The 53,736-nt window shown below is 65.9% G+C and carries 59 protein-coding genes (1 of these 59 only partly in view); 23 read left to right on the top strand and 36 right to left on the bottom strand.

Annotation, left to right across the window (positions count from 1 at the left end; genetic code table 11):
* The 6 genes from Q4543_RS11230 to Q4543_RS11205 all read right to left on the bottom strand — a co-directional run.
* Positions 1 to 779: the 5' portion of a D-alanine--D-alanine ligase gene (locus Q4543_RS11230; protein WP_303438348.1), read on the bottom strand. It extends 136 nt beyond the left edge of the window; the window shows 779 of its 915 coding nt (coding positions 1-779); it begins with the start codon at positions 777 to 779; its stop codon lies beyond the left edge, outside the window.
* A gap of 228 nt (positions 780 to 1,007) precedes the next feature.
* A complete protein-coding gene (gene murB / locus Q4543_RS11225; protein ID WP_303438347.1) occupies positions 1,008 to 1,937 on the bottom strand; it encodes a UDP-N-acetylmuramate dehydrogenase in 930 nt (309 codons plus the stop codon).
* Between the two features lie 40 nt (positions 1,938 to 1,977).
* A complete protein-coding gene (locus tag Q4543_RS11220; RefSeq protein ID WP_303438345.1) occupies positions 1,978 to 2,226 on the bottom strand; it encodes a DUF2484 family protein in 249 nt (82 codons plus the stop codon).
* A gap of 63 nt (positions 2,227 to 2,289) precedes the next feature.
* Positions 2,290 to 3,687, bottom strand: a complete 1,398-nt coding sequence (murC, locus tag Q4543_RS11215; protein WP_303438382.1) for a UDP-N-acetylmuramate--L-alanine ligase — start codon at positions 3,685 to 3,687, stop codon at positions 2,290 to 2,292.
* Positions 3,688 to 3,716: 29 nt separating this feature from the next.
* Positions 3,717 to 4,850, bottom strand: coding sequence for an undecaprenyldiphospho-muramoylpentapeptide beta-N-acetylglucosaminyltransferase (murG, locus tag Q4543_RS11210; protein WP_303438343.1), 1,134 nt, complete (start codon positions 4,848 to 4,850; stop codon positions 3,717 to 3,719).
* A gap of 137 nt (positions 4,851 to 4,987) precedes the next feature.
* Positions 4,988 to 6,154, bottom strand: coding sequence for a putative peptidoglycan glycosyltransferase FtsW (locus Q4543_RS11205; RefSeq protein WP_216002695.1), 1,167 nt, complete (start codon positions 6,152 to 6,154; stop codon positions 4,988 to 4,990).
* Positions 6,155 to 6,500: 346 nt separating this feature from the next.
* Here Q4543_RS11205 and Q4543_RS11200 point away from each other — a divergent pair, with 346 nt between their 5' ends.
* Positions 6,501 to 7,691: an aminoacetone oxidase family FAD-binding enzyme gene (locus Q4543_RS11200; RefSeq protein WP_303438341.1), complete on the top strand. Its 1,191-nt coding sequence runs from the start codon at positions 6,501 to 6,503 to the stop codon at positions 7,689 to 7,691.
* Between the two features lie 66 nt (positions 7,692 to 7,757).
* A complete protein-coding gene (locus Q4543_RS11195; RefSeq protein WP_303438339.1) occupies positions 7,758 to 8,444 on the top strand; it encodes a hypothetical protein in 687 nt (228 codons plus the stop codon).
* On the opposite strand, the gene Q4543_RS11190 is transcribed toward Q4543_RS11195, so the two are convergent.
* The 3 genes from Q4543_RS11190 to Q4543_RS11180 form a co-directional block, all read right to left on the bottom strand.
* On the bottom strand, positions 8,441 to 8,962 hold the full coding sequence (locus tag Q4543_RS11190; RefSeq protein ID WP_303438337.1) for an acyloxyacyl hydrolase: 522 nt from the start codon (positions 8,960 to 8,962) through the stop codon (positions 8,441 to 8,443). The two genes, Q4543_RS11195 and Q4543_RS11190, sit on opposite strands and share 4 nt — an antisense overlap.
* A gap of 100 nt (positions 8,963 to 9,062) precedes the next feature.
* Positions 9,063 to 9,902, bottom strand: a complete 840-nt coding sequence (locus tag Q4543_RS11185; protein ID WP_303438336.1) for a polysaccharide deacetylase — start codon at positions 9,900 to 9,902, stop codon at positions 9,063 to 9,065.
* A gap of 10 nt (positions 9,903 to 9,912) precedes the next feature.
* Entirely contained in the window at positions 9,913 to 10,476 is a 564-nt protein-coding gene (locus Q4543_RS11180; RefSeq protein WP_303438334.1) for a TetR/AcrR family transcriptional regulator, read from the bottom strand.
* Positions 10,477 to 10,570: 94 nt separating this feature from the next.
* On the opposite strand from Q4543_RS11180, the gene Q4543_RS11175 reads away from it, so the two are divergent.
* From Q4543_RS11175 to Q4543_RS11135, 9 genes are all read left to right on the top strand, one after another.
* Entirely contained in the window at positions 10,571 to 11,326 is a 756-nt protein-coding gene (locus Q4543_RS11175; protein ID WP_303438332.1) for an SDR family NAD(P)-dependent oxidoreductase, read from the top strand.
* A complete protein-coding gene (locus Q4543_RS11170; RefSeq protein ID WP_303438331.1) occupies positions 11,323 to 12,054 on the top strand; it encodes an SDR family NAD(P)-dependent oxidoreductase in 732 nt (243 codons plus the stop codon). The genes Q4543_RS11175 and Q4543_RS11170 overlap by 4 nt, the downstream gene beginning before the upstream one ends.
* Before the next feature lie 122 nt (positions 12,055 to 12,176).
* On the top strand, positions 12,177 to 13,124 hold the full coding sequence (locus Q4543_RS11165; RefSeq protein WP_303438329.1) for a LacI family DNA-binding transcriptional regulator: 948 nt from the start codon (positions 12,177 to 12,179) through the stop codon (positions 13,122 to 13,124).
* Positions 13,121 to 14,143: an ABC transporter substrate-binding protein gene (locus Q4543_RS11160; RefSeq protein ID WP_303438327.1), complete on the top strand. Its 1,023-nt coding sequence runs from the start codon at positions 13,121 to 13,123 to the stop codon at positions 14,141 to 14,143. The genes Q4543_RS11165 and Q4543_RS11160 overlap by 4 nt, the downstream gene beginning before the upstream one ends.
* A complete protein-coding gene (locus Q4543_RS11155; RefSeq protein ID WP_303438325.1) occupies positions 14,143 to 14,970 on the top strand; it encodes an ABC transporter permease in 828 nt (275 codons plus the stop codon). The genes Q4543_RS11160 and Q4543_RS11155 overlap by 1 nt, the downstream gene beginning before the upstream one ends.
* A complete protein-coding gene (locus Q4543_RS11150) occupies positions 14,967 to 15,743 on the top strand; it encodes an ABC transporter permease (protein WP_216002684.1) in 777 nt (258 codons plus the stop codon). The genes Q4543_RS11155 and Q4543_RS11150 overlap by 4 nt, the downstream gene beginning before the upstream one ends.
* Positions 15,736 to 16,695 (top strand): ABC transporter ATP-binding protein, encoded by a 960-nt coding sequence (locus Q4543_RS11145; protein ID WP_303438322.1) that lies wholly within the window; start codon positions 15,736 to 15,738, stop codon positions 16,693 to 16,695. The genes Q4543_RS11150 and Q4543_RS11145 overlap by 8 nt, the downstream gene beginning before the upstream one ends.
* 1 nt (position 16,696) lies before the next feature.
* The gene (locus Q4543_RS11140; RefSeq protein WP_303438320.1) at positions 16,697 to 17,566 is read left to right on the top strand and encodes a nucleoside hydrolase; all 870 of its coding nucleotides are present in this window, start codon (positions 16,697 to 16,699) and stop codon (positions 17,564 to 17,566) included.
* Entirely contained in the window at positions 17,563 to 19,299 is a 1,737-nt protein-coding gene (locus Q4543_RS11135) for an adenine deaminase (RefSeq protein WP_303438315.1), read from the top strand. The genes Q4543_RS11140 and Q4543_RS11135 overlap by 4 nt, the downstream gene beginning before the upstream one ends.
* On the opposite strand, the gene Q4543_RS11130 is transcribed toward Q4543_RS11135, so the two are convergent.
* Positions 19,280 to 20,428: a M20 aminoacylase family protein gene (locus Q4543_RS11130; protein WP_303438313.1), complete on the bottom strand. Its 1,149-nt coding sequence runs from the start codon at positions 20,426 to 20,428 to the stop codon at positions 19,280 to 19,282. The genes Q4543_RS11135 and Q4543_RS11130 overlap by 20 nt on opposite strands.
* A gap of 45 nt (positions 20,429 to 20,473) precedes the next feature.
* Between Q4543_RS11130 and Q4543_RS11125 the strand changes: the two genes are divergently transcribed.
* Positions 20,474 to 21,115, top strand: a complete 642-nt coding sequence (locus Q4543_RS11125; RefSeq protein WP_216002679.1) for a phosphoribosyltransferase — start codon at positions 20,474 to 20,476, stop codon at positions 21,113 to 21,115.
* Here Q4543_RS11125 and Q4543_RS11120 read toward each other — a convergent pair.
* Positions 21,112 to 21,717: a TetR/AcrR family transcriptional regulator gene (locus Q4543_RS11120; protein ID WP_303438310.1), complete on the bottom strand. Its 606-nt coding sequence runs from the start codon at positions 21,715 to 21,717 to the stop codon at positions 21,112 to 21,114. The genes Q4543_RS11125 and Q4543_RS11120 overlap by 4 nt on opposite strands.
* Before the next feature lie 142 nt (positions 21,718 to 21,859).
* Between Q4543_RS11120 and Q4543_RS11115 the strand changes: the two genes are divergently transcribed.
* The 5 genes from Q4543_RS11115 to Q4543_RS11095 are packed head-to-tail and all read left to right on the top strand — an operon-like array spanning position 21,860 to position 26,407.
* On the top strand, positions 21,860 to 22,930 hold the full coding sequence (locus tag Q4543_RS11115) for a putative urea ABC transporter substrate-binding protein (RefSeq protein WP_303438307.1): 1,071 nt from the start codon (positions 21,860 to 21,862) through the stop codon (positions 22,928 to 22,930).
* A 47-nt stretch (positions 22,931 to 22,977) separates the two neighbouring features.
* The gene (locus Q4543_RS11110) at positions 22,978 to 23,793 is read left to right on the top strand and encodes an ABC transporter permease (RefSeq protein ID WP_303438304.1); all 816 of its coding nucleotides are present in this window, start codon (positions 22,978 to 22,980) and stop codon (positions 23,791 to 23,793) included.
* 1 nt (position 23,794) lies between these two features.
* A complete protein-coding gene (locus Q4543_RS11105; protein ID WP_303438302.1) occupies positions 23,795 to 24,547 on the top strand; it encodes an ABC transporter ATP-binding protein in 753 nt (250 codons plus the stop codon).
* Positions 24,548 to 24,566: 19 nt separating this feature from the next.
* Entirely contained in the window at positions 24,567 to 25,880 is a 1,314-nt protein-coding gene (locus Q4543_RS11100; protein ID WP_303438300.1) for an NtaA/DmoA family FMN-dependent monooxygenase, read from the top strand.
* Positions 25,881 to 25,882: 2 nt separating this feature from the next.
* Positions 25,883 to 26,407, top strand: a complete 525-nt coding sequence (locus Q4543_RS11095) for an NAD(P)H-dependent oxidoreductase (RefSeq protein ID WP_216002673.1) — start codon at positions 25,883 to 25,885, stop codon at positions 26,405 to 26,407.
* A 144-nt stretch (positions 26,408 to 26,551) separates the two neighbouring features.
* On the opposite strand, the gene Q4543_RS11090 is transcribed toward Q4543_RS11095, so the two are convergent.
* From Q4543_RS11090 to Q4543_RS11065, 6 genes are all read right to left on the bottom strand, one after another.
* Positions 26,552 to 27,598, bottom strand: a complete 1,047-nt coding sequence (locus Q4543_RS11090; RefSeq protein WP_303438295.1) for an ABC transporter ATP-binding protein — start codon at positions 27,596 to 27,598, stop codon at positions 26,552 to 26,554.
* Positions 27,598 to 28,386: an ABC transporter permease gene (locus Q4543_RS11085; RefSeq protein WP_216002671.1), complete on the bottom strand. Its 789-nt coding sequence runs from the start codon at positions 28,384 to 28,386 to the stop codon at positions 27,598 to 27,600. Before Q4543_RS11085 ends, Q4543_RS11090 begins: the two co-directional genes overlap by 1 nt.
* Positions 28,383 to 29,270 carry an ABC transporter permease subunit gene (locus Q4543_RS11080; RefSeq protein WP_303438291.1) on the bottom strand — a complete coding sequence of 296 codons (888 nt, stop codon included), beginning with the start codon at positions 29,268 to 29,270 and terminating at the stop codon, positions 28,383 to 28,385. Before Q4543_RS11080 ends, Q4543_RS11085 begins: the two co-directional genes overlap by 4 nt.
* Before the next feature lie 46 nt (positions 29,271 to 29,316).
* Positions 29,317 to 30,417, bottom strand: a complete 1,101-nt coding sequence (locus Q4543_RS11075) for an ABC transporter substrate-binding protein (RefSeq protein WP_303438288.1) — start codon at positions 30,415 to 30,417, stop codon at positions 29,317 to 29,319.
* Between the two features lie 209 nt (positions 30,418 to 30,626).
* Positions 30,627 to 31,172 carry a GNAT family N-acetyltransferase gene (locus Q4543_RS11070; RefSeq protein ID WP_303438286.1) on the bottom strand — a complete coding sequence of 182 codons (546 nt, stop codon included), beginning with the start codon at positions 31,170 to 31,172 and terminating at the stop codon, positions 30,627 to 30,629.
* Complete coding sequence (locus tag Q4543_RS11065; protein WP_303438284.1) at positions 31,169 to 31,747, bottom strand: helix-turn-helix domain-containing protein; 579 nt, start codon at positions 31,745 to 31,747, stop codon at positions 31,169 to 31,171. Before Q4543_RS11065 ends, Q4543_RS11070 begins: the two co-directional genes overlap by 4 nt.
* Before the next feature lie 198 nt (positions 31,748 to 31,945).
* Here Q4543_RS11065 and pdhA point away from each other — a divergent pair, with 198 nt between their 5' ends.
* The 5 genes from pdhA (at position 31,946) to Q4543_RS11040 (ending at position 37,467) form a co-directional block, all read left to right on the top strand.
* Positions 31,946 to 32,968, top strand: a complete 1,023-nt coding sequence (gene pdhA, locus Q4543_RS11060) for a pyruvate dehydrogenase (acetyl-transferring) E1 component subunit alpha (RefSeq protein ID WP_216002666.1) — start codon at positions 31,946 to 31,948, stop codon at positions 32,966 to 32,968.
* Between the two features lie 18 nt (positions 32,969 to 32,986).
* The gene (locus Q4543_RS11055) at positions 32,987 to 34,351 is read left to right on the top strand and encodes a pyruvate dehydrogenase complex E1 component subunit beta (RefSeq protein ID WP_303438279.1); all 1,365 of its coding nucleotides are present in this window, start codon (positions 32,987 to 32,989) and stop codon (positions 34,349 to 34,351) included.
* A complete protein-coding gene (locus tag Q4543_RS11050) occupies positions 34,348 to 34,743 on the top strand; it encodes a hypothetical protein (RefSeq protein WP_216002664.1) in 396 nt (131 codons plus the stop codon). The genes Q4543_RS11055 and Q4543_RS11050 overlap by 4 nt, the downstream gene beginning before the upstream one ends.
* A complete protein-coding gene (locus Q4543_RS11045) occupies positions 34,733 to 36,046 on the top strand; it encodes a pyruvate dehydrogenase complex dihydrolipoamide acetyltransferase (RefSeq protein ID WP_303438273.1) in 1,314 nt (437 codons plus the stop codon). Before Q4543_RS11050 ends, Q4543_RS11045 begins: the two co-directional genes overlap by 11 nt.
* A 233-nt stretch (positions 36,047 to 36,279) precedes the next feature.
* Positions 36,280 to 37,467 (top strand): MFS transporter, encoded by a 1,188-nt coding sequence (locus Q4543_RS11040; RefSeq protein WP_303438271.1) that lies wholly within the window; start codon positions 36,280 to 36,282, stop codon positions 37,465 to 37,467.
* Between the two features lie 58 nt (positions 37,468 to 37,525).
* Here Q4543_RS11040 and cysE read toward each other — a convergent pair whose 3' ends face one another.
* From cysE to Q4543_RS10955, 17 genes are all read right to left on the bottom strand, one after another.
* Complete coding sequence (gene cysE, locus Q4543_RS11035; protein WP_303438269.1) at positions 37,526 to 38,344, bottom strand: serine O-acetyltransferase; 819 nt, start codon at positions 38,342 to 38,344, stop codon at positions 37,526 to 37,528.
* 74 nt (positions 38,345 to 38,418) lie between these two features.
* Positions 38,419 to 38,760, bottom strand: a complete 342-nt coding sequence (locus Q4543_RS11030; RefSeq protein ID WP_303438267.1) for a hypothetical protein — start codon at positions 38,758 to 38,760, stop codon at positions 38,419 to 38,421.
* Positions 38,757 to 42,665 (bottom strand): glycoside hydrolase/phage tail family protein, encoded by a 3,909-nt coding sequence (locus tag Q4543_RS11025; RefSeq protein ID WP_303438264.1) that lies wholly within the window; start codon positions 42,663 to 42,665, stop codon positions 38,757 to 38,759. The genes Q4543_RS11030 and Q4543_RS11025 overlap by 4 nt, the downstream gene beginning before the upstream one ends.
* Entirely contained in the window at positions 42,665 to 43,105 is a 441-nt protein-coding gene (locus tag Q4543_RS11020) for an NlpC/P60 family protein (protein WP_303438261.1), read from the bottom strand. The genes Q4543_RS11025 and Q4543_RS11020 overlap by 1 nt, the downstream gene beginning before the upstream one ends.
* Complete coding sequence (locus Q4543_RS11015) at positions 43,102 to 43,983, bottom strand: DUF2163 domain-containing protein (protein ID WP_303438258.1); 882 nt, start codon at positions 43,981 to 43,983, stop codon at positions 43,102 to 43,104. Before Q4543_RS11015 ends, Q4543_RS11020 begins: the two co-directional genes overlap by 4 nt.
* The gene (locus Q4543_RS11010; RefSeq protein WP_303438256.1) at positions 43,983 to 44,615 is read right to left on the bottom strand and encodes a DUF2460 domain-containing protein; all 633 of its coding nucleotides are present in this window, start codon (positions 44,613 to 44,615) and stop codon (positions 43,983 to 43,985) included. The genes Q4543_RS11015 and Q4543_RS11010 overlap by 1 nt, the downstream gene beginning before the upstream one ends.
* A 9-nt stretch (positions 44,616 to 44,624) precedes the next feature.
* Complete coding sequence (locus Q4543_RS11005) at positions 44,625 to 45,287, bottom strand: phage tail tape measure protein (protein WP_303438254.1); 663 nt, start codon at positions 45,285 to 45,287, stop codon at positions 44,625 to 44,627.
* Entirely contained in the window at positions 45,284 to 45,484 is a 201-nt protein-coding gene (locus Q4543_RS11000; protein ID WP_216002654.1) for a rcc01693 family protein, read from the bottom strand. Before Q4543_RS11000 ends, Q4543_RS11005 begins: the two co-directional genes overlap by 4 nt.
* Positions 45,484 to 45,804, bottom strand: coding sequence for a gene transfer agent family protein (locus Q4543_RS10995; RefSeq protein ID WP_216002653.1), 321 nt, complete (start codon positions 45,802 to 45,804; stop codon positions 45,484 to 45,486). Before Q4543_RS10995 ends, Q4543_RS11000 begins: the two co-directional genes overlap by 1 nt.
* Positions 45,804 to 46,220, bottom strand: coding sequence for a phage major tail protein, TP901-1 family (locus tag Q4543_RS10990; RefSeq protein WP_303438251.1), 417 nt, complete (start codon positions 46,218 to 46,220; stop codon positions 45,804 to 45,806). The genes Q4543_RS10995 and Q4543_RS10990 overlap by 1 nt, the downstream gene beginning before the upstream one ends.
* A 25-nt stretch (positions 46,221 to 46,245) precedes the next feature.
* A complete protein-coding gene (locus Q4543_RS10985; RefSeq protein ID WP_216002651.1) occupies positions 46,246 to 46,653 on the bottom strand; it encodes a DUF3168 domain-containing protein in 408 nt (135 codons plus the stop codon).
* Positions 46,650 to 46,988 (bottom strand): head-tail adaptor protein, encoded by a 339-nt coding sequence (locus Q4543_RS10980; RefSeq protein ID WP_303438248.1) that lies wholly within the window; start codon positions 46,986 to 46,988, stop codon positions 46,650 to 46,652. The genes Q4543_RS10985 and Q4543_RS10980 overlap by 4 nt, the downstream gene beginning before the upstream one ends.
* Positions 46,985 to 47,578 (bottom strand): head-tail connector protein, encoded by a 594-nt coding sequence (locus Q4543_RS10975; protein ID WP_216002649.1) that lies wholly within the window; start codon positions 47,576 to 47,578, stop codon positions 46,985 to 46,987. Before Q4543_RS10975 ends, Q4543_RS10980 begins: the two co-directional genes overlap by 4 nt.
* Before the next feature lie 161 nt (positions 47,579 to 47,739).
* Positions 47,740 to 48,924: a phage major capsid protein gene (locus tag Q4543_RS10970; RefSeq protein WP_303438244.1), complete on the bottom strand. Its 1,185-nt coding sequence runs from the start codon at positions 48,922 to 48,924 to the stop codon at positions 47,740 to 47,742.
* Positions 48,925 to 48,954: 30 nt separating this feature from the next.
* A complete protein-coding gene (locus tag Q4543_RS10965) occupies positions 48,955 to 49,494 on the bottom strand; it encodes an HK97 family phage prohead protease (RefSeq protein ID WP_216002647.1) in 540 nt (179 codons plus the stop codon).
* Positions 49,495 to 49,517: 23 nt separating this feature from the next.
* On the bottom strand, positions 49,518 to 49,745 hold the full coding sequence (locus Q4543_RS10960; RefSeq protein ID WP_216002646.1) for a hypothetical protein: 228 nt from the start codon (positions 49,743 to 49,745) through the stop codon (positions 49,518 to 49,520).
* On the bottom strand, positions 49,738 to 50,940 hold the full coding sequence (locus tag Q4543_RS10955; protein WP_303438240.1) for a phage portal protein: 1,203 nt from the start codon (positions 50,938 to 50,940) through the stop codon (positions 49,738 to 49,740). Before Q4543_RS10955 ends, Q4543_RS10960 begins: the two co-directional genes overlap by 8 nt.
* A 243-nt stretch (positions 50,941 to 51,183) precedes the next feature.
* Between Q4543_RS10955 and Q4543_RS10950 the strand changes: the two genes are divergently transcribed.
* Entirely contained in the window at positions 51,184 to 51,666 is a 483-nt protein-coding gene (locus tag Q4543_RS10950) for a GNAT family N-acetyltransferase (RefSeq protein ID WP_303438237.1), read from the top strand.
* A 19-nt stretch (positions 51,667 to 51,685) separates the two neighbouring features.
* Here Q4543_RS10950 and Q4543_RS10945 read toward each other — a convergent pair whose 3' ends face one another.
* A complete protein-coding gene (locus Q4543_RS10945; protein WP_303438234.1) occupies positions 51,686 to 53,032 on the bottom strand; it encodes a DNA-packaging protein in 1,347 nt (448 codons plus the stop codon).
* Entirely contained in the window at positions 52,968 to 53,309 is a 342-nt protein-coding gene (locus Q4543_RS10940; RefSeq protein WP_216002642.1) for a hypothetical protein, read from the bottom strand. Before Q4543_RS10940 ends, Q4543_RS10945 begins: the two co-directional genes overlap by 65 nt.
* Between the last annotated feature and the right edge of the window lie 427 nt (positions 53,310 to 53,736).

Genomic DNA, 53,736 nt, shown 5'->3' with positions numbered 1-53,736 from the left:
CCGTCGCGCCCGCGCGCCTCGTCCCAGCGGAAATCGGTGCGGCTGACACCGCGGCAGCCAAGCGCCTCATGGGCGCGCAGCGCGTAGTCGAGACAGGCATCAAAGATGTCTTGCGGGATCTGCGCCGGGAGCACATGACGCGAGCCGCCGACCTTGTACTTGGCGTCGTAATCGTACCAGCCATCGGTCAGGATGTCGGTCACGGTCAGCGCCCGGTCGCCCACCACCGTCGTGGTCAGCTCACGCCCCGGCGCATAGGTTTCGACCATCAGGGTTTCGGGCATGTCCTCCGACAGGCGCGGCGGGGCATTGGCCCCCTCCTGCACGAGATAGACACCAACCGACGAGCCTTCGTTATAGGGTTTGACCACATAGGGCGGCGCCATCAGATGCGCGGCCTCGATCTGCGCCTTGCTGGCCAGCAGGCTTTCGACCACTGGCAGACCGGCGGCGCGATAGGCCGCTTTCGTGCGCTCCTTGTCCATCGCCAGTGCCGAGGCCAGCACGCCCGAATTGGTGTAGGGCAGGCCCAGCCATTCCAGCAGCCCCTGCACGCAGCCATCCTCGCCCCAGCGCCCATGCAGGGCGTTGAACACGACATCGGGCGCCAGCGCCACCAGACGTTCTGCCAGATCCGGGCCAGCATCGACCTCGGTCACGTTGAACCCTTCACCCCTCAAAGCAGCGGCGCACTCCCGCCCGGAACTCAGAGACACCTCGCGTTCAGCCGAGGGGCCGCCAAGCAGCACCGCCACTTTCGGGTTTGCCCTGCTCGACATCCCCAAAACCGCCTTGATTCTCGAGGGCTTCGCCCTCTTGTTTTTATGCCCTTCGGGGGTATGCCCCCCGGTATTCTCAGTCGGTCAGGCCCGGTTTACCCGGACTCCGCCACATGTTGGGCCGCATAGTCACGGCCACCGGGTCAACCCCGGAACGATATGGTGCCCTGCTCGGGCTGCGCCTGCGCGCAGACGGGCCGGTTGTCCGACCTCGCAGTTGGCCGCCCCTCAGGACCGGCCAAGAGCCGGTTCACCGACCCTCATGATTTCCCACTCTAGCTGTATTCCGCTGTGTTGGAAAACCCTTTTTCTCACTTCCTCGCCAAGGGATTCAAGATCATAGGCGGTTGCCTCTCCGGTGTTCACAAGGAAATTCGCGTGCTTGGGGCTCATCTGCGCCCCGCCCTGCGCGGCGCCGCGCATCCCGGCATCCTCGATCACCTTCCATGCCTTGAGCTCATGGCTGTCATCCGCCCGCCCGGTCGAGCTGAACCCGGCAGGGTTGCGAAAGGTCGATCCGGCGGTGCAGTCCTTGGTCGGCTGCGTGGCGTCGCGCTTGGCGAGCTGGTCCGCCATGCGCGCCTCGAGCGCGGCAGGATCGCCCGGCGCACCCTCGAACACCGCCTCGGTCAGCACCCAGCCATCGGGCAGCGTGCTGTGACGGTAGCCAAAGGCAAGCTCGGCCGGGGTCAGCGTGACCAGCTCGCCCTCGCGGGTGACGGCGCGCGCCTCGACCAGATGGTCAGCAACATAAGAGCCGTAGCATCCGGCGTTCATCCGCAGCGCGCCGCCAATGCTGCCCGGAATGGTGCGCAGAAAGGTCAGGTCGATTCCCGCCGCCCCGGCCTTGCGCGCCACATGCGCATCCAGCGCGGCGGCTCCGGCGGTGACGCGGCTGCCCTCGACGTGAATGGCGTTGAAGCCCCGGCCAAGGCGGATCACCACGGCGCGCAGCCCGCCATCACGCACGATGAGATTCGAGCCGACCCCCATGGGGAACACCTTTACCTGCGCTGGAAGCGCCGCGAGAAAGGCCTGAAGATCCGCCAGATCGGCAGGCTGGTACAAGGCATCGGCGGGCCCGCCAACGCGCAGCCATGTCAGCTCGGATAGCGGGCGGTCGGGCGTCAGGCGCCCACGGGTCTGGGGATAGCTCATGGCAGAGGTTTTGCCTTGCGCCCGCGCGCTTCGCAAGACGTCATCGGCGAAACCGCGCCGTGATCCAGCGTAGCAGGTAGCGCAGCGGCCAGCGCAGGATGCTGGACATCGCAAGCAACACGATCAGCGCCATCCACCCGCCCAGTTGCCAGCCGACCAGCAGCACGATGGGAATGCCCGTCGCGATCAGGATATAGGCCCGCCGCCAGTGATTGTCGCGCGCCGGCAGCATCGCCATGATATTGGCGATGATACCCCAGGCGCAGGCAAGAAACAGCGACAGGCTCATCAGAGGCTCCCTGCCCTGGTGCAGCAGCGCAGTTCTTTCGCACGAAAGACCTGCGGGATGCGCTCAGCGTTCAAGCCGCGCCGGCAGGTTGTTGGCCCAGGCCGAGATCGTGCCCGCCCCGAGACAGACCACCATATCGCCCGGCCGCGCCTGTTCGCGCACCAGCCGTTCAAGATCGTCCTCGCTGAGGATCGCGCGGGCGTGCCGGTGGCCGTGCCGGATCAATCCGGCCACCAGATCTTCGCGCGAGGCCCCCGGAATGGGGTCTTCGCCAGCGGCATAGACCTCGGCGATGGCCACCACATCGGCCTCGTTGAAACAGGCGCAGAAATCGTCGAACAGATTGGACAGGCGCGAATAGCGATGCGGTTGGTGCACCGCGATCACCCGCCCTTCGGAGGCCTGACGCGCCGCCTTCAGCACCGCCGAAATCTCGACCGGATGGTGGCCGTAATCGTCGATGACGGTCACGCCATTGACCTCGCCCACCCGGGTAAAGCGCCGGTTGACGCCGCCAAACCCCGCAAGCGCCGCACGGATTTCCTCGCGCTTCATCCCAAGATGACGCGCCACCGCCACCGCCGCCAAAGCGTTCGAGACGTTGTGATCGCCCGGCATCGGCAGCGAGCAGCCTTCGATCTTCTCGCCTTCCGCCTGAAGCAGGATGTCGAACTTGGCGATGCCCTTTTCGTAATGCAGGTTCACCGCCCGTACATCGGCCTGCGCGTTGAAGCCATAGGTGGTGATGCGCCGGTCGGTGACCCGCCCCACCAGCGCCTGAACCTCGGCGTGATCGGTGCAGCACACCGCCAGCCCGTAGAACGGAATGTTCGACACGAACTGGTAAAAACCGTCGCGCAGGTTCTCGATACTGCCCCAGTGCTCCATGTGCTCGGGGTCGATGTTGGTGACGATGGCGATGGTCGCCGGAAGCCGGTTGAAGGTGCCGTCGGATTCATCCGCCTCGACCACCATCCATTCACCAAGCCCCACGCGCGCGTTCGAGCCATAGGCATGGATGATGCCGCCGTTGATCACCGTGGGATCGTATTTGCCCGCATCCAGCAGCGTCGCCACCATGGTCGTGGTGGTGGTCTTGCCGTGCGTGCCCGCGACGGCGACGTTGGATTTCAGCCGCATCAGCTCGGCCAGCATCTCGGCCCGGCGCACCACCGGCAGACCGCGCCGACGCGCCTCGTCCAGCTCGGGGTTGCCCGGCTTGATCGCCGAGGAGATCACCACCACCTCGGCCTCGGCAAGGTTCTCGGCCGCCTGCCCTTCGAACACCAGCGCGCCCTTTTCTTCCAGCCGCTCGGTGATCTTGCTGCGCTTGAGGTCAGAGCCCTGCACCACATAGCCATGGTTCAGCAGAACCTCGGCAATGCCCGACATGCCGATGCCCCCGATGCCGACGAAATGAATCGCCCCTACATCGCCCGGAAGTTTGGTCGCCGCGTTCATCATGCCTCTTTCGCCGTGCCTGTGATGTTTCATGCCTGCCCCTCCTCTGCTGTCATGTCTGGTTCGAATCCGCCCAGCCGCTCGACCAGCGCCGCCAGATCCGCCGCCGCATCGGGTTTCGAGATCCGCATCGCCGCATGCGCCATATGCGCCGCGCCCTCGGGGTTGCTCAGGATGGCCATAATCGCCTCGGACATCGCCTCGACCGTCAGCTTGCTTTCGGGGATGCGGATCGCCGCGCCCGCATCGACCAGCCCCTGCGCATTGACCGTCTGGTGATCGCCCGCCGCCACCGCGTAGGGCACAAGGATCGACGGGCGCCCGATCACCGAGATATCCGCCACCGAGGACGCCCCCGAGCGCGAGATCACCAGCTGCGCCTCGGACATCCGCGCCGGGATGTCATCGAAGAACGGCTTCACCTCGGCGTCGATGGCATGGTCGAGATAATACTGGCTGACCCGCTGGCCATCCTCGTCGCGGGCCTGATGGCTGATGCGCAGATTGCGCAGGATCTCGACAGGGAGCGCCTCGATCGCCGGGGGCACCACATCCGACAGGATGCGCGCGCCCTGGCTGCCGCCGATCACAAGGATCGACATCGGGTAATCGCCCGGCACGATGTAGCCCGCCCCGGCGCGCTCGCGCACCGCGCCGCGCACCGGGTTGCCGGTGTGCACCGCCTCGACGCCCTCCGGCAGTTTGGTCGGCCAAGTGCCGCAGGCTACGACATCGACCTTTTTGGCAAAGATCTCGTTGACCCGGCCGGGCACGCCGTTCTGCTCGTGGATCATGCGCGGCAGCTTCATCAGCTGCGCCGCCGCCAGCGCCGGGATCGACGGATAGCCGCCAAAGCCCACCACCACATCGGGGCGGTCCCGGCGAAACCCCAGCATCGCCTGCACCACGCCAGAGCCGATGCGAAACGGCACGCCCAGCTTGCTGGCGATGCCGCCGCGCGCAAAGGTGGCCGAGGCGATCTGCTCGATTTCGGTGCCCTCGGGAAAGCCCCCGGTGTAGCGCGCCCCGCGGGCATCAGTGGTCAGCTTGACGCGCCAGCCACGGGCCAGCAACGTCTCGGCTAGCGCCTGCGCCGGGAACATGTGCCCGCCGGTGCCACCGGCCGCCATGACAAGCAAGGGACGCCTGTACCGTTCTGTCATCTGAGCCCCTCGCCTTCGCCTGATCCTACCGCACCTGAAAAGATGTTGCGTGAATGAGCGGGCGCGCAAGCGCCCGAATTCGGGCTTTCCTAGTCAACTCGCCGCTGCGGGGAAAGCCCTGCCCGCCGCTACGTTGCTCAGCGGCGCATGCCGCGCAGGATTTCGCCGATCTCGCCTTGCGGGCGCGAGCGGGTGAAGGCCAGAAGCATGCCGACCGCAATCCCCCCCGCGATCAGCGACGAGCCGCCATAGCTGACAAAGGGCAAGGTCATGCCCTTGGCAGGCAGCAGGCGCACCGCCACGCCCATGTTGATCATCGCCTGCACCCCGAACATCGCCGCAAGGCCGGTGCCAGCGAGGCGGATGAACGGATCGCGCTCGCGCATCAGGCGCAGCAGAGAGCGCACCACGACCACGGCATAAAGCGCGATGATCACCAGCACGAGAATAAGCCCGTATTCCTCGGCCGCGACGGCAATGATGAAATCGGTATGCGCGTCGGGCAGCGACCATTTCACCTGCCCCTCGCCAACGCCAACCCCAAAGAACCCGCCCTCCTGAATGGCGTTGGTGGCATAGCCCAGCTGGGTGCGCGGATCGACATCGGGGGTCAGGAAGCCGTCGATGCGGCGGGCGAAATGTTCCGAGCTGTTATAGGCGACCATGCCACCCAGCACCGTCATTGCCGCCATGCCCAGCAGCATGATCATCGGCGCACCGGCGACAAACCACATCACGCCCCATCCAAACAGGATCAGGCAGGCCTGACCGAAATCGGGCTGCAGGGCCAGCGTCAGCACGATGACCATCGTCAGCCCGAAAGACCAGCTTTTCCCCGGCGGTCCGCCGATCTCTTGGCTCGCGGCCATCATCCATGCGGAAATGATGACGAACAACGGCTTGAGAAACTCCGAAGGCTGCACCGAAGCAAAGCCGACCGAATACCAGCGCACCGCGCCCTTGCCGAAATCGGTCCCGAAAAACGGCAGACCGAGCAACGCCACGAACGCCAGCCCAAAGCCGATCACCGCGACGCGCCGCACCACGATGGGCGAGAGCATAGAGGTCAGCATCATTGCGACTAGCGCCATCCCGCCAAAGAACGCCTGCCTCTGGACATAGTGGAAGTGCGGCAAGCCGTTACGCTCGGCCAGTGGCGGCGAGGCGGCAAGCCCCAGCAGAATGCCGATGCCAAACAACATCAGGACGCAGGACAGCGACCAACGGTCGACCGTCCGCCACCATTTGGGCAAAACGGGCTCGCCCTCGCGCACGGGAGCCGTGCCGTACACCATTTCCGTCATTGGATCACCGCTCGTGAAACCCGGACTGCGCCGGTATATCTGCCTGACTTCGCCCAGGTTGACCCGGGTCGCAAAGATAACGGTAACAAAGCAGCACGCTCTTGGGAAGGCCCGTCAACGACATCAGGCGCAACGCCCGGTCGCCAACATGCAGGGGGGCGCTGCCCCCCCGCGCTCCGCGCTCCCCCCGGGATATTTGTGGCCAGAAGAAGTTGAAGCGCCGCGCCTAGGTTTCTTCTGGCCACAAATATCCCCGCCGGAGGCAGGCCGTCTATCGCGGCCAGGCGCGGCAGCGGGATTGATGAGGGGTCTTGCACGGCGCGGCGCTTCGTGGTCCTGAGGCGACATGCAGATTGAAACGCTGATCCTTGGAGCCGGGGCCGCCGGCATGATGTGCGCCGCCCATGCCGGGCCGGGTACGCTGGTGATCGACCATGCCAAGGCGCCGGGAGAGAAGATCCGCATCTCTGGTGGCGGGCGGTGCAATTTCACCAACCTTGGTGTCGTGCCGGGCTGTTTCCTGTCGCAGAACCCGCATTTCGCCAAGTCTGCGCTTGCCCGGTATACTCAGTGGGATTTCATCGAGCTGGTCTCGCGCCACGGCATCGCGTGGCATGAAAAGACGCTGGGGCAGCTGTTCTGCGATGGCAAGGCGACGCAGATCGTCGACATGCTGCGCCACGAGATGACCGCCGCCGGGGCCGAGCTGTGGCTGCGCACCGCGCTGGTCGATCTGTCGCATGATGGGGCGCGCTTCACTGCGGTGCTTGAACGCGAGGGCACGCGGCGCAGCGTCAGCGCGCGCAATCTGGTACTGGCCACCGGCGGTCGGTCGATACCGAAAATGGGCGCGAGTGGGCTTGCCTGTGATATTGCGCGGCGTTTCGGGCTTGATCTAGTGCCGCAACGGCCGGGGCTGGTGCCGTTTACGTTCGCCGATGGCCGTTTTGCAACGCTGGCCGGGCTGTCGCTGCCGGTGCGGATGTTCAACGAGCGCGCCGGATTTGACGAGGCGATGCTGTTCACCCATCGCGGTTTGTCCGGGCCAGCGGTGCTTCAACTGTCGAGCTACTGGCACGAGGGCGAGCCGGTGCAGGTCGATCTGCTGCCCGGCACCGACCTTGGCGCCTTGCTGCGCGAGGCACGACGCAGCCGCGGGCGGCGCGCTCTTGTCAGCGAGCTGCAAGGCCCCCTTCCCGCGCGCCTCGTGCCATTGCTGGCGCAGGAAATCGATCTGTCGGGCAATATCGGCGATCTGTCGGATCTGCGCGTCGATGCGCTGGTGCAGGCGCTCAAATCATGGGAGCTGCGCCCGCAGGGCACCGAGGGCTATCGCACCGCCGAGGTCACCCTTGGCGGAATTTCCACCGACGCGCTGTCGTCGAAGTCCATGGAGGCAAAGGCGGTGCCGGGGCTTTTTGCCATTGGCGAGGCGGTGGACGTGACCGGCTGGCTCGGCGGGTACAACTTCCAATGGGCATGGTCTTCGGGCGCGGCCTGTGGCCGCCATATCGCCCAGAGCGCAACATCCCGCTGAGCGCGACTTGAAAATGCAGCACTGGCGTTACATGATCGTCATCGAACCGTCATGGAGACGCCGCGCATGGCTTTCGCCGATCACCCCACCCTGCACCCGGTCAACTGGCTGCGCGATCTGCGGGCCCATGTGCCGCGCAAGGCTGTGCGCGACTGGCTGAACGTGCGGCGCTATGGCCCCGATGCGCCCCGGTCCGACGAATGCGTCTATGTCGACCCCAATGCAATGATGCAGCGCGCCGCCGGGCGGGGCCCGCGCCGCCGGCGGCGGCACAGCGGCATGATCATGGATGGCGACTGGGATCTGTCGCTTGTGCCGCTGAAGGATGATTCCAAATATGTCAGCATCGCGATGCATTTCAACGACGGTGTGCGCTGGGAAGACACGCCACTGTTCGAAAGACTGCTGAAGGAAATCGAGGCCGGGCATGTGCCCGACGATTGCGCCACACGCGAAGACCTGCTGGCACGCTATGCCGCCCTTGACCGGCTTTACGAGGAAACCCGCGCCCGCGGGCGGCTGCTGGCAAAGGTCGAGCTGCCCGATTATTTTCGCCGCGAGCATGGCGGCATCTTTGTGCATATCACCCGAGACGGCACGCCGATGCGGGCGGGGGGCGGCGCGCACCGGCTGGCGATTGCGCGCCTGTTGAATCTGCCCGAGGTGCCCGCGCAGATCGGCGTGGTGCACCCGCTGGCGATCCGTAACGGCGCGTTGCAGCGGTTGCGGCAATCGCGCCTGAGCCAGCCCTAGCGGATCGGCATCGACACCCGGAACTGCACCGTTTCGATGCCGGGGTTGTTGTCGTAGATCTGCGCGTTCGAGCGGTGATCGTAGCTGAGTGCGTAGCGCCAGCCATTGTCCGCCTCATAGCCCAGCTCGATTCCCGAACGGAATTCGATCGGACCACCCAGATCAAAGCTGTCGGAGGCGGCGTACAGCCCCGGCATCACGTGCAACTCGGTGTAAAAGGGCGAGTTGCCGAGACTGGTGCCCCATGTCAGGCCATAGCCCACCCATGCGCCGCTTTCCTCGCCCAGCGACAGGCCCATCGCCTGCCCGAACGGGCCAATGGTGCGGCTCAGATCGTAGCGCAGATAGGCCTCGGCGCCCGTGTCGGCGCGACGCTCCAGCGAGCTGCCCGCCGAAAAGGCCACGCGCGGTGCCACATCGCCCGCGCCAACGCAGCCCGAGGCGGTGCCACAGTGGTTCACGCCCATGTCGGTCAGCCCTGCAATGAGCATCAAGACTGCAAAGGTTCCGTCTGCCATGTCGTCCTCCGGTCAGATATTCGGGACAGGGATGGCCGAGATCGCCGGTGAAGTCCAGCGCTGCCAGCGGGGTTTGCACCGCCCATTGCGGGGAGGTGGCTCAGATCGCCTCAAGGCGCAGCGGCTGCGCGGCGGCATGAGCGGCGATGTCTTCCAACGGGGCCAGCCATGCGCCGCTGGCCACCACCCGCTCCAGCAGCTTTTCCATCTCGCGCCAGCGCGCCAGACGACCGGTCAGGAACGGGTGCAGCACCGGCATCCAGAAGCCGCCCACCTCGAGCATGGCGTCGAATTCCTCGGCAAAGGCGCGGATGCCGTCGGACGGTGCGCGCACCGGCATCAGGTAATCGATCTCGGCGAAATGGGCAAAGGGCGGCCAGTCGTCGGTGCCCCAATGCGGCGGCATCTCGATCAGGCTGCCCCGTTCGCTCTGCACGAGATAGGGCAGATCGTCGGCCATCATCGAGCTGTCGTACAGGAAGCCATGGGCGATCAGCCGGTCCACCATGGCAGGGGTGATCGAATAGACCGGCGCGCGGTAGCCGCGCGGCTTGCGCCCGGTCATCGCCACATGCACCTCGAGCGCGCGTTCGAACAGCTCGGCCTCATGGGCGTCGGAATGGCTCATCGGGTCTTCGTGGCACCACGAATGATGGCCGATCTCGTGCCCGTCCTTGAGGATCGCCTCGACCGTGTCGGGGTAGTTCTGCATCACCCAGGCCGGCATGAAAAAGGTCTGGCGCAGGCCGAACCGGCGATAGGTCTCAAGGATGCGCGGCACCGCGACGGTTGGCCCGTAACGACCCATCGAGATCGGCTGAAGCCGCAGCTCGGCATCCTCGGGCCGAGCGCAGCGGATCAGACTGTCGGCATCAATGTCGAAGCTGACGCAGGCGGCGACGGGGCGGCCTTCGGGCCATTGGATCGGGTTGAGGAACATGGAAAGCCTTTCAGGACAGGGACAACAGCGCCGACAGGTCGCGGCGCAGCGCATCGCAGGCCGCATCGACGCTTTGATCGGAGGTGACGAAGCGCTGGAACCGCGCATTGATCAGATCGAACAGCGCGGCGGCGGCGGGCGCAGCATCAAGGCGCTGTGCCAGCGCCTGAACCAGCGCCCCGTCCAGCGCTGCGTACTCTGCCGCAGCCGCAGATCCGGCCTCGGCGGCGACGGCGGCCAGCACCTGTCGCCACGTGGCGCGGCCAAGGCCCTGATCGGCGTGCAGCATGATCTGCCGGGCAAAGGCCACGGTCAGCGTCAGCGCATCGGCCTGCGCGGGCAGCACCGCCGCAAGCCGGTCCAGCAGCTGCGCATCGCTTTGCGCGACCATCGCCAGCAACACGCCCGCCTTGGTGCCGTAGTAATTGTGCACCGTCACATGGCTGACCCCGGCGGCGGCGGCGATATCCTCGACGGTGGTCGCGCCATAGCCGTTCCGCGCGAACAGCGTCTGCGCCGCGTCCATGATGGCGCGGCGGCGATCCTGTTTCTGGCGATTTCGCAGGCTGGCCATGGCGATCCTTTCGCATCAGCTTAACCGCAACAAATTTTTTATTGAATAAACTATTTCACTCTGTAGCGTCAGCCCGCAAACGAAAGGGCATTTCATGGGCGGCAGGATCGGGTTTGACTTCAGCGGGCAGCGGGTGCTTGTCACCGGCGCATCCAGCGGCATCGGCCTTGGCATCGCGCGCGCCTTTCATGCGGCGGGGGCGACGCTGACCGTGCTTGCGGACAGCCCGGCGATTCACGACACCGCCCTGCCCGGCGCGCGGGCGATACAGTGCGACATATCCGATGCCGAGGCGGTGAGCGCGGCGCTGGCCGATACCGGCCCGCTGGATGTGCTGGTGAACAACGCCGGGCTGGAGCGCCCGACCCCGCTGATCCCGGGGCGCGATGAAACCTTCGAGCGCGTCCTTGCCGTCAACGTCACCGGCACGCGCAATGTCACCGGGGCGCTGCGTGATCGGCTGAGCGAGGGCGCCTCGGTGATCCTCACCGCGTCGATCTGGGCGCGCACGGCGGTGCCAGAGTTTGCCGCCTATGTCGCAAGCAAACACGCCACGCTGGGCCTGACCCGCACTTGGGCGCATGAGCTGGGGCCACGCGGCATCCGGGTCAACGCGGTCTGCCCCGGCTGGGTGCGCACCGGCCCGGCGATGAATTCGCTGCGGGAGATGGCGCGCGCATCCAACCGCTCCGAAGCCGAGGTCGCGGCAGAGCTTTCCGCCGCACAGGTCTTGCCCGGCCTGATGGACCCCGACGATATCGCCGGGCTGTACCTGTATCTTGCCTCGGACGGCGCGGCGAACATCACCGGGCAGGCGATCACCATCGACCGCGGCGAGGTGATGGCATGACTCTGCAGGGCAAGACCGCGCTGGTCACCGGCGGCTCCCGCGGGATCGGGCGCGCCATCGCGCTGGCGCTGTCGGCGGCCGGAGCGCGAGTGGCGTTCTGTCACCCCGGTGACGCCGCCGCCGGGCCAACCCTCGCCGCGCTTGACGCACAGGGCGAGGCGATGGGGTTTGCCGCCGATGTTTCGGACGAGGCGCAAGTCATCGCCTTTCACGACGCCGCCTTTGCCCGGTTCGGTGCGCCGGATATTCTGGTCAACAACGCTGGCATCCTGCACGAGGCACCGCTGCGCGACACGAGCGCCGGGGATTTCGACAAGGTGATCGCGGTGAACCTACGGGGCTGTTTCCTCAATTGCCGCGAATTTTCCCGGCGCTCGGATGCGGGGCGCATCATCAACATCGCCTCCGAGCTGGCCTTGGTCGGGCGCGCAGACCTTGTGGCCTATTGCGCCTCGAAGGGGGCGATCCTGTCGCTGACCAAGGCGCTGGCGCGCGAATTGGCCCCCGGCATTCTGGTCAACGCCATCGCTCCGGGGCCGATCGAGACCGACATGACCGCGCCCGCCTCGATGAGCCCAGAGCAGATCGCAATGGACCTTGCCTCGCCGCTGGCCCGCTACGGCCAGCCCGGCGACATCGCCGCCATGGCGCGATTCCTTGCGGGCGAAGAGGCGGGGTTCATCACCGGGCAATGTTTCGGGGTGAACGGCGGCAGCGCCATGCCCTGAGGGCGGGTTTGCCTATTTTGTGACCAGCCCCGGCACCCGGATCACGTTTTCCGGCGTATTGGTCTTGCCTTGGCCAAGGGTTTCGGGCCACACGCTGATTAATCGATTAATCAAGGCTCGAAATGACCCCGAAGCTTCAGGATCTTGCGCAGGCGCTCGGCGTGTCCACCGCGACGGTGTCGAATGCGCTGTCGGGCAAGGGGCGCATGTCAGCGGATCTCAAGACCCGCATCCGGGATGCCGCGACGCGCATGGGCTATGCGCCCTCGCCCAGCGCGCGGGCGCTGCGCACCGGGCGCAGCGGAGTCATCGGGCTGGTGCTGCCCGATATCGCCAACCCGCTGTTTCCGGCGCTGGCGCAGGCCATCGAGGCCGAAGCGCAGGCGCGCGGCATGGGGGTGCTGATCGCCGACAGCCGGGGCGAGCCCGCCGCGCAGGATGACGCGCTGCACCGGCTGGTGCGCCAAGGCGCCGATGCGCTGGTGCTGGTGCCGCGCCGGGGCACGTTGGTGCCCGATCTTGCCGTGCCGGTTGCGGTGATCGACGCCGCCTCCAACCCTGCCAGCCGGATCAATGCCGATCATGTCGGCGGCGGGCGGCTTGTCATGCAACACCTGCTTGAGGCCGGACACAGCGACATCCTTATCGTCGGGCAAAGCCGCACCTCGCGGGTGCAGGCGGATCGCGTGGCGGGGATGATCGACGCGCTGCCCGGCGCGGCGGTGCACTGGCTCGACGATGGCCCCCTGCCCGCCCCCGCGGCGCTGCGCGCTACGGCGCTGGCCTGCACATCGGATCTGATCGCGCTGCCGCTGCTGACGCGGCTTGCGGCGGCGGGGCTGCGCCTGCCGCAGGACATGGCTGTGACCGGCTTTGACAACCATGCCTTCGCCGCACTGATCGCGCCCGGCCTGACCACCGTGGCGCAGGACCTGCCCGCCATCGCCCAAGGCGCGCTGGATGCGCTGGAGGCCGGACTGAACGGCCAGCCCGCCATCGCGCCCCGCACCGTTCCGATGTACCTGATCCCCCGTGGAAGCACGCAAACCACCAACAGGAGAGACCAATGACACTTGCAAGAACGCTCGCCACCGCCAGCGCGCTGGCCATCGCCGCCGGCGCCGCGCAGGCTGAAGACACGCTGACCATCTCGGTCTACAGCTTTGCGCAGGATGAATTTCAAGAGATCGTTTACGACCCGTTCATGGAAATCTGCGACTGCAAGATCGTCGTAGAGACCGGGAACTCGGTCGAGCGCCTCGCGAAGATCGAGGCCAACAAGGAGAACCCGGTGATCGACATGGCGGTGCTGTCCACCCATGACGCGCTGTCCGCCGCCCGCAAGGATCTGCTTGCGCCGATCGACACTGCCGCGCTGAGCAATTACGACAAGCTCTATGACATCGCCAAGGATCCGCTCGGCGATCATCTTGGCGTTGGCTACACCTTCTACGCCACCTCCATCGTCTATCGCTCTGACAAGGTCACCATCGATAGCTGGGCCGACCTGCTGTCGCCCGAGCTGGCCGGCAACGTGGCGCTGCCCGACATCACCACCAATCAGGGCGCGCCCGCGCTGCTGATGATCGGCGAGGCGCTTGGCGATGCGGATTACGCCCTGTCAACCCCGACCAACGCGGTGGCAGAACAGGCCGACGATATCGTGACCTTTTACGTCAGATCCTCGCAGGTTGCGCAGCTGATGCAGCAAGAGGAAATCTGGGCCGCCCCGATCGGACGCTTTGCATGGGCCAGCTTCAAGGACAACGGCCTGCCGATGGCTTGGGCCACCCCCAAGGAAGGCCAGACCGGCGGCATGAACGTCATGGTGATGACCGCGAACAACGGCAACGAGGCGCTGGCGACGCGGTTCATGGATTTCTGGCTGTCGACCGAAGTGCAGACCAAACTGGCCGAGTCGCTGGTCGACAGCCCTGCCAATGCCGAGGTCGTGGTGTCCGATGACATCGCCGACAACCTGACCTACGGCGCCGAGACCGTTGCGCAGCTGAAACTTCTGCCGCCTGACGTGATCCTCGATTCGCGCGAAACCTGGCTCGACCAGTGGAACGCGACGGTGATGAAATAATGTTTGAAGACCGTCGCATCGGCCTTGCCCTTGCCATGCCCGCGGCGGTCTTCGCCGCGGCGCTGTTCTTGGCGCCGGTGATCATTCTGCTGTCCGAAGGCTTTCGGGGCGCCGAAGGCTGGACGCTTGCCCCCTATATCGATTTCTTCGCCAGCGACCGCAACCGGGTGGTGTTTTTGCGCACGCTCAAGCTGGCGACGCTGGTGGCCGGGGTGTCGGCCATCATCGGCTACGCCACCGCCTTTGCCATCGTCTCGCTTCCTCCCGCCTCGCGCGGGCGGATGTTTGCGCTGGTGACGCTGCCGCTGATGATCTCGCCGGTGGCGCGCACCTATGCGTGGCTGGTGATCCTTGGGCGCACCGGTTTCGTCAACCAGATCCTCGTAGGATCGGGGCTGATGGACACGCCGCTGCGGCTGCTGTTCACCGAAACCGCCGTATTCATCGGCCTGTTGCAGCTGTTCCTGCCGCTGATGATCATCTCGCTGATCTCGGCGATGGAGAACATGCCCCGCGATGCGGTGCCCGCCGCGCGGGTGCTTGGGGCCAACTGGGTGCAGGTGTTCTTCAAGGTGATCCTGCCGTTAACCCGCGAAGGGCTGGTGGTGGGCGGAACGCTGGTGTTTACCGGCTCGATGACCGCTTACATCACGCCGGCGATCCTTGGCGGATCAAAGGTGCTGATGCTGGAAACCCTGCTCTATCAGCGGGTCACCGTGGCCAATGATTTCGCCTCGGCCGCCGTCATCGCGATGATCCTGATCGTCATGGCGTTCTCGGCCAATATCGTTCTGAAACGCATGGCAACCGCGAGGGCGCGCCGATGACCCGACTGCCCAGCTGGCTGATCCTTGGAACGGTGCTGACCTTCCTGATCGGGCCGTTCCTCATCATCATCGCGGCGTCGCTGTCGGCGGGCAACAACCTTGCCTTTCCGCCCGACGGGCTGTCGCTGAAATGGTACGCCAAGGTGTTCCAGATCGACAGCTTCCGCATGTCCTTTGCGGTGTCGATGTTCCTTGCGGTGGGCGGCACCGCCGCCGCGCTGGCGCTAGGCATTCCGGCCAGCTACGCCATGACCCGCTACAAGGTGCCGGGGGCCGAAGCGGTGCGCCTGATCGTCTCCTCGCCGATCATCGTGCCGGGCATCATCGTCGGCCTTGCCCTGCTGCGCTATCTGGTGCTGCCTACGGGCCTCGGGATGCTGGCGGCGCTGTTCCTTGCCCATACCGCGCTGGTGCTGCCCTATGCGGTGCGCGTGGTGTCGGCCAGCATGGAGAACCTGCGCGCCGACATGGAAGAAGCCGCGCTGATCCTTGGCTGCACCCGTCTTCAGGCGGTGACCAAGGTGGTGCTGCCCAACATTCGCGGCGGCATCCTTGCGGCCTTCATCCTCGGCTTCGTGACCTCGTTCAATCAAGTGCCGGTGTCGTTGTTCCTGTCGGGGCCGGGCGTGCGCACCCTGCCTATCGACATGATCGCCTATATGGAGATCAACTACGACCCCTCTGTCGCCGCCCTTGCCGCGCTGCTGGCGTTCCTGTCCATCGGCATCATCCTGTGCGCGGAACGCTTTCTTGGATTTTCGAAATATGTCTGACTTTGTCTCCCTTGAGGGGCTGACCCTCGCCTACGGGTCCACCATCGCGGTGGACAAGCTGAACCTGACCATCGCGCAAGGAGAGCTGGTGTCTCTGCTGGGCCCGTCGGGCTGCGGCAAGACCACCACGATGCGCGCCATCGCCGGGCTGATGAGCCCGCGCGCCGGGCGCATCACCATCGACGGGCGCGATGTCACCCGCCTGCCGCCCTCCAAGCGCGACATCGGGCTGGTGTTTCAAAGCTACGCGCTGTTCCCGCACCTGACGGTTTACGAGAACGTCGCCTTCGGGCTGCGCCTGCGCTCGGAATCCGATCTGGATGCCAAGGTGCGCAGCGGGCTGGCCACCGTGGGGCTGGAGGCGTTTGCCGACCGCGCGCCCAAGGATCTGTCGGGCGGCCAGCAGCAGCGCGTGGCGCTGGCGCGCAGCCTCGTGATGCAGCCCAAGGTGCTGCTGCTCGACGAGCCATTGTCGAACCTCGACGCGCGGCTGCGGCTTGATATGCGGATGGAATTGCAGCGGGTCCAGCGCGAGACCGGAATCACCATGATCTTTGTCACTCATGATCAGTCCGAGGCGCTGGCGCTGTCGGATCGCATTGTGCTGATGAAAGGCGGCGCCATCGAACAGCTCGGCACGCCCGAAGAGATCTATTCCGCCCCGGTGTCGGGCTTTGCTGCCGATTTCGTTGGTTTCGAAACCATCCTGCCCGACGAGGCTGGCGGCGGCCTTGCGTGGCGGCCCGGCGCGGTGGTGCTGGGCACGGGGCCGCATCAGGGTACGGTGATCGGCACCGCCTTTGCCGGCGAGCGGCGCGAATACGTGCTGGGCAGCGCTTTGGGTCAGATCAAGGCCGATGCGCCTGTTTCGGCGGCGCCCCTGCGCATGGGCGAGACCATCGCCTTTGATCTGCCGCCCGAGCGCGCGGTGCGGCTGGAAAGGCTGAACTGACATGGGCATCTGGGTTGATACCGACATGGGGGTCGATGACCTTGCCGCGCTGCTGCTGGCACAGCGGCTGGGGATCGACGGCATCAGCCTTGTCTTTGGCTGCGCCGAGATCCCGGCGGTGCGCGCCAACGCGCTGGCCGCCTGCGCCGCCTTCGGCTGGCCCGATCCGGTGCAGGGCGCCGGGTGCGCCATCCTTGGCGAGACCGAGACCGCCGAGCGCATCCTTGGCGCCAGCGGCCAGCCGACGCGCGGCGCGCGTCTGCCAGAGGTTCCAGACCGCCCGCTCGCCCCGGCCCTGCCGGCGCTGGCAGGCTGGCTCGACGGGCGCTCTGATGCGCAGATCCTTGCGCTGGGACCGCTGACCAACCTTGCGACGCTGGTGCTGGCCCACCCCGAGCTTTGCGCCAACATAGGCTGCATCACATGGATGGGCGGCGCGACCGGGCGCGGCAATCATACCGAACATGCGGAATTCAACGCCATCGCCGACCCCGAGGCGCTGGCGGTGCTGCTCTCGCGCGGCATCCCGATCGACATGGTCGATCTGGAACCTTGCCGCCGCGTGGTGATCGAGGAACAGCACATCGCCCCCCTGCCGCAGCCGATGCGCGATCTTATGGGCGGCTATCTGGATATCGGGCTGTCGCGCGGGCGCTCCGGCATGGCGCTTTATGATCCGGTCGCGGCGGCGCTGCTGGTCGCGCCCCGGCTGTTCAGCCTCTCTGACGTATCGCTGAGCGTCGAGCTGCACGATGCCGAACGTCTGGGCCAGACCATCGTCGCGCCGCACGGGGCGCATCGTGTCATTGCCGGGCTTGATGCCGATGCGGTGCGCGATCTGTGCCTGTCGGCACTATGGGAGACATCATGAGCGATCTGAACACTGCCGAACTGCGCGACCGCGCCATCGCCGCCGCGCGCGGCGATGCGCCGTTTGACCTGTTGATCACCGGGGCGCGCGTTGCCGATGTGTTGCTGCACGAGCTGCGCCCGGCCGATATCGGCATCATCGGGCCGATGATCGCGTCGGTCCACGCGCCCGGCACGCGCAGCGATGCGGCCCGGGTGCTTGACGCCAGCGGCCTGATCGCCGCGCCGGGGCTGATCGACACGCATATGCATGTCGAAAGCTCGATGATCACGCCGGAAACCTATGCCGCCCATGTCGCCCCGCGCGGGGTGACGACGATGGTGTGGGACCCGCATGAATTTGCCAATGTGGCCGGGGTCGAGGGGCTGGATTATGCCGCCGATGCCGCCGCCAACGCCTGCGCGCGGCTGCTGCCGCTGGTGCCGTCCTGCGTGCCCTCGGCGCCGGGATACGAAACCGCAGGCGCGGATTTCGACGGCGAGGTGATCGCCGCGCTGCTCGCCCGGGGTGACATGCACGGGCTGGCCGAGGTCATGGACATGGGCGCGGTGATTTCCCGCGCGCCCCGGATGCGCGGTATCCTGTCGGCGGCGCTGGAATCGGGCAAGCCGCTTTGCGGTCATGCGCGCGGGCTGAGCGGGGCCGAGCTGCAAGCCTTTGTCACGGCGGGGATCGGATCGGATCACGAGCTGACCTCTGCCGGCGATCTGATGGAAAAGCTGCGCGCCGGGCTGTGGATCGAATTGCGCGGCTCGCATGATCACCTGCTCCCCGAGATCGCGCAGGCGCTGGCGGCGCTGCCACAGCTGCCGCCGACGCTGACCCTGTGCACCGACGACACCTTCCCCGACGATCTGCTGAGCGCAGGCGGCCTTGATGACATGCTGCGGCGGATGATCGGTTACGGGCTGCCACCGCTCTGGGCGCTTCAGGCGGCGACGTATAACGCGGCGGCCAAACTGGGGCGCACCGATCTGGGGCTGATCGCGCCGGGGCGGCGGGCCGACATCGTGCTGACCAAAGCGCTGGAAGATTTCCGCGCCAGCACCGTGCTGGTGGACGGCGCGCCGCTGCGCGAGGCCGCGCCCCTGCCGATCCCGGCGCGACTGCGCGGCAGCATGGCGCTGCCCCCGGTGACGCCCGACAGCTTTGAAATCGCGGCGCCCGGCCCGCAGGCGCGGCTTGCCAGCATCGACCGGCCCCGCTTTACCCAATGGGGCGAGATCGACGCGCAGGTTGCCGATGGCCGCGTGCTGCTGCCCAAGGGCGCAACCCGCATCGCGGTGCTGCACCGGCACGGGCGCGTGCCCGTCGTGCCAAGGGTCGGCCTGCTGACCGGCTGGGGCGACTGGCGCGGCGCTTTTGCCACCACGGTCAGCCATGACAGCCACAACCTTACCGTGTTTGGCGCAGACCCCGCCGACATGGCGGCGGCGGCCAATGCGCTGATCGCCTGCGGCGGCGGTATGGCGGTGGCAACGCAGGGCAAGGTCAGCGCGCTGTTGCCGCTGCCGGTGGCGGGCCTCGTGTCCGAAGCGCCGCTGCCCGAAGTTGCCGAGGCGCTTGAACAGCTGCGCCGCGCCATGGATGAGGTGGTCGACTGGCAGCCGCCCTACCTCGTGTTCAAGGCCCTCGTCGGGGCGACGCTGGCCTGCAACAAGGGGCCGCACCAGACCGATCTGGGCATCGCCGACCCGCAGGCGGGACGGCTGCTTACGACGCCGCTTCTCTAGCCAGCGCCACCCAGAAGGCAACGCCCGACGGCAGGGCGGCGTCGTTGAAATCATAGCCGGTGTTGTGATGCAGCGCGCCGTCCTGCGCCGGGCCGTTGCCAAGCCAGACATAGCAGCCCGGCGCTTCGCCCGCGAAAAAGGCGAAATCGTCGCCGGCGGTCGATGGCGGGAATTCGGTGCGCACCTTGGGCAGCGCCCGCCGTGCGGCGGCCAGCGCCACCTGCGTCGCCGACGCCTCGTTCACCACCGGCGGAATGCGCCGGATGAAGGTATACTCGGCCTCCAGCCCCTGCGCGGCGGCAATGCCGTGGGCCAGTCGGCCGATGCCCTCTTCGAGCTGATCGCGCACCAGCGGCGTGTAGGCGCGCGCGGTGCCGCCGATCTCGACCACGTCGGGAATCACGTTGAGCGCCTTGGGATCGCCAGCGCGCAGCGAACAGGCGCTGACCACCGCCGGTTGCAGCGGATCGACGATGCGCCCGGTCACCGTTTGCAGCGCCGCAAGGAACATCCCCGCCGCCGGGATCGGATCGCGGCCCAGATGCGGCTTGGCCCCATGCGTTCCCTCGCCGCGCAGGGTCAGCGTCCAGCTGTCGGAACTGGCCAGCTGCGGCCCCGGCACCACCGCCATTTCATCGCAGGCCAGCCCCGGCATGTTGTGCAGGCCAAAGACCATGTCGCAGGGGAATTGCTGGAACAGCCCGGCCTCGACCATGGCCTTGGCACCGCCGCGCCCCTCTTCGGCGGGCTGAAAGATGAAATGCACCGTGATGCCCGGGGGCGCGGCGGCCAGAACCTCGGCCGCGCCAAGCAACATGCTGGTGTGCCCGTCATGACCGCAGGCATGCATCTGCCCCGGCACGGTCGACGCCCATGGCTTGCCCGAGCTTTCCGGCATCGCCAGCGCATCCATGTCGGCGCGCAAACCGATGGCGCGCCCGGTGCCGCGCAACGTGCCGACAACGCCGGTGCCCGCGATGCCGGTTGTCACCTCTAGGCCCAGCGCGCGCAGCCGCTCCGCGACCAGCGCGGCGGTGCGATGTTCTTCGAAACCCAGTTCCGGGTGGGCGTGCAGATCGCGCCGCAGCGCGACAAGGGCGGGGAGGTCAAAATCGGGGTGCTTTGTCATGCCGACCATGCTACGCCCCGGAGACTAAAGCGGAAAGTCGAAAACATGTTGTCCCATCACTTCTGGCAGGAGTTTGCGCCCGGCCCTGCCCCCTCATCGCCTTGGCACGATCGTTATCCTGCACAGATGCCCGACGGGCGCCTGCTCTGGCTGCCGATCCGGGCGCTTGGCGAGGGCAAGGGCATCGCCTCGCTGATCCTCAATCAGGCGAGTTTCGAGGTTGAGGAAACGCTGGCCGAGCAGCTTGCGACCCGCCTGCGCCCCTATGAGCCCGAGGTGGTCATCGGCCTGCCGACGCTGGGGTTGGGCCTTGCGCGGCAGGTGGCGGCGCGGCTGGGGCATGCGCGCATGCTGCCGCTCGGGACATCGCGCAAATTCTGGTACGACGAGGCGCTGTCGGTGCCGATGCGCTCGATCACCTCTCCGGGGGCCGACAAGCGGCTGTATCTCGATCCGCGCATGGTGCCGCTGCTGGAACGCCGCCGGGTGGCGCTGATCGACGATGTGGCCAGTTCCGGCGCGTCGCTGACGGCGGGGCTGGCGCTGTTGCAGGGCGTCGGCTGCACGCCCGTGGTCATGGGCGTCGCGATGCGCCAGACCGAGCGCTGGCGCGACCTGCAAGGCCCGCCGCTGGAAGGCGTGTTCGACACGCCCCTGCTGAGCGAAACACCGCAAGGCTGGCGCTAAGGCGCCAGCGACTCGAGCAGCTGCGCCCGCAACGCCCGCAGATTTCCGGCGAAGTCGTAATCGTTGCGCGCCGGGCCGCCAAAGAAGATGCCGTCGATGGCGATCGAGGTCAGCCACGCGGTGCGATCCGCATCCAGCGCCCGGAACCGCCCCTGCGCAATGCCCGTGCGGATCGCGGCGCATAGGGTGTCGCGCTCGCGGGCGTAGAATTCATCGACCATGGCCGACGCCTTGGGGTCACGGTGCCCGTCCGAGGCGAAATCATTCATCAGCTTGACCATGCGCACAAGGCGCGGCGCGGTTTCGATATTGGCCTCGAACCACGCATCCGCCGCGCCGAGCGGTGCGGCGGGATCAACCGGCAGATCCTCGAACTGCACGATGAAATCGTCGATGGCGTGGCGCAGGGCGGCCAGCACCAGCGCCTCCTTGCTGTCGAAGTAATGATAGAGCAGCGCCATGTTGACCCCGCATTCAGCGGCCAGCCGCCGCATCGGGATCGCCGCGAAATGCTGTTTTTCGCAGAGCGCCAGCATCGCCTCGAGAATCTGCACCCGGCGCGCGGTGGGGTCCATGCGCTGGCGCTTGGCGGCTTTCGCCATGATCGGGGCCTCTCTTGCTGCATTACTGATCAAACGATTGGTAACAGCAAAAAGATGTGCGGGAAAAGCTTGATTTCGCAACTAAGCGCTCGCTCAGTAGGGCGATGAGTTAACGCGAACAGCTTCCCGAGGACATTTGCCCATGCGCTTTCCCACGACCCTTGCCCTGCTCGGCACCGCCGCGGCCATCGCCTTTACATCGCCTGCCGCTGCGCAGGAAAAGCAAACCTTCAAAGTGGGGTACGTGGTCTATGTCGGTTTCATGCCGCTGGCCTACATGAAGGCCGAAGGGTTGATGGACGCCTGGGGCGAGAAATACGGCATCGACGTCGAGCTGATCCAGATCAACGATTACGTCGGTTCGATCAACCAGTTCATCGCGGGCGATCTTGATGCGGTCGCGGTGGCCGGGATGGACGCGCTGACCATGCCGGCGGCGGGCGGGGTCGACACCTCGATCTTTCTGGTGACAGATTATTCCAACGGCAACGACGCGCTGCTGTCGCGCTCGGTCGACAGCGTCGAGGCATTGCTGGATGACGAGGTCTACCTGCTGCAATATTCGGTGTCGCATTACCTGCTGAACCGCGCGCTGGCCGAGGCCGGCATCGACGAGCCGTGGCGGGTCAAGACCGTCAACATCTCGGACGCCGAAATCGGCGCGGCCTTCATCACCCAGGACAGCATGAACCACGCCGCCAGCTGGAACCCCATCGTGGCCGAGATGCTGGATCAGGTGCCCGAGAGCAAGGTGCTGTTCGACAGCTCGCAGATCCCCGGCGAGATCATGGACGTGTTCATCGCCCGCACCGACACGCTGGCCGAGCACCCGGAATTCGGCAAGGCCGTCACCGGCGCATGGTACGAGGCGATGGCGGTGATGCAGGGCGAAGAGGCCAAGGATGGCCCGATGCACGAGATCATGGCATCGGCCATGGGCACAGACCTTGCAGGCTTTGCCGGACAGGCCGACCAGACGCATTTCTTCTACACCCCCGGCGATGCGGCGGCGTTCCTGAGCGCCGACAGCTCGGTGGAGATCATGGACAAGGTGCGCACCTTCAGCTTTGACGAAGGGCTGTTCGGCGCGGGCGCTGCATCGGTCGACGAGATCGGCATCGAGGTTGGCGGCAACACGCTGGGCGATCCGGGCAACGTCAAGCTGCGCTTTGACGCCAGCTTCGCCGAGATGGCCGCCGCAGGCGACATCTGACCCCTACGGGCGCCCTGTGACAGGGGCGCCCCTTGCAAGGACATGCCATGCGCCGCGTGATCAACCGGCACCCGTCCCGCAGGATGAAGATCCTGATGGGCGCGCTGCCTTTCGTTCTGACTATTGCCATCTATGCGCTTGCCGCCGACGCGCGCGGCGCTGACGGGCCCGACAAGCTGATGCCGGGGCTGAACGCCTTTACCTCGGCCATGTCGCGGCTGATGTTCGATATCGACCGGGCCACCGGCACCCGGCTGTTCTGGGCCGACACATGGGCCAGCCTTGCGCGGCTTGGCGTGGGCCTTGGGATTTCCGCCCTCATCGGGCTGGTGATCGGCGTGCTGGTTGGGTTCATCCCGTTTCTGCGCGCGCTGTTCGAGCCGTTCTTTGCGGCGTTTTCGCTGATCCCGCCGCTGGCGGTGCTGCCGATCCTGTTCATCCTGTTCGGGCTTGGCGAGCTGTCGAAAACCGTGCTGATCGTGTTCGGCATCGCGCCCTTCATCATCCGCGACGTGATGTTGCGGGTGGCCGAGATCCCGCGCGAGCAGATCGTCAAGGCGCAGACGCTGGGCGCGTCAAGCTGGCAGATGATCCTTGGGCTGGTGCTGCCGCAGGTGTTCCCGCGGCTGATTTCCTCGGTGCGCCTGTCGCTGGGCGCGGCATGGCTGTTCGTCATCGCCGCCGAGGCGATCACCGCCGAGGCGGGGCTTGGCTATCGCATCTTCCTTGTGCGCCGCTATCTGGCGATGGATGTGATCCTGCCATACGTGCTGTGGATCACCCTGCTGGCCTTTGCCATCGATTACCTGCTGCGCCGCACCCATGACGCCATTCCATGGACACGTTTCAAGGAGGGCGGCTGACATGGCGCTCATCGAATTCGAGAACGTCTCGAAGCATTATGGCGACACCATCGTGCTCGAGAACCTGTCGCTGACGATCGAGGACAATGAATTCCTTGCCGTGGTCGGCCCGTCCGGCGCGGGCAAGACAACATTGCTGCGGATGCTGCTCAGTCAGGAAGCGCCGAGTTCGGGCCGCATCCTGATCGACGGCGCGCCCATCGCGCCAGAGCCGATGCCGGACCGGGGCGTGGTGTTTCAGCGCTATTCGGTGCTGCCGCATCGCACGGTGATCGGCAATGTGATGACCGGGCCAGAATGGCAGGCCGCGCCCTTTACGGGGCGGCTGGTTGGCAAGGCACGTCAGCTGCTGAAGGCGCGCGCGCAGGACATGCTGGACCGGGTCGGCCTTGGCGGGCACGCGGCGCTGTACCCGGCGCAGCTGTCGGGCGGGCAGCAACAGCGCCTTGCCATCGCGCAGGCGCTGATGATGAACCCCAAGGTGCTGCTGCTCGACGAGCCGTTCGGCGCGCTCGACCCCGGCACCCGCCGCGCCATGCACAAGCTGGTGCTCGAGCTGTGGAGCGAACACCAGATGACCGTGGTGATGATCACCCATGACCTGTCCGAGGCGTTCCACCTTGGCACCCGTGTGATCGCGGTGGACAAGCGGCGGCACGATCCGCACGCGCCGCATCGCTACGGGTCGATCATCACCTCTGATTTCGACGCAAAACCCCGGCTCGCGCGGCAACTTGCCCGCGCCGCCGGCTGACTCCTGAAGGAAGGCTCAAATGACCGACAAACGCTTTCACCTCGCATGGTTCATGAACTTCACCCCGGATGAGTGGCGCGCGCCCTTCGGGCAGGGCGGCTATCCGTGGGACGGACAGTTCTACATCGAGATGGCGCAGACGCTGGAGCGCGCCTGTTTCGATTTCCTGATGATCGAAGACAAGCTGATGGTGCCCGAGACCTTTGGCTCCGACCGCAAGTATTCGCTGGCCAATGGCATGATGGCCCCGAAACATGACCCCGCGCCGCTGGCGGTGGCGATGGGCATGGCGACATCCAAGATCGGCGTGGTCGCCACCATGTCGACGCTGGCCTACCCGCCGTTCATGCTGGCGCGGCTGTCTTCGACCATCGACAGCTTGACCAAGGGGCGGTTCGGCTGGAACGTCGTGACCTCGGCCGAGGATCTGGCGGCGCAGAATTTCGGCATGGACAAGCTGCCCCCCCGCGAACAGCGCTATGAAATGGCGGATGAATACATCGACGTGGTGAACAAGCTGTTCGACAGCTGGGATGCCGATGCGGTGGTGCTGGATCGCGAAAACGGCGTTTATGCGGATTCCTCGAAGGTGCGGACCATCGATCACGAGGGCAAGTATTACAAGGTGCGCGGGCCGCTCAACACCGTGCCCTCGCCGCAGCATCGGCCCGTTTACGTTCAGGCCGGTGCCTCGCCGCGCGGGCGCGATTTCGCAGCGCAGCACGCTGATGCGATCGTGTCGGTGGCCAACGGGGTCGAGGGGATGAAGGCGTTCCGCGATGACATTCGTGCGCGCGCCTCTGCGCTGGGGCGCGACCCGGACGAGATCAAGGTGTTCTTCTGCATCACCCCGACCCTTGGCGAAACCGAAGAGGATGCGCAGGCGAAATACATCCGCGAGACCACCTCGGACCATTTCTGCAACGATGTGCTGGCGTCGATTTCCGCGATCACCGAGATCGATTTCTCGCAATACGATCTGGACCAGCCGCTGCCGGAAAAGCTGGAAACCAATGGTGAAAGCGGCACGCTGGACAAGTTCCAGCAATGGGGCAGCGGCAAGACGCTGCGCGAACTGGCGGCGGCGCAGGGCGGTGGGCTTGTGTCCTCGCTGGAGCTGATCGGCACGCCGGCGTCGGTGGCCGACAAGATGGGCGAAGCCATGGCCGAGGTTGGCGGCGACGGGTTCCTGATCACCACCCCGGTGCTGCGGGTCGGACGACGCTATCTGGTGGAAATCGCCGACGGGCTGGTGCCCGAATTGCAACGTCGCGGGCTGGTGCGGACCGAATACACCCACCAGCTTTTGCGCGACAACCTGACGGATTTCTGATCATGAGCATTGTACTGATCTCTGGAAACCCCTCTGCGGGGGGGCGCACCAGCCAGCTGGCGCTGGATCTTGGCGCGGCGCTGGCCGGGCTGCTGGACAAGGAGGCCCCCGCCGAGGTGCTGGAGCTGGCACCGGTTGCGCCCAAGCTGTTCGGCTGGGGCGACCCGGATGTGGCTGCACTGAAGGCGCAGGTTCTGGGCGCGGATTTCGTGGTCATCGCAACGCCGACCTACAAGGCCGCGATGACCGGCTTGCTCAAAAGCTTTCTCGACCAGTTCAAGGCGGGCGAACTGTTCGGGCAGGTGGTGATCCCGGTGTTCACCGGCGGCTCGGACGCGCATTCGCTGGCCCCCGATTTCACCCTGCGCCCGGTGCTGCAGGAGCTTGGCGCGTCGATGCCGACCTCGTCGCTTTACGTGGTGAGCAGCCTGCTGGACGGGCCGAACAGCGTGGCGGCAGAATTCGTTGAGCGGGAGAAATTTCGCCTGCTTGGCGCGGCGCACGGGATGACGCTGGCGCGGGGCTGAGGCAGACATCCGCGCGGTGCCCTGACCCGGGCGCCGCGCGGATTGTTATGCGCCGAGGGATTTCTTCTTGCGAAGAAATGTGGGGGCGCTGCCCCCGCCTTCGGCTCCCCCGGAGTTTAACGGGCAAGATGAAGGGCGGCAGGATCACTCCAGAAGGATAACGCCCTTTGAATTGAAGCTGAATTCCAGCTTTTCGCCCAGTTGCGGCGGGCGGCGCCCGGTGCGGTTGAACGTATCGAGCAAGACAGGCGCGCCGCCCATATGTGTTCCGACCCGGATCACCGAGCCGAGAAACTGCACCTCGGTCACGGTGCCGGTGAAGCTGATATCGTGGCCGGGCGCGGGGCCGAGGCTGATGGCCTCGGGGCGCAGCGCCAGCGGCACAGTCCCCGGCGTCAGCGCCCTGCCGGTCGGTATTTCGATGCCGCCAACGCTGACTTGCCCCTGCGCAGCATCGGTGACCTCGGCATCGAGCACGTTCAGCCGCCCGACGAATTCCGCCACGAAGCGATTGGCAGGGCTGGAGTAGATCTCGTGCGGGGCGCCGATCTGCTGCGCCATGCCGCCATGCATGACGACGATGCGGTCGGACATGCTCAGGGCTTCTTCCTGGTCATGGGTGACGAAGACCGTAGTGATGCCGAGCCGCTGCTGGATCTCGCGGATTTCCTCGCGCAAGCTGACGCGGATCTTGGCATCGAGCGCCGAGAGCGGCTCGTCCAGCAGCAGCACCTGCGGCTGCACCGCCAGCGCCCGCGCCAGCGCCACCCGCTGCTGTTGCCCGCCCGAGAGCTGGAACGGATAGCGCTTGCCAAAATCTCCAAGGCCGACCAGCGAGAGCATCTCGGCCACCCGCGCGCCGCTTTGTGCCTTGCCCACGCCCTTGACCTTCAGCCCGAAGGCGACGTTCTGCGCCACCGTCAGGTTGGGAAACAGCGCGTAGGCCTGAAACACCATGCCGACGTTGCGCTGGTTGGGGCGCCGCGCGGTCACGTCGGCATCGCCAATGCGGATGGCCCCATGCGAGGGGCTTTCGAACCCCGCGATCATCCGCAGAACCGTGGTCTTGCCGCAGCCCGAGGGCCCGAGCAGCGAGACGAATTCGCCCTGCTCGATGTCGAGGTTGAAGTTCTTGACTACCTGCGTGGCCCCGAAGGATTTGCGCAGCTGATCCAGCGAAAGGAAGGACATCAGGACCTCTTGGCTCTGGATTGGGGGGTCATGCGGCTGGCAAGTTGCATCAGCCCGATGCAGAACCATGTGATGGCAAAGGCGATCACCGCCAGCGCCGCCGGTTCATAGGCCCGGTTGGCCCCGATCAGCTGCATGTAGGGGCCGAACGCGGGCCGGTTCAGCAGCGCCGCCAGCACGAATTCCCCGATGACGATGGCAAAGGTCACGAACGCCCCCGACATCACCGCGATCAGCACGTTGGGCAGGATGATCCGCCCGATGATGGTCACCCACCCTGCCCCGAGGCTTTGCGCCGCCTCGGTCAGGGTGCGCACGTCGATGGTGCGCAGCCCGGTATCCACCGCGCGGTACATATACGGCAGCGACAACGTCACGTAGCCGAACATCAACAGCATGTTGGTGCCGAAGGTCGTGCCCGTCATCGGCAGAAAGGACGAGGTGTTGTACAGGCGGATATAGCCGAACACGATGACGATGGGCGGGATGACCAGCGGCAGCAAGGTGATGAATTCGAACAACGGGCGCAGGCGCGGGTATTTCAGCCGCACCCAATAGGCCGTCGGCACCACCAGCAGCATCCCGAAGACGATGGTCAGCAGCGCCATCACCACCGAATAGCCAAAGGTCTCGCGGAATTGCGGGTCTTCGAACACCCACGCATAGGCATCGAGCGAATATTCCCCGCGCCGCTTGCGCAGCGAGAATTCCAGCGTGCCGATCAGCGGCAGCGCGAAATAGGCAAAGCCGATAAGAAACACCAGCCACGACCAGAGTTTCGGCTTCATACGGTCCACCTTTCGGTCTTGGCGCGCAGCCAGACATAAAGCCCGTTGGCGATGCCGGTGACCACGATCATGCCGAAGGCCAGCGCATAGCCCAGATGCGGGTCTTGCAGCACGTCTCCGCGGATCTGCGCGAACAGCACGATCGGTACGATCGACAGCGACGATCCGGTCAGTGCATAGGCCGTTGCCACCGCGCCAAAGCTGTTGGCAAACAGCAGCGCAAAGGTGCCCAGCAGCGTTGGCGTCAGGATCGGCAGCGCCACCATGCGCCAGTATTGCGCCCCGGTGGCGCCAAGGATGTCCGACGCCTCGCGCCATTCACGGCGCAGCCCGTCCAGCGCCGGGGTGACGATCAGCACCATCAGCGGGATCTGAAAGAACAGATACACCAGCGTCAATCCCCAGAAGCTGAGCAGGTTGAAGCCCAGCGAATACAGGTTGATGCCGAACCATTCGCGCAGCAGCACCGTGACAAGGCCAAGCCGCCCCAGCGTCGCGATAAAGGCAAAGGACAGCGGCACCCCGGCGAAATTCGACGCAACGCCGGAAAAGGTCATCACCGGGCCGCGCAGCCCGGCGGGCAGATTGCCAAGCGTCACCGCGGCGGCGATGCCGAAGCCGATAACGCAGCCCAGCAGCGCCGTGGCAAAAGAGATGCGGATCGAGATCCAGTAGGCCGACAGGATCGACGGCTGGAACAGGTTCACGATGTTCTGCAAGGTCAGGCTGCCATCCGGGGTCTGGAACGCACCGACGACGATGTTCATCGTCGGCAGGATCAGGAACAGCAGCGCGAACAGCGCAAACGGCAAAAGGCCGAGCCAGCCAAGCGGCAAGCCGGTTCTGCGCGCCTGTTTGGCGGGGGTGTCTGGGGATATGGTCATGCGCTGGAATACCCCGCCCGAAACCGTCCGGGCGGGGCAAAAGGGCTTACTGGACGTTGGCGCCGACGACGCTGTCCCATCCGGCGGTCACGGCTTCCTTGTTGGCGGCCTGCTCGTCGAGGCTGGGGAAGACGGCCTTTTCATAGGCTGCCGCCGGGGGCAGCGCGTCCAGCATTTCCTGCGGGATGGCGCCCTTGGCGGCGAGGTCGTTGAAGCGGATCGGGTGGCAGTAGCCTGCCAGCCAGCCGAGCTGACCTTCGTCGGAATAGAGATATTCCATCCACAGCTTGGCGGCGTTGGGCTGCGGCGCATAGGCGCTGATCGCCTGCACGTAAACGCCAGCGACGACGCCGGAGGCGGGCACCACGACCTCGAGAGGCGGGTTGCCTTCGAGCGTGTCGCGCCATGCAAGGCCGTTGTAATCCCACGCGATGACGATGGGGGTCGCACCCTGCGCGATGGTGCCCGCCTTGCCGATCACCGGGACGAAATTGCCCGCTTCATTGAGCTGCCTGAAGAATTCAAGACCGGCATCGCCAGAGGCCTTGCCTGCCTCGCCGCCCGCCGCCATGCCAGCGGCCATCACCGCAAGGATCGCCTGGTTCGAGGCGCGCGGATCGCCCGCCAGCGCCACGGCATTGGCGTATTCGGGCTTGAGCAGATCGTCCCAGTCCTGCGGCACGTTCTCGACCAGATCCTTGTTCACCACAAAGGACAGCACGCCGTAATAATCGCCGTACCAGTGGCCATCGGCATCCTTGGCGCTGTCGGGGATCGTGTCCCATGTCGACACTTTGTATTCCATGGTCAGGCCTTCGTCCTTGGCCTGCGGACCGAAGGCAAAGCCGACATCCAGCACATCGGGGGCCTGCGGGCCGGTGTTGCCCTGATTGGCGCGCACCGCTTCCAGCTCGTCGGCAGAACCCGCGTCGGGGTTCAGCTCGTTGACATCGATATCGGGGTATTTCGCCTTGAACCCGGCGATGACGTCGCCATAGCCGCACCAGCTATGCGGCAGCGCGATGGTCGAGAGCATGCCGTCTTCGGTGGCGGCGGCGACCAGGGCATCCATGTCCTGAGCGTAAAGCGGCGTGCTGGAAAGAATGGCGAAAATGGCGGTGCTGCTGAGAATCGACTTGAGGTGCATCAACGTCCCCCCTTGAGGAATTGCCTGTCAAAAAATAATGGCGCGGCCCCGTGTGGCGATGAGGGGCTGGCCCTGCGGCGAGACTGGGCGTGATCGGCGAGTCTACGCAAGAGAATTTTTGACGACAGCGGCTGGGGGTTGCCCGCCGTGACGCGGGCTGCCCCTTGTCGCATCATTTTTACGAATGGGCGCAGGCGGGCGCGACGGCGTTACCGCGACACCGGGCGGGCCGGTTCTGGCGCCGTGCGGTACATGTATGTGGTCGCATCGCGGCGGCCCGTGCCGTCTGGCGCCAGCGCAAAGCCGGGGATCTCTCCTGCGACTTCAAATTCAAGCGCGGCGTAAAGCGGTTGTGCGCTGTCACCGCTGCGGGTGTCGAGCGTCACCAGCGGGCGTTGTTCCGCGGCGGCGCGGGCCAGCAGCGCCTGCATCAGTGCCCGCGCGATGCCCCTGCGGCGAAAGGCCGGGCGCACCAGCAGCTTCGACACCTCGGCCCGGTGCCGCTGGTTGGGCATCATCTCGAGGCTTAGCTGTACAGTGCCGGTCAGCGTTGTCCCCTCGCTGGCGACCCAGAGCACCCGCCCGCCACTGGCCACCCCCGGCAGCACGGAGTCTCGGAAAAACGCCTCGGCCTCGGACTGCGCAAAGGGCATCACGAAACCGACGCTGGCGCCCGCCTCGACGCATTCGCGCAAGGTAGCGGCAAGCTGCGGCAGCGCGGCGGCGACCTCTGAGGCCGAGAGCGCGCGGATCATGGCGTGACCAGCACAAGCAGGTATTTCGCGCCTTTCTCGGCGGGGGTTTCGAACACCGACGCGCCATGAAGCCGGTAGCGCAGCGCATCGCCGCTGCGCAGAGCGTGGGCGGTGCCGTCCAGCGTGACGGTCAGCCGCCCGCTCTGCAGGATCAGGTGATGTTCCAGATCCGCCACCGGCGGTGCGTCATAGGCGATGCGACTCGCCGGTTCGAGCCGGCATTCCAGCACCTCGGCGGCCAGCGCCGCATTGCCCGGCGATGCCACCCGGCGCTGAAAGCCGCCATCGCTCCATACCGGCTGGTCGGCCTTGCGCACATGGGCGGAAAAGCCATCCTCTACCATGGCAAGCAGCCGTGACATCGTCATGCCATAGGCGCTGCACAGCTTGCCGAGCACTTCCGCGCTCGGGCTGACCTCAGCCTTTTCCATGCGCGATAGCGCGGCGCGGCTGACACCGCTTTTCTCGGCCAGCTGATCCAGCGTCAGCCCGCGTGCGGCACGCAATTGCGACAGGCGCGCCGAGAGGCGATGGGTGAGGTCTTCGGGGGGCGAAAGGGTTGCTGCGTCGCTCATGATTCGATTCCGGGAAATATTCTCTGTGTCGGGAATATTGCCCAGCCGAATCCGGATTTCAATGCCCCGCTTGCCGCCCGCCCGTTGCGCAGCGGGCAAGAATTTTCCCGGGGCCCGTCCGCAAGGGCTTTGACAGTCGGGAAAGGTCTGACTAGGGTACGGGAAAGTTTAACACTAAACTATGTGGGGAGGAATCGCATGGCCGCTCGGAAACCCGCCGCCAAGCCGAATGTTTCACCCGATGAGCTGCGGCAATATTACCGCGACATGCTGCTGATCCGGCGCTTCGAAGAGAAGGCAGGTCAGCTTTACGGCATGGGGCTTATCGGTGGCTTCTGTCACCTTTACATCGGTCAGGAAGCCGTTGTTGTCGGCCTTGAGGCCGCCGCAAGCGAAGGCGACAAGCGCGTCACCTCGTACCGCGATCACGGCCACATGCTGGCCTGCGGCATGGACCCCAACGGCGTCATGGCCGAGCTGACAGGCCGCGAAGGCGGCTACAGCAAGGGCAAGGGCGGCTCGATGCACATGTTCAGCCGTGAAAAGCATTTCTACGGCGGTCATGGCATCGTTGGCGCGCAGGTGCCGCTTGGCGCGGGTCTGGCGTTTGCCGACAAGTACCTCGAAAACGACCGCGTGACCTTCACCTATTTCGGCGACGGCGCGGCCAACCAGGGCCAGGTCTACGAGACCTTCAACATGGCCTCGATCTGGAAGCTGCCGGTGGTTTTCGTCATCGAAAACAACCAGTACGCCATGGGCACCTCGCAGAAGCGCTCGACCTCGACCGAAGACATCTACACCCGCGGTGCCCCCTTCGGCATTCCCGGCGAGCTGGTCGACGGCATGGATGTGCTGGCGGTCAAGGCGGCCGGCGACAAGGCCGTGGCGCATTGCCGCTCTGGCAAGGGGCCGTATATCCTCGAGATCAAGACCTACCGCTATCGCGGGCACTCGATGTCGGACCCGGCGAAATACCGGACCCGCGAGGAAGTTCAGAAGATGCGCGAAGAGCGCGACGCGATCCAGAACGTGCGCGATCTTCTGCTGACCGGTGGCCATGCAACCGAAGATGACCTCAAGGCCATCGACAAGGAAATCAAGGACATCGTGAACGCCTCGGCCGAGTTCTCGAAGGAAAGCCCGGAACCGGCGCTCGAAGAGCTCTGGACCGACATTTACGCCGAAGCCGTGCCCCAGGGCGACGCGATCGAGGCCTGAGGCAGAAGGACGACACGAATGGCAACGCAGATTCTGATGCCCGCGCTCTCGCCCACCATGGAAGAGGGCACGCTGGCAAAATGGCTGGTCAAGGAAGGTGACACCGTCACCTCCGGCGACATTCTGGCCGAGATCGAGACCGACAAGGCGACGATGGAATTCGAAGCGGTCGACGAAGGTATCGTCGGCAAGCTGCTGATCGAAGCGGGCACCGAGGGGGTCAAGGTCAACACCCCCATCGCCGTGATGGTCGAGGAAGGCGAAAGTGTCGAGGATGCCGCGGCCCCTGCCCCGGCTCCCGCCGCCGAAGCGCCTGCTGAAGCCCCGGCTGCGGCCGCCGCGCCGGTTCCGGCAACGCCCAAGGCCAAGGCGGTCGAACCCGACTGGCCCGAAGGCACCCCGATGAAGACGCAGACCGTGCGCGAAGCGCTGCGCGATGCCATGGCCGAAGAGATGCGCTCCGACGCCAATGTCTTCGTCATGGGCGAGGAAGTGGCCGAGTACCAGGGGGCCTACAAGGTCACCCAGGGCCTGCTGGACGAGTTCGGCGACAAGCGCGTCATAGACACGCCGATCACCGAACACGGCTTTGCCGGCATCGGTGTGGGCGCATCCTTTGGCGGGCTGAAGCCGATCGTCGAGTTCATGACCTTCAACTTCGCGATGCAGGCCATCGACCACATCATCAACTCGGCGGCCAAGACGCTGTACATGTCGGGCGGCCAGATGGGCGCACCGATGGTGTTCCGCGGCCCCAACGGCGCTGCCGCCCGCGTCGGCGCACAGCACAGCCAGGATTACGCGGCATGGTACGCGATGATCCCCGGCCTCAAGGTCGCCATGCCCTATTCGGCAGCGGACGCAAAAGGCCTGCTGAAATCGGCCATCCGCGACCCCAACCCGGTGATCTTCCTTGAAAACGAAATCCTTTATGGCCGCTCGTTCGACGTGCCGGACATGGATGATTTCACCGTGCCCTTCGGCAAGGCAAAGATCTGGCGCGAGGGCAAGGACGTCACCATCGTCAGCTTTGGCATCGGCATGCAATACGCGCTGGAAGCGGCTGAAAAGCTTGCCGAAGAAGGCATCGACGCCGAGGTCATCGACCTGCGCACCCTGCGCCCGCTCGACTATGGCACTGTCATCGAGTCGGTCAAGAAGACCAACCGCTGCGTGACCGTCGAGGAAGGCTATCCCGTGGGCGCCATCGGCAACCACCTGTCGGCCTACATCATGCAGAACGCCTTCGACTGGCTCGACGCTCCGGTGATCAACTGCACCGGCAAGGATGTGCCGATGCCTTACGCCGCGAACCTCGAAAAACACGCCCTGGTCACCGCGGAAGAGGTTATCGACGCGGTGAAGCAGGTCACCTACCGGTGAGACTGTCTCCGGTCATCCCGGTCCTCGCCTTTGCGGCGGGGCTGCTCGTGGGCAACTCGACAGAGGCGTTCCGCGAGCTGATACAGGATGACCGGACCACCGAATTTGCAGCCATGGACGAGGCGCGCCTGACCGGTGAAAACCATGCGCTCGCGCGCGTGGCGCTGGCGGCGCTGAAGGGACAGGACCGAGGCAAGGTGGTCTCGGTGCTCGACGATGCGTCGCTGTCGCGCTTCGACCGCGGGCCGGATGTGATCGTTGCCCAGGTGCTCGACACACCGGGGCAGATCGCCCTCGCCTTCGAAAATGGCCGCTTGAACGAGATACGGAACGATTGCGCAGAGGCCAAGGATCGCTGCGCCGCAACGGGAGGATCCCCCAGTGCCGATTGAAATCCTGATGCCCGCCCTGTCGCCGACCATGGAAGAAGGCACGCTTGCCAAGTGGCTGGTCAAGGAGGGCGACACCGTCAGCTCCGGCGACATTCTCGCCGAGATCGAGACCGACAAGGCCACGATGGAATTCGAAGCCGTCGACGAAGGCACCATCGGCAAGATCCTCATCGAGGCCGGTGCCGAGGGCGTCAAGGTGAACACGCCCATCGCCGTGCTGCTCGAAGAAGGTGAATCCGCCTCCGACATCGGCGCGGCCTCCAGCCCCGCTCCGGAGGCGCCGAAGGCGTCCGAGCCGGCCGCCGAGGCGGCCTCCGCAGGAGGCTCCGAGAAGGCCGCGCCCGCAGCGCCCGCCGCCGCCGATGGCAGCCGCGTCTTTGCCACGCCTCTGGCGCGTCGCATCGCCGCCGACAAGGGCCTCGATCTGAGCCAGGTCAAGGGCACCGGCCCGCATGGCCGCATCGTGAAAGCCGACGTCGAGGCCGCAAAGCCCGGCGCAGCCGCCCCGGCCCCCGCCGCGGCGAGCGAAGCCAAACCCGCGCCTGCCCCCGCTGCAGCCTCCATGCCCACCGGCCCGTCGGCTGAAACGGTCATGAAGATGTATCAGGATCGCGATTACGAAGAGGTCAAGCTCGACGGCATGCGCCGCACAGTGGCCAGCCGCCTCACCGAGGCCAAGCAGACCATCCCGCATTTCTACCTGCGCCGCGATATCAAGCTCGACGCGCTGCTCAAGTTCCGCAGCCAGCTGAACAAGCAGCTCGAAGGGCGCGGCGTGAAGCTGTCGGTCAACGATTTCATCATCAAGGCCTGCGCTCTGGCGCTGCAATCGAATCCCACGGCCAATGCCGTCTGGGCCGCCGACCGGATGCTGAAGCTGAAACCGTCCGACGTCGCGGTTGCGGTCGCGGTCGATGGCGGGCTCTTCACCCCGGTGCTCAAGGATGCCGAGATGAAATCGCTGTCCGCGCTGTCGGCGGAGATGAAGGATCTGGCGAAACGTGCCCGTGAGCGCAAGCTTGCGCCGCATGAATATGTCGGTGGCAGCTTCGCGATCTCGAACCTCGGCATGTTCGGCGTCGACAATTTCGACGCGGTGATCAACCCGCCGCACGGTGCGATCCTTGCCGTCGGCGCTGGCGTCAAGAAGCCCATCGTCGGCGCGGACGGTGAGCTGACCGTCGCCACCGTCATGTCGGTAACGCTGTCTGTCGATCACCGGGTCATCGACGGCGCGCTTGGGGCAGAGCTGCTTCAGTCCATCGTCGAGAACCTCGAAAACCCAATGGTCATGCTGGCCTGACACCCGGCCAGTTCACGACCCGGAACGCCCGCCGCCCACCGGCGGGCGTTCGCTTTTCCCGGTGTATGTCTTCCGGTCATGGCAGTCTTGCATTTTGGACGCTTGCGGGCGGGCCTGCTTCGCCATTAGCTAGCAACATGTCGAACGCGGCAGCCACAGGCTTGTCCACGTCTTCCTGCTTATGACCGTTTCGGTGCCGCAAGGGCCGACCCCCGACATTCCGGAGACGACCCATGGTCCAAACCGACCGCCAGGTCCGCCTGACGATCCTGTCCTTCGCGATGGGCGCATTTGCCATCGGCATCACTGAATTCGCGGCGATGGGCCTTCTGCCCTATTACGCCGCTGATCTCGGGGTGAGCGAGCCGCAGGCCGGTCACGCGGTCAGCGCCTATGCCATTGGTGTCGTGATCGGCGCGCCGGTTCTGGCAGTGCTCGGCAGCTACCTGCCGCGCAAGCTGCTGCTGATCCTGCTGATGATCTATTTCGCAGTGACCAACATTTTTACGGCTTTGGCGTCCGGGCTTGACAGCATGGTGATCAGCCGCGCGCTGGCGGGTCTGCCGCATGGCGCGTTTCTTGGTATCGCGATGCTTCTCGCCGCCGAGATGAGCCCGCCGGGCAAGAAAGCTGCCGGGGTCGCCTCGGTGCTGATGGGACTGACGGTCGCCAATATCGTCGGGGTTCCGGCGGCGGGCGCGATCGGGCAGTATTTCGGCTGGCGCTGGTGCTTTGTGCTGGTGGCCGTCATCGCAATGGGCTGCGCCGCGATGATGGCGCGCGTCGCCCCGCGCGACACGCAGGACGGCCCCGCCGTCAGCCCCCTGCGCGAGCTTTCGGCGCTGGCAAGCCGGGCGATGTGGCTGGCGCTTGGCGTCGGAGCCATCGGCTTTGGCGCGGTGTTTGCAGTCTATTCCTATTTCTCCGCCGCGCTGATCGACAACGGCGCGCCGGAATGGTCGATCCCGCTGGCGCTGTCGCTGTTCGGCGTCGGAGCAACGGCGGGCAACTATGTCGCCGGGCGGCTGGCCAACTGGTCGCAATTCGGCGGCACGTTGGTGCTGCTGCTGGGCATGGTCGCCACAACGCTGCTGTACGCTGCGGTGATGGGCAACTGGGTTGCCATGTCGCTTGCGGTGATGGCGCTTGGGCTGACCGCGGGCATCGTGATCCCGATCCAGATGCGCTTGATGGAAGTGGCCGGGAACGGCAAGACCCTTGCCTCGGCGCTGAACCACGCGGCCTTCAACGCTGGCAATGCCATCGGGCCGTGGCTGTCGGGCCTTGGGCTTGCCGCCGGCTATGGCTGGTACATCACCGGGCTTGCAGGCGCAGTGCTGGCGCTGGGGGGCATTGTGATGCTGGGCTTCGCATGGATCGATTCGCGCCCCGGCCGAGGGCATGCCATTCCGGCGCAGTGATGCAGCACGCAAAAAGGGCGCACCGTGATGCGCCCTTTTTCTTTGCCAATCCGCTGTTTCACCCGCTGCAATTGCAGCCGGTCAGCTTCTGGTCCATCAACTGCGAGGGCTGATCGCAGCCTGCATCGCCAACGATCCGCGCTGGAACCCCGGCCACGGTTTTGCAGGGCGGCACTTCTTCGAGCACCACCGAGCCCGCCGCGATGCGTGAGCCACAGCCGACGCGGATATTGCCAAGCACCTTGGCCCCGGCCCCGATCAGCACGCCATCACCGATCTTGGGGTGGCGATCTTCGTCTTCCTTGCCAGTGCCGCCAAGCGTCACCGAATGCAGGATCGACACGTTGTCGCCGACCACGGCGGTCTCGCCGATGACGATGCTGTGGGCGTGGTCGATCATGATGCCCTGCCCGATCCGCGCCGCCGGATGGATATCGACGCCAAAGGCTTCGGAGGCACGCATCTGGATGAAGAACGCCAGATCATGCCGCCCCTGCCCCCAGAGCCAATGCGCCACGCGCTGGCTTTGCACCGCCTGAAAGCCCTTGAAATACAGCAGAGGTTGCAGGAATCGCTGGCAGGCGGGATCACGGTCGAACGTGGCGCGAATGTCGGCGCGGGCGGCGCGCGACAGCCACGGATCGGCGGCATAGGCCTCGTCGCAGATCTCGCGCAGCATCTGTTCGGACATCTCGCCGTTGGCGAGCTTCATCGAAATGCGAAAGGCCAGCGCCCGTTCGATGTTGGAGTGATGCAGCACCGAGACATGCACCATGCCGCCAAGCAGTGGCTCGGCGGCGACGGCCTCTTCTGCCTCGCGGGTGATGCGGGCCCAGACCGGGTCCAGCTCGGCGATCTTTGCGCGGGTTTCGGCCATGGCAACCTCCGTTTGATCCGGCTTTTATAGCAGATAGGCGGCGGGGTCTGAAACGCAAATCTCTGATGAGTGTATCACGGGCTGTAATGAACCGCCTCGCGGGGCGAGGGCTGCGCGTTGCCGCGACTCCAGCGCCGTTCGCGCCAGTATCGCACCGCCTCAAGCGCAAGGATCAGGCAATCGGTGTAATCCGGATCGTCCAGCCTGCGTTCGGGCGCGCAGGGTCTGCCCAGCGCTGCCGCCATCAGCGTGCCGTTGCCCCAGCCGGGATGCACCCGGCCAAGGCGGCGGCGGTAGCGGTCGGCCACATCCGCCTGCGCCACCAGATCGCGCGCCACCCGCCAGCGCTGCTCGCGCGGCACGCAGAGCAGCGCGCGGGCAGCGGCGACAAGGTCTCCGTGCAGCACCGGCCTCATGCGAGCAGCGCAAGCTTTGCGAAGGGTCCCGGCCCGAAACGGGCCGAGACCTGCGCCACCTGTGCCTCATACCTGCCCGAGAGGCCTATCGAGGCGGGATCAAAGCTCCACGCCGCCGAGGATACCGTGGCGCGATGCAGCTCTGTGTCTCCCTGAACAAGACGCACGATGTAGCTTTCGCTGTCTTCGCCCAAGGGCACATCGGCCAGATCCCAGCTGTCGCCGGCGATCCGCGTACGGCGGATCCAGCTGAGCTGTACCGAGCCGCCCGCTTGGGCCGCCCGCAGGTGGCAGGGGCTGTAGGGTCGGAGGCCGTTGCCATCAAAGGCGATCTCGCGGTGCACATAGGTCGGATCGTCATAACCACGCCGCGCCGGACCGATGCGGTAATGGCGCGCGATGCGCAACAGGGCGGCGGGCAGGTCGATCTGTTCGGGCACGCCGTTCAGCGCCACCACATAGGACCCTTCAGGCCAGCTATCGGGCATGATGCCATCGGTGCCCAGCTGGCCGCGCAACCGCGCCGACAGCTCCCACGTACCGGTGCCGACCAGCGCCGCGTCGCGGTACTGGAAGATTTCCCAGTTGCCGGGGCTGCCGTCGCCGATCGCCATGACATTGCCCCCCGCCAGCAGCCGCGCCATGCTGATCGACTGCAACGCGCCGGAAAACAGCCTGACCCGCAGCGGAGCCTGATGGTCGATTTGCCCCGAGGGTGCACGGAGAAGCGCCGTCTCGGTGGTGCCGATGATCGCCCGTCCGCCCAGCACGCTGTTGAGCGCATAGTCTTCGTCGGTCGCTGCCTCGTAGACGGCGATCGAGCCGGGCCATGGCTCGGAGGACAGCGCAAGATAGGGCGCATGCGGCACCTCTTCGCCGGTGATCAGCGGCAGATCCATGAACAGCGGCATCACCCGCACCGGCGCAATAAAACCGCGCAGAGTCGGCGTTTCGTCCGGGAAGGTCGACGGCAGGTAGACCTCGGGGTCGTGCCGCACCGCATCCACCAGTTGCATCGCGCCGATCTCGACCCGGTCGACCCGCGCCATCACGGAGCCCGCCTGCGAGGGCAGCGAGACGATGTCACCCGCCGTGATCGCCATCTGCGAGGGCGGCAGCGCAAAGCGCATGGTTTCCCGCGCGATCCGCGATTCCGACAGCCAGCGTTCGATGGTCTGGCGTCCTTCGCCCCGTGTCATGATCAGCGGCAACTCGCTGTCGGCAACCGCATGGGTGCGCTCATCCGGCAGAACCGTTTCCTCGCCCACCACGGTATGATCGCCATCGGCCTCGACAAAGCGCAGGCGGACGCGGCCGGCCATCTCGGCCTCGGAAGCGCGCACTTGCACCAGATCGCCGTCGAGACCCTCGGACAGCGCAAGGTCTTGCGGGTTGATCGGCGTGGCCGGGCGGTCACGGCGCAGGATGAAATGCAGCGTGCCGTCGCGTTCCACCGCGTCAAAACCATGCGCCAGCATCAGCGGTTGCAGCGCGCGGCGGGCGTCGCCCACCTCGTCGACCACATAGCCACGCACCCAGCCATGCAGCGCGCTGACGTCGTAATCGGTCAACCCGACGCTGTCGCAGATCTCGGAAACCACCGAGGCCAGCGTGCGCTGCGAGGCGCGCCCGTTGAGCCAGTGCCCGCGCCGGTAATTGTCGCCATCGGCCCAAAGCGCCCCCAGCCCCGGAAACCACGGGTAAGGCCGCGCATCCCAGGCCCAGACATAGGCATGCGCCATGTCGAGCATCGGTGCGCCATAGGTGGCCGACACCGGGTTGTTGGCCGGATCGCCCCAGTAGCCGTACATCGCGCGCAGGTATTGATGCTGCATCAGCTCGTCGCGCAGCCCGTTGGAATAATGCGGCAGCTGGCTTTCCGAGCTTTTCGGATCGAGGAACTTGTTGGGCTGGTTCGCCCCTTTGTCGATGGCCGCGCAACCAAGCTCGGTAAAGCGCACCGGCTTGGACTGCGGCGCCCATGCGGTGGCGGATGGTTGGCGGGTGCCCCCGATGCGCTCGTGGTGCGGATTCGCCCACCAACCACGGATGTCCTTGTAGCGATACACCCAAGGCTCGCCATGCGCACCATCCGAGATCGGGCTGCGCAGCTGTGCCTCACGGTCCGCGTCCGAGGCGTAATACCAATCGTACCCCTCGCCGCCTTCGACATTGGCAGCAAGGTAATCGGGGTTGTAGATCGACCCCCACGTGGCATCGGCATGGGCCGTACCATCGCGCCAGTCGGCGGCGGGCATGTAATTGTCGATGCCGATGAAGTCGATATCGGGATCGGCCCAGAGCGGGTCGAGGTGGAAGTACACGTCGCCCGAACCATCCTGCGGGTGATAGCCGAAATATTCCGTCCAATCGGCGGCGTAGCTGATCTTGACCAGCGGACCAAGCAGCGCGCGGCATTCGGCGGCCAGCGCCTTCAGCCGGGCAACGGCGGGAAAGCCCGCGTCATCGCGGATCTGCGTCAGACAGCGCATCTCGGAGCCGATGCAGAAGGATTCCACGCCTCCCGCCGCCGCGCAGAGCGCCGCCTGATGCAGGATGAACCGGCTGTAGCTCCATTCGTCGGGGCCGGCATAGCTGACCGTTCCGTCACCGATGGTGAAATCCGCCGCCACCGCGCCGCCAAAGAACGCCGCAACCTCGGCGGTGGCAACGGCAGTGCCGTCGGGCGATCCCGCCACGCCGGGCGCGGCGCTCAGCGTGATGCGCCCGCGCCAGGGTAGAACCGCCTGTCCGGTGCCGCCACTCCATGGGTCGGGCAGCGCGTTGCCATCAAGCTGGTCCATCAGGATGAACGGGTAGAACATCACGTCGATGCCCTGCGCCGCCATGCGGCGGATCGCCTGCACCACCGATGCATCGCAAGGCGTGCCGCCATAGACTGGGCGGCCATCGACCGCGGGCACCATCTGCGCGGTTCCCCGGTCCAGCCCAGAGACGATCCATGGCATCTCGTCGCTGTCGAATTCCGCCTGTTCGACCTTGGGCTGCACGGTGCAGCTTCCACAGCGCAAATCGTCGCCGAACCAACTGACCACCAGCGAGACCGACCCGCAATTCGGCAGCTCGTCGACCAGTTGATCGAGCGAGACGTTGAAATCCGGCTCTTCGGCAGGGGAATTCACGTTGGCGATGCCCGCGCCATCCCCGGCGTAGCTCATCGGAACCGGCTGGGTCGCCAGCGCGTATTCCCCGGTTCCGGGGATCATCGCCACGCCGCGCACGCAATGCGGAACGTCTTCCATGCTGGATTGCGACGGCCGCGTCACCTCGAAGCTGAGCTGTGGAATGCGGTTGCCGAAGGCGGTAAGGTCCACGTCCTCGATCACCACATAGGCGGTACCGCGATAGGCGGGGACCATGCCGGTGCCCTCGATCGCCTCCATATGCGGATCGGGCAGCTGGTCGCGCGTGCCGGGATAGACCCGCATGTTGAGATCCTTGATCGGGATCTCGGCCCCGTCCGCCCAGACGCGGTTGACCCCGGTGATCTCGCCCTCGCAGAGCGCCAGCGCGAGGCTGAGCGAATAGCTGTAGCTTGTCACCTTGGTCTGCGGGGCCGAAGCTGCGCCCTTGCCACCGCCCCCGACCTTGCCGGTGGTCTTGTGCTCGGTGAATTCGCTGGCCCAGATCACCTGACCGCCAAGGCGCATCCGGCCATAGACATGCGCCATCGCCCCGCCTTCGCCAGACCCGCTGAGAAAGAACCGGTCGGTGCGCCCGGTCTCGACGCTGTCAGAGCCCTGCCCCATCAGGCGCTGGTCAAGCGCGCGGCCAAAGCTTGCGCCGATGAACTGGCCAACGGCGGTCATCGACAGCCCAAGCACCGAGCCGCCGATCGAGCTGCCGACAGCCGCGCCCACGGCAGAAAATAGGATCGTCGCCATCAGTTCGTCTCCGTTGGAAGGGCAAAGCGCGCAGCGATGCGGCGGCGCCATGGCAGGCTCAGTGCGCTTTCGATCACGCCGTGCCCGCTGTAGGCATGGATGAAGCTGGCGCGCATACCAACGCCCGCCTGAAGCCCCAGATGTTTCGCCACCGATCCCGCGCGCATCCGAAACAGCAGCACATCGCCGGGGGCCTCATCATCAAGCGGCTTGCGCCGCATATGGCGCAGGGCGGCGCGGAACAGCGCCTCGTCGCCCTGCGGTTCGGACCAATCGCGGCTATAGGGCGGAATCGCCTCGGGCTCGGTGCCGATGGTTTCGCGCCAGATGCCCCGGACAAGGCCGAGGCAATCGCAGCCCGCGCCCTTGACCGAGGCCTGATGAATATACGGCGTGCCGATCCAGCCGCGCGCGGCGGTAACAAAAACGTTGCGGTTCATCTGCGGCTGCCTCCTGCAAGCGATTTGGCGCGGGACGGGTAGACCAGCATCCAGTCCTCCTCGGGGATGTCGGGGAAGCCCTGAAAATTGACCGCGTTGTTGAATTTCAGGCGACAGGTTTCGAACCGCTTGTCGCACCCCGCGACAAGGCGGATGCTGTCGCCGGGAACGAGTGCCGCGCCAAGCGGCTGCCACAGATCGATCACCCGAGACGACGGGGTTGCCCGGTCGCGTTTGATCACCCCGGTCAATCCGATTGCCGCGCCGCTCAGCACCTCGATATAGCCGCGCTGGAACCAACCGTCTTCCAAGGCGGGAAGCGTCGCAAAGCTCAGCGATCTGTTGGCATCGATGGAAACCACGCTGGCGTCATGGGCAAACAGCGTATCCGAAACGTCGACTTGGCACATGCGATCGCCCAGAACCGCCGAACATGGGCCCTGATACACCCGACCGACCGGGCGATTGAGCAATTCGGTCAGGCCCCTCAATTCGGCATGGAACGCGCCGTTCGCCCGGCGGATCTCGCCAATGCTGCCGCGAAACAGGATGCGCCGCTGCGTCACATCACGCCAGTTCACCAGCCAAGACACCACCTCTGCCCCGTCAAAGCGACCCGCCTCGATGTCGCCGTCCGACAGCGCATCGTCGCGCAGCGCGCCCATCGCTTCGGTGTTGTCGACCGACAGGCCCGTGGCCTGGCTCAGCGCCTTGGCGCTCAGCCCGGTGTCGGCGCGAAAGGTCAGCCCGTCAAAGACCAGATCGCCATCATGGTCGGTAAAACCGAACCGCGTGCCATCGGTGCGGGTGACCGACCAGCAGCGCGACACCGTGGTGACGCCGCCGGCCAGATGCTCATGAAGCTCTTGCTTGCCCATCAGACCCGCACCTCCACCACCGGAACGTCCGGGGCCTGTCCCGCCTGAAAAGTGGCGATGCTGACGTGGATACGGTCGGTGTCAAAGCGCACCGGCACGTCGAATTCAAAGCCAGCGGTGACGGCCTCGCCCGCTGCCGGAGCCAGTGCCAGCGTGACCGTGCCCTGCGCGGCATCGACCGTGAAATCGCTACCCAGTGTCAATTCGGCCCCGCCGATAGCCACGCGCACCGTTCCGACAACGGGCTTCGCGATGGGGCGCGCGTAGCTGACGCCGCCCGAGCTATAGGTTTTAACCAGCTGGAACGTCAGGCTGGTTCCATCACCGGCGCCGATCACCTGATCGGTGGCCGCGACGTTTGCCGAAGGCTTGCAGGATTTGAAATCCGCCCAGTCCTTCCAGCGAAACCCGTGCAACTGGCCGCTGCGCGCCTCGAAAAACGCCAGCAGCGCGTCGATGTCATCCAGCTTGCGCAGGCCGAACCCAGCATCGTAGCGGCGACGCGAATGCGCCCAGGGGCTGTTGCGTTCCTCGAACCCCGAGGTCAGCTCGACCACATCGGTGCGCCGCTCTGGCCCGCCCATGGCGCCAAAGCTGAGGCTGGTGGGAAATCTCTCTTCATGAAAGCTCATGTCCTGTCCTCACCTGTTGCGCGCGCCGGTGCTCAAGGCACGGCTCATTCGCGCTGCGATTTGCGACTGGCTGCGCTGGAAGCCAGCAGCATCGGGGGTCGAGATGTTCATCACAACGCTGACTTGTTGCGCGCTGCCCTGCGTGCGCACCCCAAGCTTGCCGTCGGCGCCCCGGCTCAGCGGCATGATCGCCTCGGGTCCGGCCTCGCCCATCAGGCCGGTGCCGCCCCGCATCGGAAAGCTGACCGGGCTGCTGACGACACCGCCCGTGGCAAAGGGCGTCACGCGCCCCTGGCTGAACGCGCCGCCATTGGCAAACAGCGACATGCCGCCAAACATACCGCCAAGGCTGCCCGCAAGCAGGCCGCTCAGCTGATCGGTGACCGGGCGCACCGCTGCCTTATAGGCGGTGTCGATCATCGACGTCGCCACGGTCTGAAGCGCATCCGACAGCTTCATCCCGTCAAGGATCACCCCGTCAAAGGCGCGCGACAGCCCCTTGCTCAGCGAGCGCTCAAGCGAGGCGACATTGCGCCCCGTCTCGGAAAACGTGCCGTGGATGCGCTTCATCTCGGCATCAAAGCCCGCCGCCATGGCGCTTGCCGAGCCCATGCTGGCCTCCAGCTCTGCAAGCTGGGTGCCAAGGTCGTCCACCGTCTCGAAATCGGTCATGAACCGTCTCCTTTCGCGTCATCGGGGAAGGCGCTCAGCAGCTCGTCGAGCCGCGCCCGTCCCATCGGGGCCGCCCCGTTGTCTTCGCCCAGCATCAGGCGCAGCTCGACCGGGGTCAGATCCCAGAACTCACGGGGCTTGAGCCCCAGGCCGCGCACACCCGCGCGCAGCAAGATCCCCCAGTCGAAGCGCTGCATCAGCCTTCGTCCGGAAGCGTGAAGGCGCGGGCGAGCAATTCCGCCGCCGCCCGCGCCGCCGCCATCGGGCCGCCCGCGATCTCGGCGTTCAGCAGATCCTTTGCCGTGCCCGGCCAGCCACCGCCGCGAAGCCCCGCGACGATCAGTTTCAGAACGTCGCGGGTGGTGCAGCGCCCCGCCTCGAAGCGCTTCACCAGCTCCATCAGCGAATCTTCTTCAAGCGTCGCCTCAAGCTCCGCCAGCGCCCCCAGCGTCAGCCGCATCAAGTGGCGCTCGCCGTCGATGGTCAGCGCCACCTCGCCTGCCCAGGGGTTCGCCATCAGGGTGCCGCCGTAAAGGTCAGCGCCCCGGCCGACGCCATCGACAGCTCGTAGGTGGCCTCGCCATTGTGCGATCCGGCGTATTCGATCGAGGTCACGAGGAACGCGCCCTCGACGGTGCCGAAATCGGGGATGATAACCTGAAAATCCGGCGTCACGCCGTCAAAGAAGATCTGCCGCGCCCGCTCGTCGGTGGCCGCGTCCTTGAACACGCCCGAGCCGGACAGGTTGGCCGACCGCACGCCAGCGCCGCCCAGAAGCTCGCGCCAGCCGCCTTCGCTTTCCATCGAGGTGATGTCGACGCTTTCCGCATTGAAGCTGATGCGCGTCGCGCGCAGGCCAGCCATGGTCTGGAACGAGCCGGAACCGGTCACGTCCACCTTGATCAAAAGATCCTTGCCGTTCTGGGCACCCATCTGCCTTACTCCTTGGATTGAGGGATCATTCGTCCGCGACGCGTGCGCGGAAGGTCATGTCGATACGGCGCAGCCCGCCGCTTTCACGCCGCGCTTGCGCCCGCCGGAAATTGAGGCTCACCAGCCGCCCGCGGCTGAGCGCCAGCCCGGCGTCGTCAAGCGCATCGCAGGCCGCCGCAGCGACGGTCTTGGCCATGTGAAACCCCGCGGCATCGGTCACGACGGCGATGGTCAGATCGTGCCATGCGCCGTGGCCTGTGCCGTCGGACGCATCACGCGCAGTCTCTGCGCCAAGCGTCAGGTACAGGCTCGGCAGTGGACCCTGCGGCGGCGCATCGTAGATATCGCTGCCGACAAGCGTGCTGAGCGCCTCGTCACCGGCAAGTTGCTGGTAGATGGCGCTTTGCAGCGCCGCAGCCATTGCGTAGCTCATGATGACACCTCCTCGCGGCTGTCGCAGACCAGATACAGGCCGCCCGGCTCGCGCTCGGTGACGGCGAGAATGTCGAAGATGCGCGCGCCCATGACAAAGCGTTGCCCTGGCACCGGGCGGTTCGAGGCCCCCTGCGGCGCGGCGCGCACCGTCATCCGAAAAGTGCCCAGAGACACCGCACCGCCAAAGCCCCGCGTCTCGCGCCCGCTGCGCGGGGTGACGGCAGCCCAAAGCGTGCCAAGCGTCACCCAGGCCTCGGATCGGCCCCCGGCACCGTCGGGCGTACCCTGACGCGCCTGAAGCACAAGCTCACGGTTTAGGACAGGAACGCTCATGCCCCGAACCCCATGCGCATCGGGCGATAGCGCGCGATCAGCGAGGTGACGCCAAAGGGCATGCAGCCCTGGCTGAGCGACGTCTCGTCGCGGTATTCATAATAATGCGCCGCCAGAAGCAGCACCGCCTGCGCAATATCCGCTGGCAGATCGTCAAAGCCGGGGCCATATCCGGCGGTAAAGCGGATCTCGGCCGCACCGCCGCCGGGAATGCCCGGCAAGACGCTGGCCATCGGGCGCAGCTTCGGCGCAAAGCCATCCTGCTCCAGCCGATAGTCGCTGGCCTCACGCAGCTCGGCCGCGCCAAAGCGGTCGACGATGGCAAGCTGGCTTACCGCGCTGACCGGGGCGATGGGAAACACCGCCGCTTGCGGGTCACGCCATTGGTGCAGGGTCCAGACAAAGCCACGCGAGATCAGCGCCTTGCCGGTGCGCGCCTCGACAGCGGCCATGGCGGCGCGAAGGAAGGAGCCGAGCACCGCGTCCTGAACATCGTCCTCGGCGAACCCGCTGCCCAGCCGCAGGTGGCGCTTCAGGGCGTCCACCGGAAGGGCCGCATCGGGCACCTGAGTTTCTTCGATCAACATCATTCTTCTATCTCCGCTATCCTCGTCCGGACCGAAGCGGCCGGAGGCCAGGGTGGGCGCGCGCCGCACAGGTTGCTCGGACGGAGGGGAGCAGCTGGACACCCCGTGTCTTCCGGCGCGCGCCCCACGGGGGCAGGTCACCCCGCCCCCATGTCCGCGTCAGGTCAGGCCGTTGCGCAGCGCAGCAGCTTGATGGCAGCGAAATCGCTCACGTCGCCGCCCACGCGCTTGGTGGCGTAGAACAGGACATGCGGCTTGGCGCTGAACGGGTCGCGCAGGACGCGCAGGTCCGGGCGCTCGGCGATGGTGTAGCCGGCCGAGAAATCACCAAAAGCGATGGCATCGGCATCGGCATCGATGTCGGGCATGTCCTCGCAGATCAGCACCGGGTAGCCGAGCAGACGCGCGGGCTGCGCAGCGGCAAGACCATCGGACCACAGGTGGCGGCCATCGGCGTCCTTGAGCTTGCGCAGCGCGCCAGCGGTCTTGGAGTTCATCACGAAAGAGGCCTTGGCGCGGTATTCCGCCCCCAGCGCATAGACCAGATCGATGATCGCATCGCCGCCGCCAATGCCACCAGCGGTGCCCGACGGCACATAGCCGATGTTGCCCCAGGCCCAGACGTCATTGTCGACCGCCGGATGCGACAGGATGCCCATCGGCTTGTCGACACCATCGCCGGTGATGAACGCCGCTGCCTCGGCGCGGCTGAACTTGTCGGCGATGCGGCCCGCAAGCCATGTCTCGATGTCAAAGGCGCTGTCATCGAGCAGGCGCTGCGAGGCCTTGGGCATCGCCGCCAGCTCGTGCAGCTTGATCGAAATGCGGTCGAGCGTGGTCGAGCCGGTCTCGGCCGACGCGGCAACCTCGTCGGCCCAGCCAGCACCGGTCTGGCCCTGATCGATCAGCACGTCGAAAGAGGTCGCCTCGACCGTCACCACCGAGGCGATGGCGCGGATCGACGCGGTGCTGTCGAGCACCGATTGCACCGTCGAAGAGGTCACCGGATCGACAAGATAGCCGCCATCGCCGGCAACGGCGGTGGACATGCCCTTACCTTCGAAGACAAGGCCGCGCAGGCCATCGTCATCGCCGGTGCGCAGATAGGCGTCGAACGCCTTCTGGTGGGGCGCGTCAAGCTCTGCCGAAGTGGCCAGCGCGGGGCGCGCACGGGAGGGGGTCATTTTTGCGTCAAGCATGGTCAGTCGCTCTTCCTGCTTTTGAAGTTTTACCTGAAAGTCGGCCTGTAGGGCCCTGATATCCCCGACGAGTCCCGCCATCGCGGCGCTCACCCGGGAGACCGGAGACAGATCTTCCCCGGTCCGAGAAACAGTCTCGGAGTTGTTCATGATCTCGATCCCGTTCGTGAAAGGCGGGCGTCAGACGCTCGCCAGGTCCAGGCGCGCGCCCTCGAGCGCCTGCGCCAGTTCACGCATGATGGCATCCTCGGGGCTCTCCCCCTTGGCAGCCACACGCGCACTGGGAAGCATCGGGAAGGTCACAAGCGACACCTCCCAAAGCTCCAGTTCCTTGAGGAGCCGTTGCCCCTTGTCATTCTTTGCCGCCTTGACGGTGCGGTAGCCGATCGACAGCCCGTCGATGGCACCGGCAGCGATCAGCGCGGCGGCCTCGCGGCCCTTTTCAACGCTGTCCAGAAGGCGGCCGCGCACATACAGCCCCTTGCTGTCCTCGCGCACCTCGTCCCAGATGCCGATGGGCTGCGCCGGGTCGTGCTGCCACAACATCTTGACCGCGCGCCCCTCGCCCGCCAGCCGCTTGAGCGAGCCGGCATAGGCGCCGGGGGTCACCACGTCGCCGCCCTGATCGCAGGCGCCGAAAAGCGAGGCATAACCTTCGATCTTCGTCCCCTCGACCACGACTTCCGCATTGAGGCGGCAGAACTTGTGTTCCAGATCCATTCCCGTTCCTTTCCGTAATCCGCTCAGTTCGCGATGGACATGAGCTTTAAAAAGCCTTCCGACAGGATGACCCCGGTAACCCCGTAGACCGCGAGCCAGAGCCTGCGCTCGACCCGCTCCAGAAGCTGCTCCAGCCGGTCGAGCCGCGCGTTCAGCGTCTCGACATGCAGCAGGCTGACCCGCTCATGCGCCTCCAGTTTCAGCGCGGGCGCGCAGGCGAAGGGCTCGAATTCGATGCGCCGCTCACTCATCGTCGCCGTCCTTGGGCAACTCGGGCAGCCCGAGCATCCGGCGCTTCTCGGCGGCGGTGAGGAACTCGGCCTGCGCTACGCGCGCCCATTGCGCGTCGCGCTCGCTGGCAAGGGCCGGCACCTGATCGAGGTCGGGCTTCAACTCCACCTCTTCGCCCAGATACGCGCCCAGCCAGCGCCCCACCGCCGCCGTCACCCGCGTTGCCAGCGGCAGCACGGTCAGCCGATAGAAGGCACGATGCGCCTCCTGGTAATTTGCAAAGGTCGCCTCTCCCGGAATGCCCAGCAGCATCGGCGGCACCCCAAAGGCCACCGCGATCTCGCGGGCGGCGGATTCCTTGGTCTTCTGGAATTCCATGTCCGACGGCGAAAACCCCATCGGTTTCCAGTCCAGCCCACCTTCGAGCAGCATCGGGCGGCCAGCGTTGCGCGCGCCCTGATGCAGGCTTTCCATCTCGTCGCGCAGCCGCTCGAACTGATCGTTCGACATCTGGCCCTGACCGTCGGCCCCGTTCCAGACAATGGCACCGGAAGGGCGCGCCGCGTTGTCGAGCAGCCCCTTGGACCAGCGCGAGGCGCTGTTGTGCACGTCGACCGCCTGGGCCGCGGCCTGAAACGGCGACAGGCCGTAGTGATCGTCCTGCGGGTGGAACGCCCGCACATGGCAGACCGGCGACACCGGCCCGGTGGCATCAAAGCGATGGCGGCGACCATCGACCATGTAATCATAGGCAACCGGCCAGCCATCGGTACCGGGGATGACCCGCATCCGGTCAGAGCGCAGCACGTGCAGTTCGACCGGCAGGCCCGCCTCGGCGCAGACCGCCTCGACATAGGCGTCGCCCGACAGCAGCAGGTGGCCGTACAGCGCCTCGAACAGTTCGGCCTTGCCCTGCGCCTGGTTGGGGGCGGCGACAAGCGACAGCAGCGGATGCTGCGCAAAGCGCTCGGCGTTGTCCTGAAGCACCAGCGGCAGCGCGGCGGCGGCCTCGGCAATCAGCTTGACGGCGCGAAACCCCACCGGGTTGCCGGAAAACCCCTGACGGGTCAGCGAGCCGGTGTCGCGCGGCGTCCATGCCACACGACCGGCAGTTGCATAGGCCGCCAGCGGCCCGGTGGCCGAGGCCTTTGCTTCGGGCGCCGTGGTGGGCGCGCTGTGCTCGTTGCGATTGCCTCGCAGAAAATCGAATACCATCGGCTGGCGCTCCTATCCTTCGTTCCCCAGACCGGCCTGGTCTGCATCCCGTTCGCTAGTCACACTATGAATTGGAGGTTAATTCGCTCTGGCAGCACCGCGCGGGGCCCGCGCAACAGCGGCATCGATAGTTGGTATACCGAATGGCAGCCATGCAACCTGCGCACTAGCTCAGGGCAAATCCGCCGGGTAGGTTCCGTTGAATACGACGGAATACCGCGTCCCCCAGACCAGAGGATCTGCATGAAAACTGACACCCAGACGACGATCCTGCGCCCGCTGCTAACTGACGACGCCGAAATCGTCGCGGATATCTTCAGAGATTCGGTGCTCAACGGGACCGCCCCGCATTACAGCGAAGCGGAACGCATCGCCTGGGCCGGACCAAAGCCCGATCCGGACCGCTGGCGCGATCGGATCGGCGGCTCGGTCGGCCTTATGGCCGAGGTAGATGGGGGGGCGGTTGGCTTCATGACGCTTCAGGCACCCGGTCACATCGACCTTGCCTTCACGCGGCCTGCCTTCGCGGGGCGCGGCATCGGGGCAGAGCTGCTGAATGCGCTGACGGGCATTGCCCGGGCGGGCGGCGCGCGGGCGCTGACCTCGAATGTCAGTCGCGCCGCGCGGCCCTTTTTCGAACGTCACGGGTTCGAGATCACCGCGCAAGGCAGCATCGTGCGCCGCGGTGTGACGCTTGCGAATTTCGACATGCGCAAGGTCTTGTAGGGGCGCCGAAGCGCCCCCTTCAGATGATCCGCAGTCCGGGCCGCTTGAAGCCTTGCTGCGAATCGACAACCAGTTCGGTCAGCGCCCAGACCAGCGCATCAACGCGGTCGGGCGAGCCCTGCCCTTCGAAACCCGCGCCGGTCATCAGGCCCATCTGTTCCTCGAGCGCGACAAAGGCTCCGGCGTGACCGACCCGGCCCTGTTCATACAGCGCCGCAACAGGTTCTGCCCGCGCCGCCTTGCCGCGCGTGGCATGGACCTTGCGCAGCGGAATCTGCGGTGCGACCTGCCGCAGCACCGATTCCACCATGGCACCGCCCTGATTGACCTCGGCCACCAGCCTGTCGGCCTGCCAGCGCTCAAACGCATCCGCCGCCGCCTGTGCCCAGCCGGTGGGCGAGGTGCCCTGCACAGTCGCATCCTCAAGCACCCAGGCCCGCCAGGATTGCGGCGGCCCGTCACAGACCACGCCCGCCACGACGATGCCACAGGCATCCGCTGCCTTGCCCTCGCCCGCAGGCGGATCGACGGCCACGACGATGCGATCGAACTCCTTGGGCGGCTTCAACGTCTGCGCCCGTTCCAGCACCTCATGCGTCCACAGCGCACCGTCGACATCGGTGACAAGAATGCCGTCCAGCTCTTGCTTGGCCAGCCGCGAATTGCCGTAGCGGGCGCGGACCTCCTCAAGGAAACTCTCCGCAAGGTTGGCCCGGTTCGCTTCGGTTTTCGCGCGGGTGACGACGGTTGACGGCAGTTCCAGCAGCTCTTTCAGAATGCCGACATTGCGCGGCGTGGTGGTCACGCACACCTGCGGATGCTCGCCAAGACGCAGGGCGAATTGCAACATATCCCAAGTGTCGCGCGCCTTTTTCCATTTCGCCAGCTCGTCGACCCATGCCGCATCGAATTGCGGCCCGCGCAGCCCTTCGGGATCATGCGCGGAAAACACCATCGCCTCGGCCCCGTTCGGCCAGACGAGGCAACGCCGCGTCGCCTGCCATTCCGGGCGACGGTCGGGCGGCGAGCAATTCATGATGCCCGACTCCCCGAACACCATGACCTCGCGCACCTGATCCATGGTCTCGCCAATCAGCGCGACGCGCTTGCATCGCCCCGGCGACAGCGGCAAGGCGCCCTCGACGCAAGAGCGCACCCATTCGGCCCCGGCCCGCGTCTTGCCCGCGCCGCGCCCGCCCATGATGACCCAGCTGCGCCAGCTGCCCTCGGGGGGAAGCTGGTGATCCATCGCCCAGAACTCGAACAGAAAGGGGAGCGCAAGGCACTCCCCCTCCGTCAGCTCATTCAGGAACCGATCCCGCACCGCAGCACCGGCGGAGGCGAGCCATGCGGCACCCGATCTCATCGCGGGCGCGTTCAAGGTCAAGGGCCCAGTCACCGGCAAGCCCTTTCTGCTTTCGTCTGACATTGGCGATCTGAGCCTCCGTTTCATGCGAGGCGCGCATCCAGTAGCGCACGTCGCTCATCAATTTGCCCGTCTCCGTCTTCGATGTGGCTTCCCCCTCCTCGATCTGCGCCTTGAGGCGTCTGATTTCCTCGCCGAGCTCTTTCAGAGTCAGGGCGATCTGTTCGCGCTCGTTTTCAAGCTGCGACATGTCGTCTTCGAGGTGGATGAGGATCATGCTCGATACCTTTCTAACCTGTACGGTCCGTTTTTCCGGTCTCTTCTGTGTCTCCGTCCAATGCGCCAGACAGACGTTTCCCGCTCCCCGGGCGCCTGTTCCCGTGGTTCGTCGTCCTTTTCGTCCGGCATGAAGGAAAGCTACCCTGACGTGGCGCCAAAGTCAAATTTCTGGCACCGAACGCCACCCACTAACGCCCTGTTAAAAATATATAATTTGCGCTTAACCACAGCGCACGCAGCCAGGGATTGACGCTGATTTCACGCATAAAAAAGGGCGCGACAGCCCTTCGGCGCCGCGCCCTGACGTGCCGGACCAAAGGGTCCGGCACATGGCAGTGTTCCTAGCTGATCCTGCTGAGCAGTTCGCCGAGGGATGCTTTTGCGTCGCCGTAGAACATGCGTGTGTTGTCTTTGTAGAACAGCGG

Origin of the sequence: Salipiger sp. 1_MG-2023, assembly GCF_030547555.1 — a bacterium.
In the GTDB taxonomy this organism is placed as follows: domain Bacteria; phylum Pseudomonadota; class Alphaproteobacteria; order Rhodobacterales; family Rhodobacteraceae; genus Salipiger.
This window is presented reverse-complemented; position numbering and strand designations above follow the sequence as displayed.

What these genes read in the sequence shown, in the direction of transcription:
- Q4543_RS11090 (WP_303438295.1), bottom strand. Translation starts at nt 27,598, where the DNA reads ATGTCCTTCCTTTCGCTGGATCAGCTGCGCAAATCCTTCGGGGCCACG.
- Q4543_RS11080 (WP_303438291.1), bottom strand. Translation starts at nt 29,270, where the DNA reads ATGACCATATCCCCAGACACCCCCGCCAAACAGGCGCGCAGAACCGGC.
- Q4543_RS11150 (WP_216002684.1), top strand. Translation starts at nt 14,967, where the DNA reads ATGACCCGACTGCCCAGCTGGCTGATCCTTGGAACGGTGCTGACCTTC.
- Q4543_RS11120 (WP_303438310.1), bottom strand. Translation starts at nt 21,717, where the DNA reads ATGGCGAAAGCCGCCAAGCGCCAGCGCATGGACCCCACCGCGCGCCGG.
- Q4543_RS10945 (WP_303438234.1), bottom strand. Translation starts at nt 53,032, where the DNA reads ATGAGATCGGGTGCCGCATGGCTCGCCTCCGCCGGTGCTGCGGTGCGG.
- Q4543_RS11205 (WP_216002695.1), bottom strand. Translation starts at nt 6,154, where the DNA reads ATGACGGAAATGGTGTACGGCACGGCTCCCGTGCGCGAGGGCGAGCCC.
- Q4543_RS11025 (WP_303438264.1), bottom strand. Translation starts at nt 42,665, where the DNA reads ATGGCGACGATCCTATTTTCTGCCGTGGGCGCGGCTGTCGGCAGCTCG.
- Q4543_RS10970 (WP_303438244.1), bottom strand. Translation starts at nt 48,924, where the DNA reads ATGAACAACTCCGAGACTGTTTCTCGGACCGGGGAAGATCTGTCTCCG.
- Q4543_RS11140 (WP_303438320.1), top strand. Translation starts at nt 16,697, where the DNA reads ATGGGCATCTGGGTTGATACCGACATGGGGGTCGATGACCTTGCCGCG.
- Q4543_RS11165 (WP_303438329.1), top strand. Translation starts at nt 12,177, where the DNA reads ATGACCCCGAAGCTTCAGGATCTTGCGCAGGCGCTCGGCGTGTCCACC.
- Q4543_RS11075 (WP_303438288.1), bottom strand. Translation starts at nt 30,417, where the DNA reads ATGCACCTCAAGTCGATTCTCAGCAGCACCGCCATTTTCGCCATTCTT.
- Q4543_RS11200 (WP_303438341.1), top strand. Translation starts at nt 6,501, where the DNA reads ATGCAGATTGAAACGCTGATCCTTGGAGCCGGGGCCGCCGGCATGATG.
- Q4543_RS10990 (WP_303438251.1), bottom strand. Translation starts at nt 46,220, where the DNA reads ATGGGTGCCCAGAACGGCAAGGATCTTTTGATCAAGGTGGACGTGACC.
- Q4543_RS11070 (WP_303438286.1), bottom strand. Translation starts at nt 31,172, where the DNA reads ATGATCCGCGCGCTCTCGGCCTCAGAGGTCGCCGCCGCGCTGCCGCAG.
- cysE (WP_303438269.1), bottom strand. Translation starts at nt 38,344, where the DNA reads ATGGCCGAAACCCGCGCAAAGATCGCCGAGCTGGACCCGGTCTGGGCC.
- Q4543_RS11180 (WP_303438334.1), bottom strand. Translation starts at nt 10,476, where the DNA reads ATGGCCAGCCTGCGAAATCGCCAGAAACAGGATCGCCGCCGCGCCATC.
- Q4543_RS11135 (WP_303438315.1), top strand. Translation starts at nt 17,563, where the DNA reads ATGAGCGATCTGAACACTGCCGAACTGCGCGACCGCGCCATCGCCGCC.
- Q4543_RS11020 (WP_303438261.1), bottom strand. Translation starts at nt 43,105, where the DNA reads ATGAACCGCAACGTTTTTGTTACCGCCGCGCGCGGCTGGATCGGCACG.
- Q4543_RS10980 (WP_303438248.1), bottom strand. Translation starts at nt 46,988, where the DNA reads ATGAGCGTTCCTGTCCTAAACCGTGAGCTTGTGCTTCAGGCGCGTCAG.
- Q4543_RS11220 (WP_303438345.1), bottom strand. Translation starts at nt 2,226, where the DNA reads ATGAGCCTGTCGCTGTTTCTTGCCTGCGCCTGGGGTATCATCGCCAAT.
- Q4543_RS10950 (WP_303438237.1), top strand. Translation starts at nt 51,184, where the DNA reads ATGAAAACTGACACCCAGACGACGATCCTGCGCCCGCTGCTAACTGAC.
- murG (WP_303438343.1), bottom strand. Translation starts at nt 4,850, where the DNA reads ATGACAGAACGGTACAGGCGTCCCTTGCTTGTCATGGCGGCCGGTGGC.
- Q4543_RS11160 (WP_303438327.1), top strand. Translation starts at nt 13,121, where the DNA reads ATGACACTTGCAAGAACGCTCGCCACCGCCAGCGCGCTGGCCATCGCC.
- Q4543_RS11175 (WP_303438332.1), top strand. Translation starts at nt 10,571, where the DNA reads ATGGGCGGCAGGATCGGGTTTGACTTCAGCGGGCAGCGGGTGCTTGTC.
- Q4543_RS11055 (WP_303438279.1), top strand. Translation starts at nt 32,987, where the DNA reads ATGGCAACGCAGATTCTGATGCCCGCGCTCTCGCCCACCATGGAAGAG.
- Q4543_RS11030 (WP_303438267.1), bottom strand. Translation starts at nt 38,760, where the DNA reads ATGAGGCCGGTGCTGCACGGAGACCTTGTCGCCGCTGCCCGCGCGCTG.
- Q4543_RS10960 (WP_216002646.1), bottom strand. Translation starts at nt 49,745, where the DNA reads ATGAGTGAGCGGCGCATCGAATTCGAGCCCTTCGCCTGCGCGCCCGCG.
- Q4543_RS11065 (WP_303438284.1), bottom strand. Translation starts at nt 31,747, where the DNA reads ATGAGCGACGCAGCAACCCTTTCGCCCCCCGAAGACCTCACCCATCGC.
- Q4543_RS10995 (WP_216002653.1), bottom strand. Translation starts at nt 45,804, where the DNA reads ATGGCGAACCCCTGGGCAGGCGAGGTGGCGCTGACCATCGACGGCGAG.
- pdhA (WP_216002666.1), top strand. Translation starts at nt 31,946, where the DNA reads ATGGCCGCTCGGAAACCCGCCGCCAAGCCGAATGTTTCACCCGATGAG.
- Q4543_RS11185 (WP_303438336.1), bottom strand. Translation starts at nt 9,902, where the DNA reads ATGTTCCTCAACCCGATCCAATGGCCCGAAGGCCGCCCCGTCGCCGCC.
- Q4543_RS10940 (WP_216002642.1), bottom strand. Translation starts at nt 53,309, where the DNA reads ATGATCCTCATCCACCTCGAAGACGACATGTCGCAGCTTGAAAACGAG.
- Q4543_RS11190 (WP_303438337.1), bottom strand. Translation starts at nt 8,962, where the DNA reads ATGGCAGACGGAACCTTTGCAGTCTTGATGCTCATTGCAGGGCTGACC.
- Q4543_RS11155 (WP_303438325.1), top strand. Translation starts at nt 14,143, where the DNA reads ATGTTTGAAGACCGTCGCATCGGCCTTGCCCTTGCCATGCCCGCGGCG.
- Q4543_RS11040 (WP_303438271.1), top strand. Translation starts at nt 36,280, where the DNA reads ATGGTCCAAACCGACCGCCAGGTCCGCCTGACGATCCTGTCCTTCGCG.
- Q4543_RS10955 (WP_303438240.1), bottom strand. Translation starts at nt 50,940, where the DNA reads ATGGTATTCGATTTTCTGCGAGGCAATCGCAACGAGCACAGCGCGCCC.
- Q4543_RS11085 (WP_216002671.1), bottom strand. Translation starts at nt 28,386, where the DNA reads ATGAAGCCGAAACTCTGGTCGTGGCTGGTGTTTCTTATCGGCTTTGCC.
- Q4543_RS11015 (WP_303438258.1), bottom strand. Translation starts at nt 43,983, where the DNA reads ATGGGCAAGCAAGAGCTTCATGAGCATCTGGCCGGCGGCGTCACCACG.
- Q4543_RS10965 (WP_216002647.1), bottom strand. Translation starts at nt 49,494, where the DNA reads ATGGATCTGGAACACAAGTTCTGCCGCCTCAATGCGGAAGTCGTGGTC.
- Q4543_RS11105 (WP_303438302.1), top strand. Translation starts at nt 23,795, where the DNA reads ATGGCGCTCATCGAATTCGAGAACGTCTCGAAGCATTATGGCGACACC.
- Q4543_RS10985 (WP_216002651.1), bottom strand. Translation starts at nt 46,653, where the DNA reads ATGAGCTACGCAATGGCTGCGGCGCTGCAAAGCGCCATCTACCAGCAA.
- Q4543_RS11005 (WP_303438254.1), bottom strand. Translation starts at nt 45,287, where the DNA reads ATGACCGATTTCGAGACGGTGGACGACCTTGGCACCCAGCTTGCAGAG.
- Q4543_RS11010 (WP_303438256.1), bottom strand. Translation starts at nt 44,615, where the DNA reads ATGAGCTTTCATGAAGAGAGATTTCCCACCAGCCTCAGCTTTGGCGCC.
- Q4543_RS11000 (WP_216002654.1), bottom strand. Translation starts at nt 45,484, where the DNA reads ATGCAGCGCTTCGACTGGGGGATCTTGCTGCGCGCGGGTGTGCGCGGC.
- Q4543_RS11095 (WP_216002673.1), top strand. Translation starts at nt 25,883, where the DNA reads ATGAGCATTGTACTGATCTCTGGAAACCCCTCTGCGGGGGGGCGCACC.
- murC (WP_303438382.1), bottom strand. Translation starts at nt 3,687, where the DNA reads ATGAACGCGGCGACCAAACTTCCGGGCGATGTAGGGGCGATTCATTTC.
- Q4543_RS11110 (WP_303438304.1), top strand. Translation starts at nt 22,978, where the DNA reads ATGCGCCGCGTGATCAACCGGCACCCGTCCCGCAGGATGAAGATCCTG.
- Q4543_RS11195 (WP_303438339.1), top strand. Translation starts at nt 7,758, where the DNA reads ATGGCTTTCGCCGATCACCCCACCCTGCACCCGGTCAACTGGCTGCGC.
- Q4543_RS11170 (WP_303438331.1), top strand. Translation starts at nt 11,323, where the DNA reads ATGACTCTGCAGGGCAAGACCGCGCTGGTCACCGGCGGCTCCCGCGGG.
- Q4543_RS11125 (WP_216002679.1), top strand. Translation starts at nt 20,474, where the DNA reads ATGTTGTCCCATCACTTCTGGCAGGAGTTTGCGCCCGGCCCTGCCCCC.
- Q4543_RS11100 (WP_303438300.1), top strand. Translation starts at nt 24,567, where the DNA reads ATGACCGACAAACGCTTTCACCTCGCATGGTTCATGAACTTCACCCCG.
- Q4543_RS11130 (WP_303438313.1), bottom strand. Translation starts at nt 20,428, where the DNA reads ATGACAAAGCACCCCGATTTTGACCTCCCCGCCCTTGTCGCGCTGCGG.
- Q4543_RS10975 (WP_216002649.1), bottom strand. Translation starts at nt 47,578, where the DNA reads ATGATGTTGATCGAAGAAACTCAGGTGCCCGATGCGGCCCTTCCGGTG.
- murB (WP_303438347.1), bottom strand. Translation starts at nt 1,937, where the DNA reads ATGAGCTATCCCCAGACCCGTGGGCGCCTGACGCCCGACCGCCCGCTA.
- Q4543_RS11115 (WP_303438307.1), top strand. Translation starts at nt 21,860, where the DNA reads ATGCGCTTTCCCACGACCCTTGCCCTGCTCGGCACCGCCGCGGCCATC.
- Q4543_RS11145 (WP_303438322.1), top strand. Translation starts at nt 15,736, where the DNA reads ATGTCTGACTTTGTCTCCCTTGAGGGGCTGACCCTCGCCTACGGGTCC.